The 57,146-nt window shown below is 64.2% G+C and carries 51 protein-coding genes, 1 tRNA gene and 1 other RNA gene (2 of these 53 cut by a window edge); 28 read left to right on the plus strand and 25 right to left on the minus strand.

Annotated elements, in window-relative coordinates; all coding sequences use genetic code 11:
- Positions 1-649, plus strand: partial view of a bifunctional 3'-5' exonuclease/DNA polymerase gene (locus tag CXY77_RS19110; RefSeq protein ID WP_233197523.1) — the end only. 1,217 nt of this gene lie to the left of the window's left edge; the window shows 649 of its 1,866 coding nt (coding positions 1,218-1,866); its start codon lies off the left edge, out of view; the stop codon is at positions 647-649.
- Positions 650-788: 139 nt separating this feature from the next.
- Here CXY77_RS19110 and CXY77_RS20265 read toward each other — a convergent pair whose 3' ends face one another.
- A complete protein-coding gene (locus CXY77_RS20265; protein WP_158252895.1) occupies positions 789-2,090 on the minus strand; it encodes a hypothetical protein in 1,302 nt (433 codons plus the stop codon).
- 527 nt (positions 2,091-2,617) lie between these two features.
- On the opposite strand from CXY77_RS20265, the gene CXY77_RS19125 reads away from it, so the two are divergent.
- The gene (locus CXY77_RS19125; RefSeq protein ID WP_104130736.1) at positions 2,618-3,139 is read left to right on the plus strand and encodes a DUF3145 domain-containing protein; all 522 of its coding nucleotides are present in this window, start codon (positions 2,618-2,620) and stop codon (positions 3,137-3,139) included.
- Between the two features lie 182 nt (positions 3,140-3,321).
- On the opposite strand, the gene CXY77_RS19130 is transcribed toward CXY77_RS19125, so the two are convergent.
- The 6 genes from CXY77_RS19130 to aceE form a co-directional block, all read right to left on the minus strand.
- Positions 3,322-4,557: a beta-ketoacyl synthase gene (locus CXY77_RS19130; RefSeq protein ID WP_092342238.1), complete on the minus strand. Its 1,236-nt coding sequence runs from the start codon at positions 4,555-4,557 to the stop codon at positions 3,322-3,324.
- Between the two features lie 104 nt (positions 4,558-4,661).
- Positions 4,662-4,910: an acyl carrier protein gene (locus CXY77_RS19135; protein ID WP_092108059.1), complete on the minus strand. Its 249-nt coding sequence runs from the start codon at positions 4,908-4,910 to the stop codon at positions 4,662-4,664.
- Between the two features lie 59 nt (positions 4,911-4,969).
- Positions 4,970-5,974 (minus strand): beta-ketoacyl-ACP synthase III, encoded by a 1,005-nt coding sequence (locus tag CXY77_RS19140; protein WP_092342236.1) that lies wholly within the window; start codon positions 5,972-5,974, stop codon positions 4,970-4,972.
- A 46-nt stretch (positions 5,975-6,020) separates the two neighbouring features.
- Entirely contained in the window at positions 6,021-6,941 is a 921-nt protein-coding gene (locus CXY77_RS19145) for an ACP S-malonyltransferase (RefSeq protein ID WP_104090253.1), read from the minus strand.
- Positions 6,942-7,047: 106 nt separating this feature from the next.
- Positions 7,048-8,250, minus strand: coding sequence for a CdaR family transcriptional regulator (locus CXY77_RS19150; RefSeq protein ID WP_092342232.1), 1,203 nt, complete (start codon positions 8,248-8,250; stop codon positions 7,048-7,050).
- Positions 8,251-8,256: 6 nt separating this feature from the next.
- Positions 8,257-10,983 (minus strand): pyruvate dehydrogenase (acetyl-transferring), homodimeric type, encoded by a 2,727-nt coding sequence (gene aceE, locus CXY77_RS19155; protein WP_104130737.1) that lies wholly within the window; start codon positions 10,981-10,983, stop codon positions 8,257-8,259.
- Positions 10,984-11,257: 274 nt separating this feature from the next.
- Here aceE and CXY77_RS19160 point away from each other — a divergent pair, with 274 nt between their 5' ends.
- From CXY77_RS19160 to rnpB, 8 genes are all read left to right on the plus strand, one after another.
- Positions 11,258-11,728: a peroxiredoxin gene (locus CXY77_RS19160; RefSeq protein WP_092342228.1), complete on the plus strand. Its 471-nt coding sequence runs from the start codon at positions 11,258-11,260 to the stop codon at positions 11,726-11,728.
- A 71-nt stretch (positions 11,729-11,799) separates the two neighbouring features.
- A tRNA-Val gene (locus tag CXY77_RS19165) sits at positions 11,800-11,872 on the plus strand.
- Between the two features lie 81 nt (positions 11,873-11,953).
- Positions 11,954-12,655 (plus strand): GAF and ANTAR domain-containing protein, encoded by a 702-nt coding sequence (locus tag CXY77_RS19170; RefSeq protein ID WP_104130738.1) that lies wholly within the window; start codon positions 11,954-11,956, stop codon positions 12,653-12,655.
- Positions 12,656-12,664: 9 nt separating this feature from the next.
- Positions 12,665-13,378 (plus strand): GAF and ANTAR domain-containing protein, encoded by a 714-nt coding sequence (locus tag CXY77_RS19175; protein WP_174774985.1) that lies wholly within the window; start codon positions 12,665-12,667, stop codon positions 13,376-13,378.
- Positions 13,379-13,510: 132 nt separating this feature from the next.
- Positions 13,511-13,846: a hypothetical protein gene (locus tag CXY77_RS19180; RefSeq protein WP_092342224.1), complete on the plus strand. Its 336-nt coding sequence runs from the start codon at positions 13,511-13,513 to the stop codon at positions 13,844-13,846.
- An 81-nt stretch (positions 13,847-13,927) separates the two neighbouring features.
- The gene (locus CXY77_RS19185; protein WP_104130740.1) at positions 13,928-14,746 is read left to right on the plus strand and encodes a Nif3-like dinuclear metal center hexameric protein; all 819 of its coding nucleotides are present in this window, start codon (positions 13,928-13,930) and stop codon (positions 14,744-14,746) included.
- Positions 14,747-14,819: 73 nt separating this feature from the next.
- Positions 14,820-15,557 (plus strand): zinc ribbon domain-containing protein, encoded by a 738-nt coding sequence (locus CXY77_RS19190; protein ID WP_092342220.1) that lies wholly within the window; start codon positions 14,820-14,822, stop codon positions 15,555-15,557.
- A gap of 59 nt (positions 15,558-15,616) precedes the next feature.
- Positions 15,617-15,996, plus strand: an RNA gene (rnpB, locus tag CXY77_RS19195) — RNase P RNA component class A.
- A gap of 25 nt (positions 15,997-16,021) precedes the next feature.
- Here rnpB and CXY77_RS19200 read toward each other — a convergent pair.
- Genes CXY77_RS19200 through CXY77_RS20805 form a run of 3 tightly spaced genes read right to left on the minus strand, consistent with a single transcriptional unit; the run spans position 16,022 to position 17,239 of the window.
- A complete protein-coding gene (locus CXY77_RS19200; RefSeq protein WP_140425587.1) occupies positions 16,022-16,591 on the minus strand; it encodes a hypothetical protein in 570 nt (189 codons plus the stop codon).
- Entirely contained in the window at positions 16,576-16,824 is a 249-nt protein-coding gene (locus tag CXY77_RS19205; protein WP_092342216.1) for a hypothetical protein, read from the minus strand. The genes CXY77_RS19200 and CXY77_RS19205 overlap by 16 nt, the downstream gene beginning before the upstream one ends.
- The gene (locus CXY77_RS20805) at positions 16,772-17,239 is read right to left on the minus strand and encodes a hypothetical protein (protein WP_233197524.1); all 468 of its coding nucleotides are present in this window, start codon (positions 17,237-17,239) and stop codon (positions 16,772-16,774) included. Before CXY77_RS20805 ends, CXY77_RS19205 begins: the two co-directional genes overlap by 53 nt.
- Here CXY77_RS20805 and CXY77_RS20810 point away from each other — a divergent pair.
- Positions 17,226-17,696, plus strand: a complete 471-nt coding sequence (locus CXY77_RS20810) for a tripartite tricarboxylate transporter permease (RefSeq protein ID WP_233197525.1) — start codon at positions 17,226-17,228, stop codon at positions 17,694-17,696. The two genes, CXY77_RS20805 and CXY77_RS20810, sit on opposite strands and share 14 nt — an antisense overlap.
- A 76-nt stretch (positions 17,697-17,772) precedes the next feature.
- On the opposite strand, the gene ppgK is transcribed toward CXY77_RS20810, so the two are convergent.
- Both ppgK and map read right to left on the minus strand, forming a co-directional pair.
- Positions 17,773-18,531, minus strand: coding sequence for a polyphosphate--glucose phosphotransferase (gene ppgK, locus CXY77_RS19215; RefSeq protein ID WP_092342212.1), 759 nt, complete (start codon positions 18,529-18,531; stop codon positions 17,773-17,775).
- Positions 18,532-18,563: 32 nt separating this feature from the next.
- Positions 18,564-19,427, minus strand: coding sequence for a type I methionyl aminopeptidase (gene map, locus CXY77_RS19220; protein ID WP_104090264.1), 864 nt, complete (start codon positions 19,425-19,427; stop codon positions 18,564-18,566).
- A 12-nt stretch (positions 19,428-19,439) separates the two neighbouring features.
- On the opposite strand from map, the gene CXY77_RS19225 reads away from it, so the two are divergent.
- Entirely contained in the window at positions 19,440-19,628 is a 189-nt protein-coding gene (locus CXY77_RS19225) for an SPOR domain-containing protein (RefSeq protein ID WP_092342208.1), read from the plus strand.
- Positions 19,629-19,633: 5 nt separating this feature from the next.
- Here CXY77_RS19225 and panB read toward each other — a convergent pair whose 3' ends face one another.
- Positions 19,634-20,518 (minus strand): 3-methyl-2-oxobutanoate hydroxymethyltransferase, encoded by an 885-nt coding sequence (gene panB / locus CXY77_RS19230; RefSeq protein ID WP_092342206.1) that lies wholly within the window; start codon positions 20,516-20,518, stop codon positions 19,634-19,636.
- 115 nt (positions 20,519-20,633) lie between these two features.
- Between panB and CXY77_RS19235 the strand changes: the two genes are divergently transcribed.
- Both CXY77_RS19235 and CXY77_RS19240 read left to right on the plus strand, forming a co-directional pair.
- A complete protein-coding gene (locus CXY77_RS19235) occupies positions 20,634-21,971 on the plus strand; it encodes a glutamine synthetase family protein (protein WP_092342204.1) in 1,338 nt (445 codons plus the stop codon).
- Positions 21,972-22,007: 36 nt separating this feature from the next.
- Positions 22,008-25,091 carry a bifunctional [glutamine synthetase] adenylyltransferase/[glutamine synthetase]-adenylyl-L-tyrosine phosphorylase gene (locus CXY77_RS19240; protein WP_104130743.1) on the plus strand — a complete coding sequence of 1,028 codons (3,084 nt, stop codon included), beginning with the start codon at positions 22,008-22,010 and terminating at the stop codon, positions 25,089-25,091.
- A gap of 146 nt (positions 25,092-25,237) precedes the next feature.
- Here the strand turns inward: CXY77_RS19240 and glnA are convergent, their stop codons facing one another.
- Positions 25,238-26,662 carry a type I glutamate--ammonia ligase gene (gene glnA, locus CXY77_RS19245; RefSeq protein ID WP_092342201.1) on the minus strand — a complete coding sequence of 475 codons (1,425 nt, stop codon included), beginning with the start codon at positions 26,660-26,662 and terminating at the stop codon, positions 25,238-25,240.
- Positions 26,663-26,806: 144 nt separating this feature from the next.
- Here glnA and CXY77_RS19250 point away from each other — a divergent pair, with 144 nt between their 5' ends.
- Positions 26,807-27,235 carry an RDD family protein gene (locus CXY77_RS19250; protein ID WP_233197526.1) on the plus strand — a complete coding sequence of 143 codons (429 nt, stop codon included), beginning with the start codon at positions 26,807-26,809 and terminating at the stop codon, positions 27,233-27,235.
- Positions 27,236-27,299: 64 nt separating this feature from the next.
- On the opposite strand, the gene CXY77_RS19255 is transcribed toward CXY77_RS19250, so the two are convergent.
- Genes CXY77_RS19255 through lipB form a run of 3 tightly spaced genes read right to left on the minus strand, consistent with a single transcriptional unit; the run spans position 27,300 to position 29,749 of the window.
- The gene (locus tag CXY77_RS19255) at positions 27,300-28,007 is read right to left on the minus strand and encodes a DUF4191 domain-containing protein (RefSeq protein WP_092342197.1); all 708 of its coding nucleotides are present in this window, start codon (positions 28,005-28,007) and stop codon (positions 27,300-27,302) included.
- A 60-nt stretch (positions 28,008-28,067) separates the two neighbouring features.
- Positions 28,068-29,057, minus strand: a complete 990-nt coding sequence (lipA, locus tag CXY77_RS19260; protein WP_092342195.1) for a lipoyl synthase — start codon at positions 29,055-29,057, stop codon at positions 28,068-28,070.
- Entirely contained in the window at positions 29,054-29,749 is a 696-nt protein-coding gene (gene lipB, locus CXY77_RS19265; protein WP_104130744.1) for a lipoyl(octanoyl) transferase LipB, read from the minus strand. Before lipB ends, lipA begins: the two co-directional genes overlap by 4 nt.
- Before the next feature lie 185 nt (positions 29,750-29,934).
- Here lipB and CXY77_RS19270 point away from each other — a divergent pair, with 185 nt between their 5' ends.
- The gene (locus tag CXY77_RS19270; protein ID WP_158252896.1) at positions 29,935-31,722 is read left to right on the plus strand and encodes a protein kinase; all 1,788 of its coding nucleotides are present in this window, start codon (positions 29,935-29,937) and stop codon (positions 31,720-31,722) included.
- A gap of 36 nt (positions 31,723-31,758) precedes the next feature.
- Here CXY77_RS19270 and CXY77_RS19275 read toward each other — a convergent pair whose 3' ends face one another.
- The 3 genes from CXY77_RS19275 to CXY77_RS19285 form a co-directional block, all read right to left on the minus strand.
- A complete protein-coding gene (locus tag CXY77_RS19275; RefSeq protein WP_104130746.1) occupies positions 31,759-33,231 on the minus strand; it encodes a 2-oxo acid dehydrogenase subunit E2 in 1,473 nt (490 codons plus the stop codon).
- A gap of 62 nt (positions 33,232-33,293) precedes the next feature.
- Positions 33,294-34,667 carry a dihydrolipoyl dehydrogenase gene (lpdA, locus tag CXY77_RS19280; protein ID WP_092340189.1) on the minus strand — a complete coding sequence of 458 codons (1,374 nt, stop codon included), beginning with the start codon at positions 34,665-34,667 and terminating at the stop codon, positions 33,294-33,296.
- A 100-nt stretch (positions 34,668-34,767) separates the two neighbouring features.
- The gene (locus CXY77_RS19285) at positions 34,768-36,261 is read right to left on the minus strand and encodes a leucyl aminopeptidase (protein ID WP_092340188.1); all 1,494 of its coding nucleotides are present in this window, start codon (positions 36,259-36,261) and stop codon (positions 34,768-34,770) included.
- A 103-nt stretch (positions 36,262-36,364) separates the two neighbouring features.
- Between CXY77_RS19285 and CXY77_RS19290 the strand changes: the two genes are divergently transcribed.
- The 5 genes from CXY77_RS19290 to CXY77_RS19310 all read left to right on the plus strand — a co-directional run bounded on the left by CXY77_RS19290 (position 36,365) and on the right by CXY77_RS19310 (position 42,252).
- The gene (locus tag CXY77_RS19290) at positions 36,365-37,288 is read left to right on the plus strand and encodes a proteasome assembly chaperone family protein (protein ID WP_092340187.1); all 924 of its coding nucleotides are present in this window, start codon (positions 36,365-36,367) and stop codon (positions 37,286-37,288) included.
- A 65-nt stretch (positions 37,289-37,353) separates the two neighbouring features.
- The gene (locus CXY77_RS19295; protein ID WP_092340186.1) at positions 37,354-38,682 is read left to right on the plus strand and encodes a nitrate/nitrite transporter; all 1,329 of its coding nucleotides are present in this window, start codon (positions 37,354-37,356) and stop codon (positions 38,680-38,682) included.
- 144 nt (positions 38,683-38,826) lie between these two features.
- Complete coding sequence (locus CXY77_RS19300) at positions 38,827-40,173, plus strand: RNA polymerase sigma factor (RefSeq protein ID WP_369827346.1); 1,347 nt, start codon at positions 38,827-38,829, stop codon at positions 40,171-40,173.
- Positions 40,174-40,216: 43 nt separating this feature from the next.
- Positions 40,217-41,494: a MurT ligase domain-containing protein gene (locus CXY77_RS19305; RefSeq protein WP_134505311.1), complete on the plus strand. Its 1,278-nt coding sequence runs from the start codon at positions 40,217-40,219 to the stop codon at positions 41,492-41,494.
- A complete protein-coding gene (locus CXY77_RS19310; protein ID WP_092340183.1) occupies positions 41,491-42,252 on the plus strand; it encodes a type 1 glutamine amidotransferase in 762 nt (253 codons plus the stop codon). The genes CXY77_RS19305 and CXY77_RS19310 overlap by 4 nt, the downstream gene beginning before the upstream one ends.
- Before the next feature lie 119 nt (positions 42,253-42,371).
- Here the strand turns inward: CXY77_RS19310 and CXY77_RS19315 are convergent, their stop codons facing one another.
- Positions 42,372-42,608, minus strand: a complete 237-nt coding sequence (locus CXY77_RS19315) for a hypothetical protein (RefSeq protein WP_092340182.1) — start codon at positions 42,606-42,608, stop codon at positions 42,372-42,374.
- Between the two features lie 185 nt (positions 42,609-42,793).
- On the opposite strand from CXY77_RS19315, the gene CXY77_RS19320 reads away from it, so the two are divergent.
- Positions 42,794-44,872, plus strand: a complete 2,079-nt coding sequence (locus tag CXY77_RS19320) for a type IIA DNA topoisomerase subunit B (RefSeq protein WP_174776442.1) — start codon at positions 42,794-42,796, stop codon at positions 44,870-44,872.
- 94 nt (positions 44,873-44,966) lie between these two features.
- Here CXY77_RS19320 and CXY77_RS19325 read toward each other — a convergent pair whose 3' ends face one another.
- Positions 44,967-47,456: a DNA topoisomerase (ATP-hydrolyzing) subunit A gene (locus CXY77_RS19325; protein ID WP_104130748.1), complete on the minus strand. Its 2,490-nt coding sequence runs from the start codon at positions 47,454-47,456 to the stop codon at positions 44,967-44,969.
- Positions 47,457-47,578: 122 nt separating this feature from the next.
- Between CXY77_RS19325 and CXY77_RS19330 the strand changes: the two genes are divergently transcribed.
- Complete coding sequence (locus tag CXY77_RS19330; RefSeq protein WP_233197527.1) at positions 47,579-48,739, plus strand: alkaline phosphatase family protein; 1,161 nt, start codon at positions 47,579-47,581, stop codon at positions 48,737-48,739.
- Between the two features lie 31 nt (positions 48,740-48,770).
- On the opposite strand, the gene CXY77_RS19335 is transcribed toward CXY77_RS19330, so the two are convergent.
- On the minus strand, positions 48,771-49,364 hold the full coding sequence (locus CXY77_RS19335) for a DUF3043 domain-containing protein (protein WP_092340179.1): 594 nt from the start codon (positions 49,362-49,364) through the stop codon (positions 48,771-48,773).
- A gap of 38 nt (positions 49,365-49,402) precedes the next feature.
- Between CXY77_RS19335 and CXY77_RS19340 the strand changes: the two genes are divergently transcribed.
- The 5 genes from CXY77_RS19340 (at position 49,403) to CXY77_RS19360 (ending at position 54,704) form a co-directional block, all read left to right on the plus strand.
- Positions 49,403-50,890, plus strand: coding sequence for a dipeptidase (locus CXY77_RS19340; RefSeq protein WP_104130749.1), 1,488 nt, complete (start codon positions 49,403-49,405; stop codon positions 50,888-50,890).
- Positions 50,891-51,048: 158 nt separating this feature from the next.
- Complete coding sequence (locus CXY77_RS19345) at positions 51,049-51,429, plus strand: iron-sulfur cluster assembly accessory protein (protein ID WP_092340224.1); 381 nt, start codon at positions 51,049-51,051, stop codon at positions 51,427-51,429.
- Between the two features lie 227 nt (positions 51,430-51,656).
- The gene (gene coxB / locus CXY77_RS19350) at positions 51,657-52,547 is read left to right on the plus strand and encodes a cytochrome c oxidase subunit II (protein WP_092340177.1); all 891 of its coding nucleotides are present in this window, start codon (positions 51,657-51,659) and stop codon (positions 52,545-52,547) included.
- A 3-nt stretch (positions 52,548-52,550) separates the two neighbouring features.
- A complete protein-coding gene (ctaD, locus tag CXY77_RS19355) occupies positions 52,551-54,281 on the plus strand; it encodes a cytochrome c oxidase subunit I (RefSeq protein WP_092340176.1) in 1,731 nt (576 codons plus the stop codon).
- Positions 54,282-54,704, plus strand: coding sequence for a cytochrome c oxidase subunit 4 (locus tag CXY77_RS19360; protein ID WP_092340175.1), 423 nt, complete (start codon positions 54,282-54,284; stop codon positions 54,702-54,704). It abuts the gene before it with no gap.
- 89 nt (positions 54,705-54,793) lie between these two features.
- On the opposite strand, the gene CXY77_RS19365 is transcribed toward CXY77_RS19360, so the two are convergent.
- Together CXY77_RS19365 and CXY77_RS19370 are read right to left on the minus strand one after the other, a co-directional pair.
- The gene (locus CXY77_RS19365; RefSeq protein WP_104130750.1) at positions 54,794-55,618 is read right to left on the minus strand and encodes a putative RNA methyltransferase; all 825 of its coding nucleotides are present in this window, start codon (positions 55,616-55,618) and stop codon (positions 54,794-54,796) included.
- 26 nt (positions 55,619-55,644) lie between these two features.
- On the minus strand, positions 55,645-57,146 hold the 3' portion of the coding sequence (locus tag CXY77_RS19370) for a ubiquinol-cytochrome c reductase cytochrome b subunit (protein ID WP_092340173.1). It continues 148 nt past the right edge of the window; 1,502 of the gene's 1,650 nt are visible here — the last part of the coding sequence; the start codon falls outside the window, past its right edge; it ends in the stop codon at positions 55,645-55,647.

Here is a 57,146-nt window from a genome sequence, read left to right on the forward strand (position 1 = left end):
GACCGGGGAAAGCGGTCGACTGATGCCCCGCCTCGCCCGCGCCTATCCCCGGGCGATCGCTCTGACCGAGTCGGCCGCCCGCGCGGGAGAACGTGGTGAGGTCGTCACGACCAGACTTGGGCGATCGTCGCCGATCCCGGGACCGGGTTGGCACGAAGCCCAGGCGCAAGCCTATGATCCGGCGGCAACAGCGAGCGATGAGCGGCGCGCCCGCAGTCAGGCCCGCGACTGGGGACGCTTCACCCGCAACTTTATCGTGCAGGGCAGTGCCGCTGAATGGGCCCTGTGCTGGATGGCCGAGATCCGCCGCGAGCTCACGGCCTTGCCAGGCCCTGCACCCCGCGATCGCGCGGTAGCGGCCCGCTCCGAAGCGGATGCCGCCCCCGGCACAGCCCCCGAGTCCGGTTCTCTCGACGAGCGGTCGACGTCGCAGGCTCCGGGGGCCCGCCCGCCCTTCGACGCCGAACCGCATCTGGTGTTCTTTCTGCACGACGAAGTGATCGTGCACACGCCGGCGGAGCAGGCCGACGCTGTGGCTCAGATCATCGTCACGGCCGCCGAGACGGCGGGGCGGCTGCTCTTCGGCGACTTTCCGGTCGACTTCATGCTCACGGTGGCCACCGTAGACAACTACGCCCAGGCCAAGTAGCCGGTCAAAGTCGACCTGCGTGACGGGTGTGCGGTGCGGGTATGCGGGTCTGGGCGCGCAGAAAGGCGGGCCCCGCGCTGTGTGCGTGGGGCCCGCCTGGTGTTCCTGCAAGGGAATTCTGTGGGGGTTGGTCTGGTGGTTAGCCCTTTTTGATGACGACGGTGGTGTTGTCGGTGTAGTAGTTGCGTTGGAAGTCGATGATGGTGGTGGTTTTTGCGATCACGGCGCAGTTGGCGACCTTGGTGTCTCTGCCGAATTTGTTGTCTTTGATGATCGTTCCCTTGAGTGGGCCGTAGGCTTTTTCGGCGATGTTGACGGTGCAGGCGCCGTTGTTGGCGAAGTTGTCGGTGAAGCTGAAGTTGGAGACGACTCCGCGGTCCTGGGTGATTTGCACGGCGGCGCTGTGTGAGTCGGTGAGGCGGTTGCCGGTGACTGTGACGTTGTTACCGATCTGTACTTGGATGGAGTCGTCGTGGCTGGGTGATCCGCCCTGGTTTGGGTCGTTGAGGTAGTGCATGTGGTCGTGGATCCAGCTGTTCTGAATGAGCACGTTGCTGCCGGTGACGTGGATGCCGTCGATGACGTTGTGGATGTTCAGGCGGGTGGCGGTGAAGTTGTAGCCGTAGATGCCGTTGGCGTCGGGTGAGGCGACGGTGGGGAACAGTTCGGTGTCGGTGATCACGAGGTTGCTGTAGCCGCCGAGGTTGTTGATCAGGGCGCCGGGACCGTTCATGGTGCGGCCGCGGATGATGGAGTTTTTGATGGTGACGTTGGCGGCGCTGATTTTGATCAGGCCTCTCACGTCGAGGCCGTTCAGGACGGTGCCGGGGGTGGTGACGTTGATGTCCCCGTTGACGACCTTCAGGCTGGTGCCGGCGGGAACACCGGTGTTCGTCGCGGTCGGCGTGCCCGCCGTCGGCTGAGCCGAAGTCGGTGTGGGCGTCGGCGTCGGGGTAGGAGCCGGTGCCGGGGTGGGTGCCGGGGTGGGTGCGGGGACGGTTTTGGCGGTGTAGCCGACGATGGTCATGTCGACGGTGACGTTGGCGGTGGCGCTGGCGACGGTGAGGGTGCCGTCGGATTTGCTGGTGACGGGGACGGTGTAGGTGCGTTCGGGGCCGTCGCCGGTGGGGGCGGTGAAGTAGTAGCGCTGGGTGTTTTCCGGGCCGACGAGAACTTTGATGTCGGTGCGGGCGGCGGCGGTGGTGTCGAACATGACCTGCACGGAGGCGGCGTCGGCGGGGATGGTGCCGAGGTCGGTGGTGACCTTGCTGCCGGCGGGGACAGCGACGGAGGCGGTGGTGGTGGCGGCTTGGGCCGGCAGCACGGCGAGGCCGCTGAACGCGACGGCGAACGCGCCGGCGGCGGCGATCAGGGCCAGGCGGCGCGACGGGCGACCAGCGGGGCGAAGGGTGGAGCGTGAAGCGAAAGCAGTGTTGGACATGGGTCACATTTCGTCTAGTGCACGGATTCGGGGGGTGCGGGTGAGCGGCTGTGGAGGGGGCCGCGTCGTGTGAAATGAGTATTGCCCACTATGGGCATTGTCACAATCGAATACGGGTTTTTCTCAGGTTCACCCCCCGTTCCGGGGTAGACGAAAACCCGGAAACGGGCACAAAAAAGCGGCCGGACCTGCAATAACAGGGCCGACCGCATCCGTATAACGAATGTGGAGTCTGTGCACGATTCCCCGTACGCGCTGTCCCAATGCGGCCTCTGGTGGTCACAGATGTGCGTTCGCGGCCGACGAAGCCTCGCCTACACCGGGCCCCGGGAAGGCCCGTCAGGTGCTTGTCAATGCGCAGGTGGCTGGGGCATAATGGCGCTATCGGCTCGCTGCGCTCTGGCGGTCGAACAATTTCACATTCACCATCGTGCCCACAGCAGTGAGTTGAAAGTAGCTCAGCGTTGCAAGCGCGGTCGTTCCGAGGTCGTTGGGGAAGACGCACCTACTAGGAACGGAGAAACACGATGGATGCAACACCTAACCGTCGGACGCGGATTGCGCGGGGGGTGCTTTTTGTGCACTCCTCTCCGCGGGCCGTCTGCCCGCATGTCGAGTGGTCGGCTGGCCGTGCGCTCGGCGAGGCTGTCAACTTTGCCTGGTCAGAACAACCGGCTCTGCCCGGATCCCATCGGGCCGAATATTACTGGGAGGGATCCCCGGGTACCGGCGCGGCACTCGCATCCGCTCTGCGAGGGTGGGAGCAGTTGCGCTTTGAAGTCACCGAAGACGCCGGACCGGGTTCGGATGGCGGTCGCTGGCTGCACACGCCTGAGCTGGGAATCTTCCACGCACAGACCGACAGCGTGGGTAATGTCGTCGTGCCGGAAGATCGCATTCGATCGGCGATGGAGCGTGCCGGAGCCAACGCGATCGAATTGCACCGGGAGCTGCGCCTGGCCCTCGGGCAAACCTGGGACGACGAGCTTGAACCGTTCCGGCAGGCCAGCGATCTGAACGCCGTGGTGTGGCTGCACCAGGTCGGCTGATCAGACCGGTTCCCCAATGCGTGCGGTTCGCCCGTGATGGCGTGGCCTGTCGACCGGTGATACTCCCGGTGGCAATCCCACGAAGTCGACGTCTGTTCCCGTGAACACGGCCAGATTCGGCGAATCGCCTTACAGAAATGACCCCGTCCGAATCCGGACGGGGTCATTCTCATCTGCAGTACTTAGACGGAACGGAATGCCACGACCGCGTTGTGCCCGCCGAACCCGAAGGAGTTGCTCAGCGCGAGCAGGTCTCCGGCAGGGAGCGCCCGCGGAGTGGTCACCACGTCGAGTGGAATTTCCGGGTCCTGCGACGTGAGGTTGATCGTTGGCGGTGCGGTGCGCTCGGCGAGAGCCTTCACCGTGAAGAACGCCTCGAGGGCACCGGCACCTCCGAGCAGGTGGCCGGTTGATGCCTTCGTGGCCGACACCGGGATACCGTCGAGCAGGTTACCGAACACTCGCTTGAGAGCGTTGTACTCGGCGATGTCTCCGACCGGGGTACTCGTGGCGTGAGCGTTGATGTGGGATACCTCAGCGAGGGTCGCACCGGCATTTTGCACCGTCGACACCATGGCGCGGGCAGCCGCGGTTCCCTCAGGGTCAGGCGCGGTGACGTGGTACGCGTCGCTGTTGACGACGCCGCCGACGAGCTCAGCGTAGATGTGCGCTCCACGTGCCTTGGCGTGCTCTTCGGTCTCGATGACGAGGGCGGCAGCGCCCTCGCCGAGAACGAAACCATCGCGGGTCACATCGTACGGGCGGCTCGCGGTGGCCGGGTCGTCGTTGCGGGTCGACAGGGCGTGCATCGCCGCGAACGAGGCAATCGGCAGCGGGTGAATCGCGGCTTCGGAGCCGCCAGCAATAACGACATCGGCCAATCCGGCCTGCAGGCGGTTGTAGGCGTTGACCAGAGCTTCGGTGCTCGAGGCACAGGCGGAAACAACCGTGGTGATACCGGCACGGGCGTGCAGGTCCATGCCAATGGCCGCTCCCGGGCCGTTGGGCATGAGCATCGGCACGGTCATCGGCAGCACGCGGCGCGGGCCGCGTTCGCGCAGCGTGTCCCACGCGTCCAGCAGGGTCCACACGCCACCGATTCCGGTGGCCCAGTCCACGGCGAGGCGCTCAGGCTCGACCTCGGGAGTGCCGGCATCGGCCCAGGCTTCGCGCCCGGCGATCAGCGCGAACTGGCTGGACGGGTCGAGGCGTTTGACCTCAAAGCGCTGCAGCACATCTGCGGTCTTCACGCGCGCCTGTGCGGCAAAAGTTACGGGAATAGCTGTTTCAGCGACCCAGGCCTGCTCGAGGGTGGTGGTGCCCGATTCGCCGGCCAGAAGGGCCGCCCAGGTGTCGACCGCCGTGCCGCCCAACGGCGTAGTGGCACCGATACCGGTGATAACGATTTTCTTGGTCATAAGTCAACTCTCCATGGAACGACAAACGTGTGGGCCGGCGCGTTCCAGCACCAGCCCAGTGAACAGGTCGGCCGTTTGCCGGCCGACCTGGTTCAGGCTTGGGCCTAGTCCTGGGCCTTCACGATGAACTCGACGGCGTCGCCGACGGTCTTGAGGTTCTTGACCTCTTCGTCGGGGATCTTCACGTCGAACTTCTCTTCTGCGTTGACGACAATGGTCATCATCGAGATGGAGTCGATGTCCAAGTCGTCGGTGAACGACTTGCCCAGTTCAACCGTGTCGGTTGCGATTCCGGTCTCGTCGTTGATGAGCTCGGCCAGGCCGGTCAGAACTTCTTCGGTGGACAATGCCATGATATTTCTCCTTGAGGGGTGTCTCGGTTGACCGAGACCTAGTTTAGGGGGTGGGTAGGTTAGGGCAGCACAACGACTTGCGCACCGAACACGAGTCCGGCTCCGAAGCCGATCTGCAGTGCGAGTCCGCCGCTGAGCTCTGGGTGTTCCTCGAGCAGGCGGTGGGTGGCGAGAGGGATCGAAGCCGAGGAGGTGTTACCGGTCGTGGCGACATCGCGGGCGATGACCACGGACTCCGGCAGCTTGAGCTGCTTGGCGAACTCATCGATGATGCGCATGTTGGCCTGGTGCGGAATGAACGCCGCCAGGTCGGCGCTCTCGATCCCGGCGACTTCGAGGGCCTTCTTAGCCACCTTCGCCATGTCCCAGACGGCCCAACGGAAGACAGTCTGTCCTTCCTGACGCAGGGTGGGCCAGTCGGCTTCGCCGCGACGGTACTCCTGCAGGGTGTGATTCATGGTGATCGCGTCTGCTTTGGAGCCGTCCGAGCCCCACACTGTGGTAGAGATTCCGGGGTAGTCGCTCGGGCCGATGACGATGGCGCCGGCGCCGTCGCCGAGGAGGAAGGAGATGCTGCGGTCGGTCGGGTCGACGAGGTCTGAGAGCTTCTCTGCGCCGATGACGAGCGCGTAGTGTGCAGCCCCCGTGCGAATCAGGGCGTCGGCCTGGGCTACGGCATAGGCGTAGCCGGCGCAGGCCGCGTTGATGTCGTAGGCGGCGGCCGGATTGGTGCCGACGCGGTCGGCCACGACAGCGGCGATCGATGGGGTCTGGCGGCTGTTGCTGATGGTGGCGACGATAACGGCGTCGATCAGGGCCGGGTCGACGCCGCTCTTCTCGATGGCCTCGCGGGCGGCATCCGTTGCGAGATCGACGGCGCTGATGTCCTGGCTGGCCCGGGCACGTGTGATGATTCCGGTGCGCTGCTGAATCCATTCGTCCGAGGAATCGATGGCTTCAACGAGGTCGTCGTTGGGTACGAGGTTTTCACCGCGGGCAGCGCCCACGGACAGAATGCGGGTGTACTGCGGTCCGTGGGACTGCTGGAGTGTGGGCTTTGGCATTGTCTCTTTCGTCACATTCTCTCGTGCTTCAGTACTGCTGGCACAGTTAGGACTGCTGGTCGATCATGGCCCAGGCGGCGGGCAGGTCGTCCGGGGTCTTGATGGCGACGCTGGGGACGCCTTTCAGGGCTCGTTTCGCGAGCCCCACGAGGGCGCCGGCGGGCGCCACCTCGATGATTCCGGTGACTCCCGCTTGAGCGAAAGCCTCCATGCACCTGTCCCACCGTACCGGCGACGACACCTGACCGACGAGCAGATCCACAAAATGGATGCCGTCGCTCATTTGGCTGCCGTCGCGGTTGGTCCAGATCGGGAGCGTCGGATCGGCGGGGCTGAGCGAGTCGGCGACCATGGTCATCCGTTCGACGGCTGGCTTCATATACCGGGTGTGGAATGCACCGGCGACCTGCAGCGGGATGACTCGGGCCCGGTGTGGGGGAGTCGCGGCGAGGTCCGCGAGGGCATTGAGGGCCCCGGCGACGACGATCTGCCCGCTCCCGTTGAAGTTGGCCGGTTCGAGACCCAGTTCAGCGACCCGCGCGAGCAGTTCGCTCTCATCGGCCCCGATTACGGCACTCATACCGGTGGCCTCCAGCGCGGAAGCCGCCTGCATGGCGAGGCCCCGTTCGCGCACGAAGCGCACGGCCTCGCCGTTGGTCAGGATGCCAGCGCCAGCGGCCGCGGTCAGCTCGCCGACCGAGTGCCCAGCGATACCGGCAATGCGGTCGCGGCGTCCATCGGTCAGCAGGGCTTCGAGGGTGAGGATGCCGGCAGCGACGATCAGAGGCTGGGCGATCGCCGTGTCGCGAATGGTGTCGGCGTCACTGACCGTGCCGTGGGCGACGAGGTCGAGCCCGACCTCGTCGGAAATTTGGCGGAGGCCCGCGTCGAAGGCGGGCAGAGCCAGCCAGGGTTCAAGGAATCCGGGAGTTTGGGAGCCCTGACCCGGGCAGACGACAACGATCACTTAGTTAGTCTTCCAATCTGGTGACGTAAATGAATGTGTAGATCGCACTAAGTATCCAAGAAAGCTTTGTCGACAGTAGTACATTCGCCGGTTTCCCCGGGCTGGATCAGCGGCGTCGGCTGGATCCGTCGTGGTCGCTGATCGAGCCGATGATCAGCGCGGACTGCAGAATGAGTGCCTCGCGGGCTCCCGTGGCGTCGTAGCCGATGACCTCGGACACGCGTTTCAGGCGATACCGAACGGTGTTCGGGTGCACGAAGAGTTCGCGAGCGGTCGCCTCCAGCGAGCGGCCATTGTCGAGATAGCACCAGAGCGTGGTGAGCAGCTCGGTGGAGTGGGCCTGCAGTGGCCGATAGATGCGATGGATGAGCGTGGCCCGGGCGAGCGGATCGCCAGCGAGGGCACGTTCGGGGAGCAGATCGTCGGCCTGCACCGGGCGAGGCGCATTGCGCCAGGAGCGAGCGACCGCGAAACCGGCCAGCGCGGCCTTCGCGCTTTTCGACGCGTCCACGAGGTTGGGGACCTCGTGGCCGAGCACCAGGTGGCCGGGGCCGAAGATCGGCTCGAGCTGCATGGCGATTTCCATGAAGGTGAGGGCAGCGGCCGTACCGACGTCCTCGCTGTCGACCGGCGCCGGACGGGCCCGACCGATCACGAGCACGAGGCGGTTGCCCTGAACTCCGATCAAAACGTCAGCAGCCATGTGCCGGGCGGCCCGTCGCAGCTGGTCGACGTCGAGCATTTGCGGCGTCGTGCCGACCAAAACGCAGACCTCGCCGTGGCCGTGCCAGCCGAGGGCCGCGATGCGACTGGGGAGTTCGTCGTCATATTCCCCGCTGAGAATAGAGTCGACGACGAGCGCTTCGAGTCGTGCGTCCCAGAGCCCGCGTGCCTCGGCGGCGCGAGCGTAGACATCCGCTGCCCCAAAAGCGATCTCCCGGGAGTAGAGCAGAATGGCCTCGCGCAGGGCCTCCCCACCGTCCTTGACCCGTTCCTCGACGACTTCAACCGTTACGCGAATGAGCTGCAGCGTCTGCTGCAGGCTCACCGAGCGCAGCAGTTCGCGGGGGGCGGCGCCGAAGACGTCAGCGGCGATCCACGGCGTTGACCGGGGGTCGTCGAACCACGAGATGAAACTCGTGATTCCGGCCTGGGCGACGAGGCCGACCGCCGACCGCCGTCCTGGTGGCATATCGCCATACCAGGACAGCGTGTCCTCGAGCCGCTTGAGCGTCTGGGTGGACAGCTCGCCGGAGATGGTGCGCAGCCAGTTGAGAGTCTGCTCTTTCGTCTTGGGCGCCGGTGCCACGGTTTCTTAGCTCTCGCCCCCGGCAGAGCCGGTGGTGCCCGCGTTCACATCGTGCAGGCGATACTTGGCAATCGCCTGGCCGGCGAGGCTCCGGTCAACTTCACCGCGACGGGCGAGCAGCTCCAGGGTGCGCACGACCATGGACGGACCGTCGATCTTGAAGAATCGACGTGCCGCCGGACGGGTGTCCGAGAAGCCGAAGCTGTCGGCGCCGAGCGTTGCAAAGTCGCTCGGAACGAACTGCCGAATCTGATCCGGAACGGCGTGCATGAAGTCGGACACGGCCACGAACGGACCGGCTGCTCCCTCGAGCTTCGCCGTGACATACGGAACGCGCGGCTCGTCGTCGGGGTTGAGGAAGTTGTGTTCCTCGGCGGCAAGACCATCGCGGCGAAGCTCGGTCCAGGACGTGACCGACCAAACATCGGCCGACACACCCCAGTCGTCGGCGAGCAGCTTTTGCGCCTCAAGCGCCCACGGCACGGCGACGCCGGAGGCCAGCAGCTGAGCCTTCGGACCACTCACAGCGGATGCGCTCACCCGGTGGATACCGTGCAGGATTCCGTCCACGTCGACATCGTCGGGCTCGGCCGGCTGAACGGCCGGCTCGTTGTAGACCGTGATGTAGTACATGACGTTCGGGTCGGTGTGGGTTCCGCCGTACATGCGATCGAGTCCGGCGCGCACGATGTGGCCAATCTCGTAACCGTACGCAGGGTCGTAGGAGACCACGGCCGGGTTGGTCGACGCCAGCAGCGGCGAGTGACCATCGGCGTGCTGCAGCCCCTCACCGGTCAGCGTGGTGCGACCGGCCGTGGCTCCAATGATGAACCCGCGGGCCATCATGTCGCCGGCCGCCCAGAGGGCGTCGCCGGTGCGCTGGAATCCGAACATGGAGTAGAAGACGTAGACCGGAATGAGCGGTTCACCCTGGGTGGCATACGAGGTACCCACGTTGGTGAACGCCGCGGCAGCCCCGGCTTCATTGATGCCCACGTGCAGAATCTGGCCCTGCGGACTCTCCTTATAGGAGAGCAGCTGGGCGTGGTCAACAGACGTGTAGTGCTGGCCGTTGGGGTTGTAGATCTTGGCGGTGGGGAAGAACGCGTCGATGCCGAAGGTGCGGGCCTCGTCGGGGATGATCGGAACGATACGGTTGCCGAAGTCCTTGGCCCGCACGAGCTCCTTGAGCAGCCGCACGAAGGACATCGTCGTGGCGATTTCCTGGGTTCCGGAACCCTTTTTGGCGACCTTGTACGTCTCGTCGCCAGGCAGATTGAGCGCGGTGTGCCGGGTGCGACGCTCCGGCAGGTAGCCGCCGAGCGCACGACGCCGCTCGTGCATGTACTCGATCGCTTCGTCCTTGTCGCCGGGGGAGTAGTACGGCGGCAGGTACGGGTTTTCCTCGAGCTGAGCATCCGTGATCGGCACGTGCATGCTGTCACGGAAGGACTTGAGGTTGTCGAGGGTCATTTTCTTCATCTGGTGGGTCGCGTTGCGGCCCTCGAAGCTCGGGCCGAGGCCGTAGCCCTTGATCGTCTTTGCCAGAATGACGGTGGGCTGTCCCTTGTGCTCCGATGCGGCCTTGAACGCGGCGTAGACCTTACGGTAGTCGTGGCCGCCGCGCTTGAGGTTCCAGACCTCGTCGTCGCTCAGGTGTTCGACCAGCTTGAGGGCGCGCGGGTCGCGGCCAAAGAAGTTCTCACGTACGTAGGCGCCGCTCTCGGCCTTGTAGGTCTGATAGTCGCCGTCGGGCGTGACGTTCATGAGGTTGATCAGGGCGCCGTCGACGTCGTTCTTGAGCAGGTTGTCCCACTCGCGGCCCCAGACCACCTTGATGACGTTCCAGCCGGCACCGCGGAAGAAGCTCTCCAGCTCCTGGATGATCTTGCCGTTACCGCGCACCGGGCCGTCGAGACGCTGCAGGTTGCAGTTGATCACGAAGTTGAGGTTGTCGAGGCCTTCGTTGGCTGCGACCTGCAGCTGGCCGCGGCTTTCCACCTCGTCCATTTCGCCGTCGCCGAGGAACGCCCAGACCTGCTGGTCGCTCGCGTCCTTGATGCCACGGTTGGTCACGTAGCGGTTGAGCTGCGCCTGGTAGATGGCGTTGATGGGGCCGAGCCCCATCGACACGGTCGGGAACTGCCAGAATTCCGGCATGAGGCGAGGGTGCGGGTAGGACGAGATGCCGTCGGGAGCGTGCGACTTCTCCTGGCGAAACCCGTCGAGCTGGTTCTCGGTCAGGCGGCCCTCGAGGAAGGCACGAGCATAGGTGCCGGGGGAGGCGTGTCCCTGGATGAAGATCTGGTCGCCACCGCCCGGGTGATCCTGGCCGCGGAAGAAGTGGTTGAACCCGACTTCATAGAGGGCAGCGGATGACGCATAGGTCGCGATGTGCCCGCCGACAGCGATGCCGGGGCGCTGAGCGCGGTGCACCAGAACGGCAGCGTTCCAGCGAATCCAGGCGCGGTAGCGGCGCTCGATGTCTTCGTCACCGGGAAAGTCGGGTTCGTTCTCCGTGGCGATGGTGTTGATGTAGTCCGTCGTCGGCACCATGGGAACGCCGAGGTGCAGCTCTTTCGAACGCTTCAACAGGCTGAGCATGATCTCGCGTCCGCGTTCGTGACCGTGTTCGGCAACGAGCGAATCGAGGGATTGCGACCACTCGGCCGTCTCCTCCGGATCGGAGTCGGCGTTGTTCGTAGAGTATGGGTCCTGGTCGTTGACCGTCACAGTCGACCTCTCCTTGGGGTTTATGCAGCGATGGTGCTTCGTGGGGGCATTCTTTCGCCACTACGAAGGCACGTGCCGTAAATGAGCAGGTTGGATTGCAACCAGCGGCACTACGTAAGCCTACAGATTTTTACTCGTCGTCCGCAGACGGAGGGTTCACCAGCCAAATTTCACGAGGACGGATCCACGCGGTCTGTGAATCCGCGCACATTGCGGGGCTAGAGTGTGTCACCGGCCAATCCGTGCGCGCAGGCGCACCAGGAAAGGAGCATTTATGGCTCTCGAAAACGACACCCAGGCACCCGACTTCAAACTGATCAACCAGTTCGGCGAAAGCGTTCAGCTCAGCCAGTACCGGGGAACGAAGTCGGTCGCGCTCGTCTTCTTTCCGCTGGCCTTCTCCGGAATCTGCAGCGGTGAGCTGTGTGAGTTGCGCGACAACCTCGCTCTGTTCGACGATGGCGGCGTTGAACTGATTGGCATTTCGGTCGACTCCCGACACGCCCTGCGGGCCTTTGGTGAGCAGGAGAAATATACCTTTGACCTGGTCGCGGATTTCTGGCCGCACGGCGCCGTCGCAAAGGAATATGGCGTCTTTCTCGAGGAGAAGGGCTTCGCCAATCGCGCGACTTTTCTGATCGACCCGAGCGGCATCATCCGTTCCAGTTTCATCACCGCACCGGGCGAGGCGCGGTCGATTGAGTCGTATCGGGCCGCGCTCGAGCAGTTGGCACCGGTTCTCTGAACCCGTCGGGTCGCCAATCGCGCAGCGACTCTGACCTATACTGAGAACGCCCGCGACAAACGTCGTCGCCGGGGCCTTTAGCTCAGTTGGTAGAGCGCCACGTTTACACCGTGGATGTCATCGGTTCGAGCCCGGTAGGGCCCACAGAGATTTCTCCCACAGCTTGTGATCGTGAGGTCGAATGACACGCACGATGCAGGTGCGTCCGGATTGGGTGCGTGCTCAGTGACTGATCGGCTGGCCTTCGGTGCCGCGGTGGAACAGCTGTCGCTCGCTCACGAGAGTCGCGCGAGCATCTGTGAGCCTTTTCTTCAGGTGCTGCCGGTCAACGCCGCAGCCGTCTGCACGCTCGTGAATCCATTTGGACGCGAAACAGTCTGCGCGAGCAATCCGATGGCCGCGCTCTTTGATGAGCTGCAATTGGACCTGGGTGAAGGGCCATCCTGGGACGCGCTGCACACTCGGCGCCCCTTGCTCGTTAATAATTTTCAGACGTCCACGGGCGCGACCTGGCCGACACTAATGAACGCCTCCAGGCACACCGGTGTGCATGCCGTCTACGCCTTTCCGCTGAGCTTGGGGTCGCTCGATATCGGTGCCGTTTCCCTGTTTTCGAACCATTCCGACGGGCTGTCTCCCGCACAGATTCTCGATGCGCAAGTGCTCGTGCACATTGCTTCCGTGCAGGTTTTACGTGGTTCCCTCGCGTCGCAAACACTTAAAACGAATCTGGAAGATAATGAAGGATATTCGAGGCGTGTCGTTCATCAAGCGACCGGAATGGTTCTGGCCCAGCTCAATCTTTCCGCCGCCGACGCGCTTCTGATAATTCATGGACATGCTTTTGCTCATGGACGAACTGTTCGGGAAGTCGCCGCTGATGTAGTGACACGACAGCTGGATTTTTCGTCGATTCCCGAGTCTTAGAACGGAAATATGGTGACAAAAACCCGGGAAGGTCAACTCCTTGAGACCTTCGTTACCCTGGCCGACACACTCGTCGCCGATTACGACGTTGTCGACCTCTTGCACACGCTGGTGGAGAAATGTGTCGCACTATTAGAAGCCTCGGCGGCGGGCATCATCCTCTCAGCTGGCGACGGTGAACTCGAAGTCATGGCGTCGACCAACGAACGCAGCCGCTTGGTGGAAATTTTGCAGTTGCGTGCCGGAAGCGGCCCCTGCGTCGAAAGCTTCACGACCGGGCTGGCCGTGGCTATTCCGGACATCGACAACACCGGTGACAAATGGCCCAAGTTTCGGCAGGGAGCTCTAGCTCAGGGATTCGCGTCGATGCATGCCGTACCGCTGCGCCTGCGCGCGACGACGATCGGTTCGCTCAACCTCTTCTGGGATCGCACCGGCGGGCTGAGCACTGCAGACACCAACACGGTGCAGGCCCTCGCTGACGTCGCGACCATCGGTATCCTGCAGGAACGGGCTATTCGGGAGAGCGATATTGTTCGCCAGCAACTCCAGCATGCTCTCAGCAGTCGGGTGCTGATCGAGCAGGCCAAGGGTGTGGTGGCCTATACCCACGGGGTGCACATGGGCGATGCGTTTGACAAGATTCGCGGATATGCCCGCAACAACGGCCTTCCCCTCGCGGACGTCGCCGAGCGGATCGTGAATCGCGCACTCACGCTGTAACACTGCGGTCCAGTGCGTTTATGCGAGATTGCCGAGTTTCCATCGTCGTGGGGGTAGACCGGGCATATACTGTTAGAGCGACCCCGGTCCCTGGAAGCACCTGCATTTTCCGTGAGCTTTCGAGGGGCGATCATGAAACGCATATTTCACCCGGGCGGTTCAGTAATAACCGGCAGCGATCTGGCTGATGCCGTACTCCTTTACGCCGAAGCACTGTGTAACCGCCGGCAGGTCGACGTCGTCGACATCCCGGTGATGGGAGATGATGGACACCTGCTGCGTGCCCAGTTCCTGATTGGTTCGGCCAGCCAGCTGGTCAGCGTGACGGCCGACAGTCCGTCGCCGGAGTTGGTTGAACCGGAGACCACCGATTTTCTGCACCGCAAAGCCCAAACCGGGGCCATGATTCCCGCGGCCTGGACCCGTGAGGAATCGGCCGTCGCCCAGTTCGACGACTTCGACTACTGACTTATCTTTCGCCGGACCGGAGCATTGGGTTGCACCGTGTCCGGCGAAGCCCCAGCGCCGGGCGCCCGGTAGGCTGAACGAGTGTCATTCTCGCTAGCCGACGTTATCCGCGTCGCTCATACCCTGTGGCCCCCGGGCGGTGCCGAGGCCTGGGACGCACCTGGCCTGGTCAGCGGAGATCCGAACCGGCCGATTCGCAGCATCCACTTGGCTGTCGATGCCGTCTCCGACACCGTCGACGAGGCCGTCGAGGCCGGCGCCGACCTGCTGCTGACGCATCATCCGTTGCTGCTGCGCGGTGTCACGAGCATTGCCGAAGACGGCTACAAGGGCGCCCTGCTCAGTCGCCTGATTCGCGCAGACTGCGCACTGCTCGCCGCGCACACCAACGCCGACGTCGTCGCTGACGGCGTGTCCGACGTGATCGCTACCCGGCTGGGACTGATCGACGCCCTACCCATCACCGACAGTGCCGCGCCCGGAACCGGCATCGGTCGCGTTGGACGCCTGGCCGAGCCAACAACCGTGGGGCACCTCGCGCACACCGTGCTGGCCTTGCTGCCTGCGACTGCGTCGGGCGTGCGCGTCGCGGGCGACTATTTGACACCGGTCACCACCGTCGCGTTGTGCGGCGGTGCAGGCGATTCATTGCTGCGCCACCCCAGAGTGCTGACAGCGGATGTCTACATCACCTCCGATCTGCGTCATCACCCCTCCTCCGAAGCGCGAGAGCAAGCGCTCTGCACGGGCGGCCCCGCGCTCATGGACGTGTCGCACTGGGCCAGTGAGTGGCTCTGGCTGGAACCGGCGGCCGAGCAGTTGCGAACAGCTCTTCCCGGGATCGTAGTCACCGTCAGCGAACTGAACACCGATCCGTGGTCCTTCGCCGTCGTGCACTGACTAGTGCACTAATCTCCGAGTCATCCCCATTTTTTCGTACCACATCTCATCAAAAGCGTTAGGTCAGGACATCGTGAAGGCATCACCACTCCAGCAGAAGGAACTTCTGCGGCTTCAGGCCCTGGACATCAAGGTTCTTCAGCTCAGCCACCAGTCAAAATCGCTCGTGCAGCACGCCGAACTGGCCGACCTCAATCGTGAAGCCGAGGCCAGCCGCATGAAACTGCTCGGTCGGTCGGGCGAGCTTGACGACGTGCGCACCGAACTGGGACGCATCGAGAGCGACGTCGAGGTCGTGGAGAAGCGAATCGCGCGCGACACCGACCGCCTGCAGCACACCTCGTCGATCAAGGACATCCAGGCTCTGGACTCCGAAGTCGCCTCGCTCAAGAAACGCCTGTTCGACCTCGAAGAGATCGAGATCGCTGTGCTGGAGCGCCAGGAAGAGCACGAGGCTGCCGTCGTCGTGGTGGAAAAGGAGCGTGACGCCATCGCCGAACGTGTGAGCGCGACCGAATCCGCGCGCGACGAGGTGTTGGTCGACCTCACCCGCCAACTCACCGAACTCACGCGCGACCGGGCCACCGTAGCGGCCACCATCCCCGACGACCTCGCGGCGCTGTACGAGCGTCTGCGCATCACCGGCCACGGCAACGCCGCGGCCCTGCTGCGCGCCCGAACCTGCAGTGGCTGCACCATGACCCTCACCGGCAGCGACCTCGCCGATGCCCGCCAGGCACCGGCCGACGAGGTCATTTTTTGCCCCGATTGTGGCGCAGTGCTGGTGCGCACCGAAGAGTCCGGAATCTAGTACCGATGGGGCGTGCGTTCGGCGGCAGCCCGCGCGCCCGGTAGACTCAATTTACGGAATGGGTCGGCAAGACGGTCGCGTCGTTCGTTAGATCTTCGGATCGAGCGGATGCCGAGGAACGTCCGGGCTCCATAGAGCAGGATGGTGGGTAACGCCCACCCGGGGCAACCCGCGAGACAGTGCCACAGAAAGTAGACCGCCACCAGCGCGAGTTGGTGGTAAGGGTGAAACGGTGGTGTAAGAGACCACCAGAGGCCAGGGTGACCTGGTCGGCTCGGTAAACCTCGTCCGGAGCAAGGTCAGACAGAAAGCGTTGAGGCGGCTCGCCGAGCTTTCGGGTAGACCGCTAGAGGGCTGCGGCAACGTAGTCACGAGATAGATGGCCGTCGACGGTGTGCGAACACCTGGACAGAACCCGGCGTACTAGCCGGCCCATTCCACTTCTTTGCTGGCCAGGCGGCCGATCAACCGGCCGCGGTCCAGTGGTAGAGCTTTTCCGGCCGCCCGGCCCGGCCACACTTCTGGGTGATGTCGGCGCGTTCGGCGGCGAGCAGATATTCGAGATACCGGCGGGCGCTGAGCCGGGCCAGGCCCAGATGCTGGGCCACATCGCTCGCCGAGATGCCCACCACGACGCGCTGGAGTGTTGCCACAACGGCATCGAGGGTCACCTCGGACAGCCCCTTGGAGAGCGACAACCCGGTGGAGCCAGCGGGAACGGTCGGTGCAGCTGCACCGGCGGCAAGGGCGGCGGGCGCGAGCGCGCCGGGTTGCAGCATCCGGTCGATGCGGGCCTGATCGAGCATCGATGGTGCGATCGCGGCGTGATCTCGGAGTTCCTGCCGGTGCTGAACGTACTGGTCGAGTCGCTCAAGCAGAACGGTCGAGGTGAATAGCTTGACCAGGTAATGCATGACGCCGCCGGCCATCGCGGCCCGCACGGTGTCGAGTTCCCGGGCCGCGGTGATAGCGATGATATCGACCGGGTCGGCTGGATTCTCGTGTGGACTGGCCGGACTCAAAGATTCGCACACGGTCCTTCTCCTTGATTCCCGGACCGTCGTCGGAGACGACGAAGGTAGTGCCGGTGCCTGTCGGTGCCGAGGCGCACCAGGATGGTACCGTCGGCGCAGATTGCTTCCATCGCGTTGTCGATGAGGTTGCCGAGCACAGTGACCGGATCGGTCGTGCCGTCGGGCGCGAGGATTGACCCTTCATCGATGACCAAACGGATGCCCTTCTCGGCCGCGATAGTGCTCTTGGCCATGAGCAGGCTCGCAACATCCGGGTGGGTGATGCCGGGGGAGAGCGCCGGGACACCACGGAACCGCCATGGCCGCACCGAGCACCTCCGTCGCCGGGCTCGCCACCGAGTCATCGTCGGCACCGAGCAGCCTCCGTGCCTCATCGTTGACCAGGGCGACTGCGCCGAGGACGTCAACCGCGACGACGCCTTCGCCGATGCCGTGCAGCATCGCATCGTGCGTCTCCAACAGGGAAGCGATCTCCTCAGGCTCCAACCGGTGGATCCGGCGCCACACCATGCGGGATATGACCATCGCCCCAGCCGTTCCCACTAGGGCAGCACCGACGAGCCAGATCACGAGTTCGGGCAGTACCTTGTGCAGGTCGGCGCGAAGGGCCTCCTCCAGAATGCCCACCGAAGCCATGCCGAAGATCATTGCCAGCCTGTACGTCGGCAACCTGATGCTGCTGATTCTGAACCTGCCGCTGGTCGGTATCTGGGTGAAGATTCTGCAGATCCCGCGCCCGTACCTGCACGCCGGAATTCTGGTGTTCGCCGGGCTCGGTGCATTCTCGCTCACCTTCACGCAGGTCGATGTGGTAATCCTGCTCGTGGATGGCGTGCCGGGCTTCTTCATGCGGCGCTACGGCTACCCGATCGCTCCCATGATGGTCGGGCTGATTCTCGGCCCGATCTTGGAAAACCAGCTGCGACACACGCTCGCGATCTCGCAGGGAGACCCGCCGGCGCTCATCGCGTCGCCGATCGCGGCCACCATCTATGTGTCGCTGATCGTGATCTTCGCTCTGTCGTACTGGATGAAGTGCCGCCAGCGGACCTCGGTATCCGAGACCGTGGCAGTAGACGAGGTCGCCGAACCGATGGCTCGGTAACGCTCGACTGACCTAACGACAGCAGGACCGACACCACTTACGTGGAGTCGGTCCTGCTGTCGTTAAGCTTCGAAAATCAGCCCGGGAAGCGCGCGGCGAGGGCGGCCGCGCCGAGGATACCGGCGTTGTTCCGATGCACAGCAGGGATGATGCGGGTCTTCAGATTGAGCAGGGGCAGAAAGTGCTCGTGGTGCTTGGAGACTCCTCCGCCGACGATGAACAGGTCGGGGGAGAAGAGCAGTTCGAGGGTCGAGTAATACTTCTGCAAGCGTGCGGCCCATTTGTCCCAGCTGAGGTCGTCACGTTCCTTGGCGGAGTATGCCGCACGGGTTTCATAGTCGTAGCCGTCGATCTGCAGATGGCCCAGCTCAGTGTTGGGCACGAGCACGCCGTCGTTCAGCAGCGCCGAACCGATCCCGGTACCGAGCGTGGTCAGCAGCACGACGCCGCCGACGTCTTTGGCCGCACCGAACTGTGATTCGGCGTAGCCTGCAGCATCCGCATCGTTAACGAAGTGAATCGGCAGGCCGAGACCCTTTTCGAACAGGGCTTCCGCGGCGAGCCCGATCCACTTCGACGATACGTTCGCGGCCGACATGGTGTGACCGTTCTTCACGACCGCGGGAAAGCACACGCCCACCGGGAGGTCTCCGACGTCCTTCGAGACGGTGGCGAGCAGGGTTCGGGTGGTCTCGACAATGTCCTGCGGCCGACCACCCTTGGGAGTGGGCAACTTCACGCGGTCAGAGAGGAGCGCGCCGGTGGCCAGATCGACTACCGCACCCTTGATTCCCGTGCCACCGATGTCGATGCCGATTGCGGTCTGTGCCGTCATGTGTTGATCCTCTATCCGTTCGAAAAGGTCGGTCAGACCAGGGTCAAAATCTCGGCACCGCGCTCGGTTACAACGAGGGTGTGTTCGAACTGTGCGGTCATGCTGCGGTCACGTGTCAGCACGGTCCAGTCATCGCTCCAGATGTCCCAGTCGCTCGTGCCGAGGGTCAGCATCGGCTCGATGGTGAAGACCATCCCGACCTCCATCACCGTGTCGTACTGCGGTGCGTCATAGTGCGGAATGATCAGACCGGAGTGGAAGGCTTCGCCCACCCCGTGGCCGGTGTAGTCGCGCACGACGCCGTAGTTGAAGCGCTTGGCGTAGGATTCGATGGTTCGTCCGATCACGTTGACCTGACGCCCAGGGGCGACGGCCTTGATACCGCGGGCGAGCGCTTCCCTGGTGCGTTCGACCAGCAGCGTCACCTCCTCGGTGGCTTCGCCCACGATGAAGGTGACGTTGGTATCGCCGTGTACGCCATTCTTGTACGCGGTGATGTCTATGTTGACGATGTCGCCGTTTTCGAGCACCGTGTTGTCCGGGATTCCGTGGCAGATGACCTCGTTCACCGAGCTGCACAACGATTTGGGGTATCCGCGGTAGCCGAGGGTCGAGGGGTAGGCATCGTTGGCCACCATGTAGTCGTGACCGATCTGGTCCAGTTGCTCGGTGGTGACGCCGGGAACGATGGCTCGGCCGACAGCGGCGATCGCCTCGGCGGCGATGCGGCCGGACTCGCGAATGAGGTCGATTTTCTCGGTCGAATAGACGTCAGAGCCGGTGAAGGGGCTCGGCCCCTTCTTGCCCACGTACTCCGGGCGAACGATGTGAGATGGAACGGAACGGGTCGGTGACACCGTTCCCGGGATGAGGTGACCGATTGAATCCTTAGGCATAGGATCAAGCTTATGGCCGACGACAAAGAACACGCATTCTGGTACAACATGCGCACCGGGGAGGTGGAGCACGGCCTCCAGTCGACATCGCTGGATCGGGTCGGGCCGTTCGCCACCCGTGACGAGGCAGCCCACGCTCTGGAGAAGCTGCGTGCGAACAGCGCCAAGTGGTCGGAAGACGACGCTCAGGACGCCCGCTAGCCGTTCTACTCGTAACTGTGCTCTGGCGCGGGGTACGCGCCAGAGGCGACGTCCGCGGTGAACCGCTGCACAGCATCCGTCAGTACCGCCCGAACGTCGGCGTACTGCCGCACAAACTTGGGCACCCGGCCGCTGGTCATACCGGCGAAGTCGGTCCACACCAGGAGTTGGCCGTCAACGGATGGTCCCGCCCCGACCCCGATCGTCGGGATCGACAGTCGTTTGGTCACGCGAGCTGCGACGGACGCCGGCACCATCTCCAGGACGACGGCGAAAGCGCCGGCGTCCTGCACGGCGAGAGCGTCAGCGATAAGCTCGTCGGCGGCATCCCCTCGGCCCTGAATGATGTGGCCGCCCAAACCGTGTTCACTCTGCGGGGTGAAACCGACGTGTCCCATCACGGGAATTCCGGCCGAGACGATACGCCTGATCTGCTTGTGGCTGCGCTGGCCGCCCTCGAGCTTCACCGCGTGGGCCTGGGCTTCCTTCATGAACCGTACGGCGGTCGCCAGGGCTTGGTCCGGCCCGTTCTCGTACGACCCGAACGGCATATCGGCCACGACCAGGGCGCGAGTCACCGCACGGGCAACGGCACGGGTCAGCGGGATGAGCTCGTCCACCGTGACCGGCAGCGTGGTCTCATACCCGAAGACGTTGTTGCCGGCTGAGTCGCCCACGAGCAGAAAATCGATTCCGGCCTCGTCGAAAATCTGGGCGGTCAACATGTCGTAGCTGGTCAGGCCGGTGATGGGGATGCCCTGCGCCTTGGCGTTCTTAAAGTGGCGGGTGCGCACTCGCTTCGGCCCGGAAGCCGCGTTGTAGGGATGCTGCACTGCGGCATCGGCGGAAGAAACCGTGGAATCGGGCTCGGGTGCTGTCAACTCTGGCATGCGACAAGTGTAGTCAGGCAAGCAATCGTGCCTGGAGCCAGTAGCCTAGACAGTAGTTATTGGGGTCGGTAGTTGTTTTGCTGGCTACCTGTTTGAGCAATCAGAGAGAGCGTGAATGGACAAGCAGCGCGACTTCGTTCTTCGGACCATCGAGGAGCGAGGAATCAAGTTCGTTCGACTCTGGTTCACCGATGTCGTCGGCACCCTCAAATCCGTGGCGATCGCGCCAGCCGAAGTTGAAGGTGCCTTCAACGAGGGCCTCGGCTTCGACGGTTCAGCCATCGAAGGCCTCACCCGCTCGTTTGAAGCAGATGTCCTGGCGCACCCGGATCCCACGACCTTCCAGATCCTGCCCTGGCGCGGCGAGGTCGACCCCACCGCCCGCATGTTCTGCGACATCACCACCCCCGACGGTCAGCCAGCCGTGGCCGATCCGCGCAACGTGCTCAAGCGCACCCTCGCCAAGGCAGCCGACCGCGGGTTCACGTTCTACACTCACCCCGAGGTGGAGTTCTACCTGCTCAAGTCGTCGAAATACGGCAAGAACGGGCCGGTTCCGGTCGACTCGGCCGGCTACTTCGACAACGTTCCCGGCGGCACCGCCCACGACTTCCGCCGCCGGTCGGTGCGCATGCTCGAAGACCTCGGTATTTCTGTCGAGTTCAGTCACCACGAAGCCGGTCCGGGCCAGAACGAAATCGACCTGCGCTATGCCGACGCGCTCACCACCGCAGACAACATCATGACCTTCCGTACCGTGGTGAAGGAAGTCGCGATCGAGCAGGGCGTGTACGCGACGTTCATGCCCAAGCCCATGTCGGAACACCCCGGATCGGGCATGCACACGCACATGTCGCTGTTCGAGGGGGACGCGAACGCGTTCTACGAGGCCGGTGCCCAGTACCAGCTTTCCAAGATTGGCCGTCAGTTCATCGCCGGGCTGCTCAAGCACGCCCCGGAGATCACTGCGGTGACCAACCAGTTCGTCAACTCGTACAAGCGGCTGTGGGGCGGTGACGAGGCCCCGAGCTTTGTCTGCTGGGGCCACAACAACCGCTCCGCGCTGGTTCGCGTACCGCTCTACAAGCCGAACAAAGGCCAGAGCGCCCGCGTCGAGTACCGCGCCATTGACTCCGCAGCCAACCCATACCTCGCGTATTCGCTTATGCTGGCCGCCGGCCTCAAGGGCATCGAGGAAGGCTACGAGCTGCCGCCGGAGGCCGAAGACAACGTGTGGAGCCTCAGCGACACCGAACGTCGTGCGCTTGGGTACACGCAACTGCCGGCCAGCCTCGATCACGCCATCCAGTTCATGGAGGAGTCAGAGCTCGTCGCCGAGACCCTCGGCGAACAGGTCTTCAACTATGTTCTGCTGAACAAACGGCAGGAGTGGCGCGACTACCGCTCGCAGGTTACCCCGTTCGAACTGGAAAAAAACCTGGAGATGCTCTAACTCGCCAGTGGTCGATGACCGAAGGAATCACCCGCGATGGAGCGTTTGCAGTTGACCCTGACCGAACTCGTTCGGGCGGGTTTCGTCGACCTTGCCGAGGTGCGTGCCCGCCTCGATGAGGTCGCCCAGCTCGGTGCGGTCAGCCCGCACACTGACCCGGATTCGGCGGGGAGGCTGACCGAGACGCCGGCGCTTCTGCCGCTCCTCGCGGTGACGGCCAGCCCGGATGCCGCGCTGGTAGCGCTGGTCGCCCTGCTGCGACCGGGGTCGCCCGAACTGTTTGAGCTCTTGCAGTCAGCCACGGCGACCGGGCGGCTTCTGAAGGTTCTTGGAGCCTCCAGCGGACTCACCGAATTCTTCCTCAGGCATCCGGTGGAACTCTCGGTTTTGGCAACGCCTCTTGTGGTGCTACCCAGCCTCGACGAACTGGTCAGCGACCTGTTGGACTCGGTCGGTGCGACCGGGGGATTCTCGGAGCTGGTCGACGACGCGGCCTGGATTGCCCTGCGGGTGCGCTATCGTCGCCGACTGGCGCAGCTGGCGGCCTTCGACCTCGAACAGGCCGACCCCGTGGCGGGGCTCGACGGCGTTGCCCGCACCCTGTCCGACCTCGCCACCGCAGCGCTCGAAGCCGCCCTCGCGGTCGCCCGTACCATGTCGAGCGGTGACACGGCCGGGCGCGGTGTTTTTCCAACCGAACAGGTGCGTGCCACCCGCCTGGCCATTATCGGAATGGGCAAGGCCGGCGCGAGCGAACTCAACTATGTGAGCGACGTCGACGTCATCTTCGTCGCCGATGGGGACGAAGCGGCCGGGCTGGAAAGCTCCCGAGCCGTTGAGATCGCCACCCGCCTGGCCGTGCTCATCATGCGCGGCCTGGGCGAATCCGGCATCGAACCTGAGCTGTGGGAGGTCGACCCCAACCTGCGCCCTGAGGGCAAGAGCGGTGCACTCGTACGGTCGATCGAATCACACCTGGCCTACTACGACCGCTGGGCCAAAAGTTGGGAGTTCCAGGCACTGCTCAAGGCCCGCACACTGGCCGGTGACCGCGCGCTGGGGGCGCGTTATCTCGATGCGGTCACGCCCAAGGTCTGGAGCAGCGCCAGCCGGGAGAATTTCGTCGAATCGGTGCAGCGGATGCGTGAGCGCGTCACCGACAACATTCCCGACGACGAGGTCGACGTTCAGCTCAAGCTGGGCCCTGGCGGGCTGCGCGATATCGAGTTCACGGTGCAACTGCTCCAGCTCGTGCATGGCCAGACCGACCCCGACGTTCGACAGGCCGGTACCCTGCCGGCGCTGACCGCCCTGGCCACCGCCGGGTATGTGGGCCGGGCCGAAGCCACCGAATTTGCCCAGGACTACCGCATGCTGCGCCTGATGGAGCATCGGCTGCAGCTGCAAAAGCTTCGCCGTACCCACCTGGTGCCGCGGGACGAAGCGAACCTGCGGGTATTGGCTCGCTCGACCGGTCTGGCCACGAGCGCTGACGGGCTGACCATCCGCTGGTCGGAGACCAAACAACGGGTGCGCGGTCTGCATGAGCGGCTGTTCTACCGGCCCCTGCTGTCGGCGGTGGCGTCGCTGCCCGCCGACGGCCTCAACCTGACGAGCGCACAGGCCGAGGCCCGTCTCGCCGCAATCGGCTTCCTCAATACCAAGGGTGCACTGGCCCACATCGCCGCTCTCTCCGGCGGGGTGTCCCGGCGTGCGGCGATCCAGCGGCACCTGCTTCCCGTGCTGTTGCAGTGGCTGTCCCAGGGAGCTGACCCCGACTACGGCTTTCTGGCCTTTCGTCGCCTGAGCGACAACCTCGGCTCGACCTACTGGTTTTTGCGCATGCTTCGGGATTCCTCGGGCGCCGCCGAGCGACTCACCCGGGTCTTGTCCGGAAGCCGGTACATCGGCGAGCTCCTGGAAAAGATCCCGGAGGCGGTGGCCTGGCTAGAGGACGAGGCCGACCTGCAGCCACGGCCGCGCAAATCCCTGCAGGATGAGACCCGAGCCGTGCTGGGCCGGCATGAAAGCCCAGATGCTGCCGCCACCATCCTGCGCGCCGCCCGTCGCCGTGAGATGCTGCGTCTGGCATTCGCCTCGCTACTCGGCCAGATCGATCTCGACCAGCTTGGCCAGGGCCTGACCGACGTCAACGCGACCTATATTCAGGGCGTGATCGCCGCCATCCGTGGGGGAGACCTGAACGATCAGGGCGGCGCCGACGGGTCGTCCGGCGGCGACGGTATTGAGTTCGGTGTGATCGGCATGGGCCGGTTTGGCGGCGCCGAGCTGGGTTTCGGCTCCGACGCCGACGTCATGTACGTCTTCCGTGCCGGCACCCTCGACGGCGAAGCTGCCAATGATCGGGCCCGCTACATTGTGCGCGAGCTCAACCGGCTCACCGAGGACTCGCGTCTGCCACTGGACCTGGACATTGGGCTGCGGCCCGAGGGCAGCAATGGCCCTGTCGTTCGGTCACTGGAGTCCTACCAGGCCTACTACCGGCGCTGGTCGCTCACCTGGGAGGCGCAGGCGCTTCTTCGCGGCCGTGGGGTCGCCGGCGACGCTGCTCTATTGCGCGACTTCACGGCCGTCGCCGACGAGGTGCGGTATCCCCCCGCGATCAGCGAACAGGCCGTGCGCGAGGTGCGCCGCATCAAGGCGCGGGTGGAGAACGAGCGGCTGCCGCAGGCCGCCGACCCCAACCGGCACCTGAAGCTCGGGCGCGGCTCGCTCAGCGACGTGGAGTGGCTGGTGCAGCTTTTGCAGTTGCAGCACGCGGCAGCGATTCCGGCGCTCCGCACGACGTCGACGCTGTCGGCTTTGGCCGAGGTGGTCCGTGCCGGCCTGATTCCGGCAGCGGATGCCGCGGTGCTGCGCAGCGCGTGGATCTTCGCGTCCCGTGCGCGGTCGGCCATCACCCTGTGGACCAATCACACCTCGAACGTCTTGCCGACCGATCGTGCGGCCCTCGAAGGAATCGCCCGGGTCATGGAATACCCGCCCGGCTCGGGCAATCAGCTCGAGGACGACTATCTTGCTGTGACCCGCCGGGCACGTGCCGTGTTCGAGCGACTGTTCTACGGCCCCGTGGAGCGTCCGGGGCCCACTGTCGGCTGATCCGGCACGAGGCGCGTGACAGGAGTGCACTCGGCAACACAGCACGCGGCAACGCGTCACCTTGCGACACAGAAGGGACCGCATCCGAAGATGCAGTCCCTTCCCAGTCACGCGGGCCCGATGAACGGATCGCGCGCATCTACTGCTTAGACGCCGTAGTACAGCTCGAACTCGAACGGGTGCGGACGCTGGGCGAGCGGCTTGATCTCGTTTTCGCGCTTGTACTCGATCCAGGTCTCGATCAATTCGGGTGTGAAGACGTTTCCGGCCATCAGGAAGTCGTGGTCGGCTTCGAGGGCCTGCAGGGCCTCCTCGAGTGACGCGGGCACCTGGGGGATGTTCTTGGCTTCTTCGGGCGGCAGCTCGTAGAGGTCCTTGTCGACCGGCTCGTGCGGCTCAATGCGGTTTTTGATACCGTCGAGGCCGGCCATGAGCTGAGCGGCGAAGGCGAGGTACGGGTTACCAGACGCGTCGGGGGCGCGGAACTCGAGACGCTTGGCCTTGGGGTTGGTGCCGGTGATCGGGATACGGATCGACGCCGAACGGTTACCGGCCGAGTAGACCAAGTTGACCGGGGCTTCGAAGCCGGGGACGAGACGGTGGTACGAGTTGACCGTGGGGTTGGTGAAGGCGAGCACGGCGGGGGCGTGCTTGAGCAGACCTCCGATGTACCAGCGCGCCACGTCGGACAGTCCGCCGTAGCCGGCCTCATCGTAGAACAGCGGTTTGCCGTCGGCCCACAGGGACTGGTGGGTGTGCATACCGGAGCCATTGTCGCCGAAGAGCGGCTTAGGCATGAAGGTCGCGGTCTTGTTCCAGTCATGCGCCGTGTTCTTGACGATGTACTTGAATTTGAGCAGGTCGTCGGCCGCGTGCACCATGGTGTCGAACTTGTAGTTGATCTCGCCCTGGCCGCCGGTGCCGACCTCGTGGTGGCTGCGCTCGAGCACGAGGCCCGATTCGATCAGCTTGAGGCAGATGTCATCGCGCATGTCGACGTGCTGGTCGACCGGGCTGACCGGAAAGTAGCCGCCCTTGAACGGGGTCTTGTTGGCGAGGTTTCCGCCGTCTTCCTTACGACCCGAGTTCCAGGCACCCTCGCTGGAGTCGACTTTGTAGTAGCTGGTGTGCTGGTTCACTTCGTAGCGCACGTCGTCAAAGATGTAGAACTCGGCTTCGGAGCCGAAGAAGGCGGTGTCGCCGATGCCGGTGGAGGCGAGGTACTTCTCGGCCTTCTTGGCTACCTGGCGCGGGTCCTTGGAGTAGATCTCACCGTTGCGCGGGTTGTAGATGTCGAAGAGCATGATGAGCGTCTTCTCGGTGCGGAACGGGTCCAGGTATGCGGTCGACACGTCGGGGATGAGCTGCATGTCGGATTCGTGGATCGACGCGAAACCGCGGATCGAGGAACCATCGAACATTTGGCCAACGGTGAAGAACTCTTCATCGACGGTGGATGCCGGAATGTTGAAGTGCTGCTGCACACCGGGGAGATCGGTGAAACGGATGTCAAGAAACTTGACGTCATTGTCTTTGATGAATTTAAGCACTTCGGACGAATCGCGGAACATGCGGAATAACTCCAGACGACGAGGGCGTGGAAACGGCCGAATCGGACACATCGGCTTCATTGAGATTAGTAGCGCTGCGTTACTTGTCCGTGACGCTTATGTTTCGCCCATGTTACAGGCAGGCCCCATCGGTAGACTCATCGGGTGCCAGCCTCCGACTCCCGCCCGAACACTTTTGGTCAGCTTCCACCCAGTAGATGGCCGGGGGAGCGGCTCGGATTACCCCAGATCGGGCCGAGTTCCATCGGCCGCCCCGGTCGACGGATGCTCGGCTTCGCCATCGACTGGGCCATCGCCATCGGCGTCTCAGCGATCTTCTTCAACTATGACCCGGCGGCGAACCTGATCATCTTCGTCATCCTGCAGATCGTCTTCATCCCGACCATCGGTGCCAGCATCGGTCACCGCTTGGTGGGCCTCCGACTTATCTCTATCCACGGGGGCTGGATTGGTCTCTGGCGACCCGTGGTGCGGTCGCTGTTGCTCGGAATTGCCCTCCCGGCGTTGGTCTGGGATTCCGACCAGCGTGGCTTCCACGACAAAATTGCCGGAACGGCGCTCATCCGGCAGTAATAGCACTGCGATGACGAAGAACGGCCGGGCGATGGACGCCCGGCCGTTCTGTTGTCTGTTGAGGTCAGCCGCGCTGGGGGCGCGCCTTCATGGGGTCGACGCCCTTGGGAATGGGAAGTTTCGTGCCCATAGAGTTGAGGCGGTTGTTTACAGCGAGCACCTCGGCCTTAGTCAGCGTGGGCTTGATCCTGGTCAGGCGGCGAGCCAGCTTGTGCAGTGGCACGGCGTCCTCGTCGGGTCCGACGGAAATAACCGTGATGCCGACGTTGCCGCCGATGCGCACAATCTTGCGTTTTTCTTCGTCGAGCATACGGGCAGTGCGCGTCTTGGGTCCCTCGCTGATCAGCACGACGCCGCCGCGACCGACCGCACGATAGACCGCATCCTGCGTCTTGCCGTTGACCGCTACCGGCATTTCACTGCCGACCCAGCCACGCTTCAGTGAACTGCGCAATACCGCCCCCACGGCACCGGGCTGACCCTCGATCTGGGAATACGCGGCCTTCTCGGCCCGACGACCGAGGATGATAAGCATCGCCAGAATACCGGCGAGCACGCCGGCGACGATCCAGAGCACCATCGTGAAGACGTTGCTCCCCGGGATCAGCAGGGCGAGGGCCAGGCTGATCAGAACGGGGACGACGAAGGCCAAAACGAGAATCCAGACGATGTTCGAGTCGTAGCGTCTCGTCATCTGGAATACCTGCCACATTTGCTTCAAGCGGCCGGGCTGTTTTGGTTTTTTGGGGGACTTTTCCTTGCTGCGTGCCATGGGTATAAGACTACCCAGTCACTCGAATGCCCCGTGACCGAATTCGCCTGTGTGCTCGCATCAGGAGACGGCCTGGGCGAACCCAAGTTGGGCATCCGCCAGCTGGCGCAATTCGGCCGGGATCTGGCGACCGGTTGCGACCATGGACTGGGCCCACAGCCGACCGGCGCGGTAGGACGAACGCACCAGCGGACCGGACAGGACGCCGAGAAAGCCGATCTCCTTGGCTTCCTCATTGAGCTCGACGAATTCCTCTGGGCGCACCCAGCGGGCCACCGGAAGATGCCGGGCGCTCGGGCGAAGGTACTGGGTGATGGTGATGATGTCGGTACCGGCCTCATACAGGTCGTGCAGTGCCTGGGTGATTTCTGCGCGTTCTTCACCCATGCCGAGGATGAGGTTGGACTTGGTGATCAGCCCGGCGTTGCGGCCCTGGGTGAGCACGTCGAGCGAGCGGTCATAGCGAAAGGCCGGGCGGATGCGCTTGAAAATGCGTGGCACGGTCTCCACGTTGTGGGCGAAGACCTCGGGTTTGGCGTCGAAGACTTGGGCGAGGTGTTCGGGATTACCGGAGAAGTCTGGGACCAGAATCTCGACACCGGTGCCGGGGCTCTGCTGGTGGATCTGACGAATCGTCTCGGCGTAGAGCCAGGCACCTTCATCGGGGAGGTCGTCGCGGGCGACGCCGGTCACGGTGGCGTAGCGCAGGTTCATCGACACGACGGACTCGCCGACGCGACGCGGCTCGTCCGTGTCATAGTCTGCGGGCTTGCCGGTGTCGATCTGGCAGAAGTCGCAACGGCGGGTGCACTGTGAACCCCCGATGAGGAAGGTCGCTTCGCGATCTTCCCAACATTCAAAGATATTCGGGCAGCCGGCCTCCTGACACACCGTGTGCAGGTTTTCGCTCTTCACCAGCGCCTGTAGCTTCTGGTATTCCGGCCCCATCTTGGCGACGGTCTTGATCCAGGCGGGCTTCCGCTCGATCGGCGTTTCCGCGTTGCGAATTTCCAGCCGCAGCAGTTTGCGGCCTTCGGGTACTGCGCTCATGCGTTCGTCCTGACGGTATCGAGGCTGGCTGGGGTCATGCTTGCAGGGGCCACCGGGGCGGCATTCAGGCTCATCGTGCGACGGAAAGCGGCCGTGATCGGATCGATCAATTCGCTCGGGTCGACGGTGCGGCCGAGCACACGGGTCATCGTGGTCACCCCGGCATCGCGAATTCCGCAGGCGATGATGCGCGAATAGGCATCCAGCGAGTTGCTGCAGTTGAGCGCGAAACCGTGCATGGTCACTCCCTGGGCAACTCGGATTCCGATCGCGGCTATTTTATCTTCGTGGCCGTCGGGTCCCACCCACACCCCTGAGCGTCCCGCAACGCGTACGGCATCGATCCCGAAGTCGATCAGGACCTCGATCAGGATTGCCTCAAGGGACCGAACGTAGCCGACGACGTCGACGGGTTCCGCGAGGTGCAGTATGGGATACCCGACGAGCTGGCCCGGGCCGTGCCAGGTGATCTTGCCGCCCCGGTCGACGTCGATAACCGGCGTGTCGTCGACGGGGCGTTCCTCCGGCAGAGTGCGTTTTCCGGCGGTATACACGGCCGGATGCTCCAGGAGGAGGAAGGTGTCCGGTCGCTCGTGGGCGACGACGGAACGATGGACTGCGCGTTGGAGCTCTAGGCCCTCAACATACGGCACGGAGTTGGCGCTTAGCCCCGCGACGACAAAGTCGAGCATCTGCCCAGTCTAGGGGCGTCGCCGGCATTTTGGGCGCAGCGAGCACCCGGGCGCAGCGAGCACCCGGGCGCAGCCGGCGCCGGTGCCACCCGGACCGGCTCCTCCACAGCGGCACAGATCGCCTGTTCTGCACGAGAGCGGGGGACCTGAGCGCTCTGGCCGGCCCAGCGGCCGATCATGGGCAGGTGAGACGACGCTCTGAACAACCTCCGACTTCGGCCGATGACACAGCTGGCCGCGACTCCCGTCCCGGCCAGCGCGCGGCATACCTTAAGGCCGACGGCGCTTCCGCCACGACAGAACCGGTGCACCCGGAGGGGATTGTCGCCGGACACCGCGTGATCCGTTTGCTGGGCACCGGGGATCGAGCCGTGGTGTACCTGGGTCATTCCGGTGCGGCAAGCGCGGTGGCCCTCAAGGTCTTCCGCGCCGACACCGAGTCGACGAGCATCGAACTCGACATTGCCGTGCTGACCTCGGGGGCAGCGCCGGGACTCGTGCGCCTGCTCGACGTTGCGCAGCTCGGGGATGGTCGCATTTGTCTAGTCCTGGAACGACTCACCGGAGGATCCCTGGCCAGGTACTTGGTCGAACACCCTCGACTGTTTCCCGGCGAAGCCGTGACCCTGTTGGCACCGATCATCGTCGCCCTGCGCGCCATGCACACGGCCGGGTTCGCGCACGGGGCCATCAGCCAGGCGACAATTCTGCTGGATGCCAGCGGCCGGGCGGTGGTGAACGGTTTCGGTGCGGTTGCGCGGCTCACTGACATACCCAGGGAGCGGATGCGGCGGCTCCGCGCCGACTACGAACGCCTGGCTATCGTGATGGAAGCCCTCGTCGAGGCCGTCGATGTAACGGACACGCACCGCGCGAGCGGCGCGGCGCTCCTGCGGCGCTTTCGGGGCGCCATCGACCCGGCCGTTTCTCCGAAATCTTCAGACGGGGCAGCTGGCGCGGCAGGGGTCGGTTCGGTCCTCGGCACACTGGAGCATGACCTTTTCGATTGGGCCGACGCCGAACCGCTTGACGCCTTTCGCCTCACCCACCGATTGGAGGCCCAAACACAGAACGTGAACGCTGACGCGTTCGAGGCGGGGACTGGTCAGGTGAACGTGGTGCAACTCCGCCGCCACGAATTCGACGACGGATCCGATCACGGGTTCGACGACACGTCCAACGATGAGTTCACCGACACGATCGACGAGCTGTTCGACGACAGGTCGTTACCCGCGCGATTCGGCGTCGGTGGCGATGCCTTCACCAGTTTCATGGCTTGGGGCGCAGCCAGCCTGCGCCGGCTCCAGCCGCAGTCGCGTCCTGGTCGGTCGTTCGCGACCGTCGTTGATTCTGTGATCGACTCGCATCCGCTCAAGGCTGTGGCGCACGCCCTGCGCAAACGACTGTATGGGCACCACCGGCCGCTTTTGGTGGCAGCACTGGGCGGCGCCAGCATTCTCGTGCTCGCCCTGACCCTGTTCCCGGTATCGGGCCGTGCCGGTGACAGCGCGTTACCCGGCGCGTCGGGTGCCGACGGCACGTCGAGGAACAGTGCAGGGGCCACCGGCACTCCGGCCCCCGTACCAACGGTCGCGGGCTCCGCGGATGCCGCTCGTACGGCAGGCTTGGCGGCGATAGCGGGGGACAACCCGGTATCGGCCGTGCCGGTGCTCCTCGTGCGCCGGGCGGCGTGCCTGGTCGCTGCCTCCCTGGTCTGCCTGGTCGACGTGGATCAGACCGGCTCGGCCATTCTGGCCGCGGACAGCTACGATGCCCGCGAACGGCAGCAGGGCGGATCCGGCCGGGAGGTCGCCGACTACGCGCCCTACCTGCCGTCCCTGGCAGAACGGAGCGGTGACCTGGCCGTGGTCGTGTTGACTCCGGCGTCCGGGCAGCAAAAAAGCCAGCCGGCCTCGGTCCTGGTGGTCAAGGGCGAGGGCGGCTGGCGTCTTCGTGAGATCTTCGACTACTGAGGTGTCCCAGGCCGAAACTTCCGACAGCTCGTACTGTTAGATTCCGAGGTTGCCCTCGAACGCACCGGCTTCGAGCCGCGCCTTCATCGTGGTGAGGAAGCGGGCTGCATCCGCTCCGTCGATGATGCGGTGGTCGTAGGACAGCGCGAGGTACACGCTGGAACGGATCGCGATCGAGTCGAGACCGTCGTTGGTGACAACGAGCGGTTTCTTGTACACGATGCCTGTGCCCAGAATGGCGCTCTGCGGCAGGAACACGACGGGCGTGTCGAACAGCGCGCCGCGCGAACCGGTGTTGGTCAGCGTGAACGTTCCGCCACTCAGTTCATCGGGCTTCAGCTTGTTGTCGCGGGTGCGAGCGGCGAGGTCGGCGATCTGGGCGGCGAAACCGGCCAAGTCGAGATCCCCGGCGTTACGCACAACGGGGGTCAGCAGGCCACGCTCGGTGTCAACGGCAATGCTGATGTTCTCCTGCGCCGGGTAGACAATCGTGTCGCCCTCGATCGTGGCGTTCACAATCGGGATGGCACGGAGGGCCTCAGCGGCAGCGAGGGCGAAGAACGGCAGGAAGGACAGCTTGTTGCCGGTCTTCTCGGCGAAAGCGCCCTTGACCCGGTCGCGGAGCAGAGCGACGCGGGTGACGTCGACCTCGACCACGGTCGTGAGCTGAGCGGATGACTGCATCGAGATGACAGCACGCTCGGCGACGACCTTGCGCAGGCGCGACATCGGCTGGGTGGTGCCACGCAGCGGCGAGACCTCGACGACCGGTGCGGCAGCGGTCGTGCCGAAGGCCGAGGCCGCCTGCACGATGTCTTCCTTGCGGATACGTCCGCCCACTCCGGTGCCGCTGATCGTCGCCAGGTCGACGCCGGCTTCGTTGGCGAGCTTGCGCACGATCGGCGTGACGTAGCCGCTGGTGCCAGCGTGTGAACCGCGTGCCGCGGGGGCGGCTGCGACGGGTGCGGGTGCTGCTGCCGGGGCTGCAGCGACCGGTTCTGGTTCTGCTGCAACGGGCACTGGTGCAGCGACTGGTGCCGCGACGGGTGCGGGTGCGGGTGCTGCAACCGGTGCCGCAACGGGCTCGGGTGCTGCAACTGGTGCCGCGACGGGTGCGGGTGCTGCAACTGGTGCCGCGACGGGTGCGGGTGCTGCAACTGGTGCCGCGACGGGCTCGGGTGCTGCAACCGGCGCGGGTGCCTCGGCAACGGGCGCCTCAGCAACCGGCGCTTCTGCAGCCGGTGCCTCAGCGACGGGTGCGGCCGCGCCCGATCCGTCGCCGATGGTGACCAGGGGGGTGCCGACCTCGACGGTCTCATCTTCCTGCACCAGGATGGCTTCAATAATGCCGGCGACCGGAGACGGGATTTCCGTGTCCACCTTGTCGGTCGATACCTCGAGCAACGGCTCGTCGACCTCCACGCGGTCGCCCACGTTCTTGAGCCAGCGGGTGACCGTGCCCTCTGTGACACTCTCTCCGAGTGCCGGGAGGCTGACGGATTCGCTCATGCGTATGTCTCCTTCAAAACCGTTTACTTATCTGAAAAATCAATGAAAATTGTGGAATCCGACTACATCGCGTGAAGCGGTTTGCCGGCAAGAGCCAGGAAGGCCTCACCCATCGCTTCGCTCTGCGTCGGGTGCGCGTGCAGGAACGGAGCGATGTCCTCCGGGTACGCTTCCCAGTTCACCACGAGCTGGCCTTCGCCGATGAGCTCGCCGACGCGAGCACCGATCATGTGGATGCCCACGATGGGGCCATCCTTGACGCGCACCAACTTGACCGAACCGGCAGTTCCCAGAATCGAGCTCTTGCCGTTTCCGCCGAGGTTGTACTCGTAGGTGGAAATCTGGTCGGCACCGAACTTGTCGGCTGCCTTGGCTTCGCTGTAGCCGACGGAGGCAACCTCGGGGTCACAGTAGGTGACCTTGGGGATGTTCACGTCTTCGACGATGATCGGGTTCAGTCCGGCGATTTCTTCGGCGACGAAGATGCCCTGCTGGAAGCCACGGTGGGCGAGCTGCAGGCCGGGAACGATGTCGCCAACGGCGTACACGCCGGGGATGTTCGTGGCGAGGCGCTCGTCGGTGATGACGAACCCGCGGTCCATGGTGACGCCGACTTCGTCGAAGCCGAGGCCCGCGGTGACCGGTCCGCGGCCGACGGCCACGAGCAGGAGGTCGGCCTCAACGGTCGCACCGTTCTCGAGAGTGACCACGACGCCCGAATCGGACTGCGTGACACTCTGGAAGCGGATGCCGAGGGAATACTCGATACCGCGCTTGCGGAACGCACGCTCGAGTTGCTTAGAGATGGACTCTTCCTCGTTGGGCACGAGGTGCGGTAGAGCCTCGATGATCGTGACGTCGGCGCCGAAAGACTTCCAGACGCTCGCGAACTCGACGCCGATGACGCCGCCACCGAGCACGGCGACCTTCTTGGGAACGTAGTCCAGGGCGAGAGCGGTTTCGCTCGTGATGACGCGGCCGCCGATCTCGAGCCCGGGCAGCGAGCGAGAGTAGGAGCCGGTAGCCAGAATGACGTTCTTGCCGACGATCATGTCTTCGCCGACCTGAACGGTCGTGGGGGAGACCAGGTGGCCTTCGCCCTCAATCACGGTGATTCCGCGAGCTTTTACCAGGCCCTGCAATCCCTTGTACTTGCTGGCCACGATGCCCTCGCGGAACGCGGTGACAGCAGCGATATCGATGCCCTCGAACGCGGTCTTGACGCCGTATTTGGCGGCTTCACGGCTGAAATCGGCAACTTCAGCCGAGTGCAGGAGGGCCTTGGTCGGAATGCAACCGACGTGCAGGCAGGTGCCGCCGAGTTTGCCCTTCTCGATCAGACCAACGGTGAATCCCAGCTGCACGGCACGCAGCGCTGCTGCGTATCCACCGCTTCCGCCACCGAGAACGACAATGTCAAAATTCTGTTCCGACACTCAGCTACTCCCTCGCGCATTACGCTTTGTCACGACGGCCGACAGATTATGCTGCTCGACCGCGTGGTTTGACAAGCTTTTTCTTGCCCCTACGACTGTACTACGGGCGTGAAAAGTCCTCGGCCAGTCGAATCAGCGCCCGAACGGACACCCCGGTCGGGCCGGCAGCGGTGAATCCCCAGCCCGTGCCGGAGTTCTCGGCCGGTCCGGCAATGTCGAGGTGAGCCCACGGGATGGTCTGGCCGGCCGCATCCGTTCCGATGAATTCTTTCAAAAAGACCCCGGCGAGCAGCATTCCGCCGGCCGAGCTGCCGATCTTCGCGTTGGCGATGTCAGCGACGTCCGAGTTGAGGGTGGCGCGCAATTCTTCCGGGAACGGCATCGGCCAGGCGTTCTCGCCGGCCGCAGCGCTGGCCGCGAGCACGTGTTGAACGAGAGCGTCATCGCCCATGGCGCCGAAATACCGGTTGCCCAGCGCGACGACCTGGGCCCCGGTCAGGGTCGCGACGTCGATGATGGCGTCCGGGTGTTCTTCGCCGGCCGCGACGAGGCCGTCGGCGAGTACCAGGCGGCCCTCGGCATCCGTGTTGAGCACCTCGACGGTGCGGCCACCGCGCATGCGCAGCACGTCGTTGGGGCGGATAGCCGAGCCCGACGGCATGTTTTCGGCGATGCACATCCACGCGGTGATTCGCACCGGCAGCTGCAGCCGGGCCGCGGCGACCACCACGGCCAGAACAGTGGCGGCACCTGTCATGTCGTACTTCATGCCCACCATGGATGCCGGCGGCTTGAGCGAGAGTCCGCCGGTGTCGAATGTGATGCCCTTGCCGACCAGGGCGAGGTGCTTGCCGGCCCCGCTCGGGGTGTAACTGAGTTTGACCAGGCGCGGCGGGCGGGTCGAGCCGGCTCCGACCCCGGCGATGCCGCCGAACCCGTCGGCAGCGAGCTGCTGCTCGTCCCAGACCGTCACCTCGAGCTGCAGTCCGCTGGCGGCCTCGATCGCCAGATCGGCCAGCGCTGCCGGGTACAGGTCGAGCGGCGGCATGTTCACCAGGTCCTTGACCAGGGCCATGGCCTCGGCGCTGACCTGGGCGCGCTCCACAGCGGATGCCGCCGGTGTCGTCGTGTGCACCACGACGTTTCGGGCCGGAAGTTTGGTGGCGGCCAGCGAGCTGTGGCGGTAGGCAGTGTAGGAGTAGCCACCGAGCGCGGCGCCCTCGAGCACGGCCTCGACCTGGTCGGCGTCGCCCAGGGTAATGGCGAAGGCGACCGAGGTCGCGCCGGTCAGCTGCCGAACGGCAGACCCGGCCGCGTGGCGAAGGGCTGCGGTGCTGAGCACGCGCCCCAGTCCGACGACGGCGATGCTGCGCGGAGTGCCGGCACTCGACACCAGACGCACGATCTCATCGCGTGCTCCGGTGGCGTTCAGGAGCGGCAGCTGAGCCGTCACCGACGCGATCAGGGCGTCACCGAGGGTGACGTCCGCGACTAGCTGCACCCCATCATCCGTTTGCAGCGCAGCGAGGATGAGAATGTCGGCGGGGGAGCCCAGCGCGGACTCGGTGGACAGGGACAGGGTGGGAACAGTCATAACTCGATGCTATCCGGGGCCGTTACCAGGCTGTTCGCTCTGGGCACGATGGTGAAAGCCCCAAAACACAGCACGAATGTGCCCCTCGGATTAGAGTTAAGGAATGTCAGACCCCGAGGAGCTCTACGAACTCACCGCCGACGCCGCTGGCGTCCCGCAGGGGTTGCACCTGATTATGGGCCTGACTGGCTTCGCGGATGCCGGTGGTGCGGTAGCCCAGTTCACCGACTATCTGCTGACCACCCTGGATCACACCGTCGTCGCGTCGTTCGACACCGACACTCTGCTCGACTATCGGGCCCGGCGCCCGATCATCTACTTCGACCAGGATCATCTCACCAACTATCAGCCGCCGACGTTGCAGCTGTACCTGGCCCGCGATGAGATCGGGCAGCCGTTCCTGTTCTTGACCGGTTTCGAACCCGACTTCCGCTGGGAACAGTTCACTGCCGCCGTGCTGCAGCTCGTCGACCGATTCACGGTCGCCGGGGCAACCTGGGTGCACGCCATCCCCATGCCCGTTCCGCACACCCGACCGATCGGTGTCACCGTCAGCGGCAACCGTTCCGATCTCATCGAGAACCGATCGGTCTGGCGGCCGCACACGCAGGTCGCGGCCAACGTTCTGCACCTCCTGGAGTTCCGCCTGCAGGAACGTGGCGCCTCCACGGTCGGCTACGTGCTGCTCATTCCGCACTACCTGGGTGACACCGAATTTCCGGCCGCAGCCCTCACCGCGCTAGAGAGCACGAGCGCGTCGACCGGATTGATCTTTCCGACCGATCGCCTGCGGGAAGCCAATCGAGAATTCGTGGCACGCATCGATGACCAGGTGCGGAACAACCCGGAGCTGGCCAAGCTGGTGGGCACACTGGAGCAGCGCTACGACGCCTACATGGAGGGAAGCCCGCTGCGGTCGCCGCTCACCGACGAAGATGGCGAGCTGCCGTCGGCCGATGAAATCGCCGCCGAACTCGAGAACTTCCTCGCCCTGCGGCGCAGCCGCGATGACGGTGCCGCCAGCTAACGCAGCTGGAAGTATCTGGTCGCCACGCCTGACCGGCTGGTCAGGAACGCGATAGGTTAGATCGAGTGAACTCGCGTCGATCCACCCTGATCTTTATCATCGGGTCGTTCGCGTACCTGTCGGCCGTACTCCAGCGCACCTCGATGGGAATCGCCGGGGTAGCCGCCACGGAGAAATTCGGCGGCTCGGCCGCCATCCTCTCGAGCCTGGCCGTCGTGCAGCTCGTCGTCTACGCCGCCGCGCAAATTCCGGTCGGGGTGTTGATCGATCGGTACGGCCCGCGAGTGCTCATGATCACCGGAACGGCGCTCATGGTCACCGGCCAGGTGACACTGGCGCTGGCACCGGATATCTCGGTCGCCGTCATCGGCCGCATCCTGGTCGGCGCCGGAGACGCGACCATCTTCATCTCGATGATCCGCCTGATCAGCTCCTGGTTCAGCGGTCGCATCGTCCCTCTGCTGTCCCAGTGGATGGGCAACATCGGTCAACTCGGCCAGGTACTCTCCGCGGTGCCCCTGGCTTGGCTTCTCCACACCAGCGGCTGGAAACCCGCCTTCCTCTCGGCGGCATCCGTGGCCGTAATCGCCCTGATCGTGGTCATCATTTTCGTGCAGGACCGACCCAGAGACGTCACCGAGCACGTGCGTGCCAACAGCCTTGGCATCGCGCTGACCCAGCTGCGACACAGTTTTCGGCGCCCGGGCACCCAGCTCGGATTCTGGTCGCACTACGTGACGCAGTCGTCCGGCACCGTCTTCAGTCTGCTTTGGGGCTATCCCTTCATGGTCTTCGGCCTCGGCTACGAACCGGCGTTCGCCGCCGGAATGCTGACCGTGTTGGTCGGCGCCGGCCTCGTGTTCGGGCCGATCCTCGGCCTGCTGACCGCACGCTACCCACTGCGCCGCAGCAATATCGTGCTTGGTATCGTGACCGGCATCGGAATCGCGTGGGCGATCGTGCTGCTCTGGCCCGGCGTTCCACCGCTGTGGAGCATTGTGCTGCTGCTGGTCGTGCTCGGCATCGGCGGGCCGGGCTCGCTGATCGGCTTCGACTTCGCGCGCACTTTTAATCCGCAGCGCAGCCTGGGCTCGGCCAACGGCGTCGTCAACGTCGGTGGCTTCACCGCGAGCTTCGTCATGATGTACCTGATCGGGCTGCTGCTCGACCTGCAGAACGGATGGCGCGTGGCCGGGGGAGCAGCGAGCGACCTGTACGCGCTCGACGCATTTCGGGTGGCATTCACGGTGCAATACCTGGTCGTCGGAATCGGCATCGGTTTTCTCGTGCACGCCCGGCGGCGCACCAGACGCCAGCTCTCTCGCGACGAGGGAATAGAAGTCGCACCTATCTGGGTTGCACTATCACGCGCCTGGAAACGGCGTAACGAATGATCGTAGTACGTGTCGTGGCTTGTCGTCCAGACAAACCGTGCAATAATTATTTCAGGACCCGTTCTGGTCCGGGGCACACCGAAATCATTTCGGCGTGAGCATCCCGGGACTTGACATGGGTCCAAGTTCTGCCCAAAAACGCATCTGGCACCGTCACCGGTCGCACAGAAGCAGGTACGACTCCGCATGAGAGGTGTTCGAATGGCAACCACCGTCAAGACCGAGGTGACCGACGAGTCCGTCACGACTCCGGTAGTACCGCCGGTCAAGAAGACCGTCACCAAGGCTGCAGCCGCGAAGGCAGCAGCAGCCGAGGCCGCAGCGACCAAGAAGTCCGCGGCCGCCGGTTTGGCCGCCGAGAAGCCGGCCCCGAAGAAGCGCGCGACCAAGGCGAAGGTCGTCAAGAAAGACGACGAAGCCGACGTCGACGGTGGAACGGACGCCGATGACGACGAGTCAGACGAGGACAGCACCAAGCGCACGGCATCGACCGAGCCGCTCCCCAGCGGCGCCCTCGTACTCTCCCTGGTCGACGATGACGACGAGGTCCCGGTCTATTCCAGCGCCATCACCGGCGCCACGGCCGACCCGGTCAAGGACTATCTCAAGCAGATCGGTAAGGTCGCCCTGCTGAACGCGGCCGAAGAGGTCGAACTCGCGATGCGCATCGAAGCCGGCCTGTTCGCCGAAGACAAGCTGTCGGAGATGACGGATGTCGAGAAGAAGAACGCGCTCGGCCGTGAGCTGCAGTGGGTTGCCAAGGACGGCGCCCGAGCCAAGAGCCACCTCCTCGGTGCCAACCTGCGGCTCGTCGTGTCGCTCGCCAAGCGCTACACCGGTCGTGGAATGCAGTTCCTCGACCTGATCCAGGAGGGCAACCTGGGCCTCATTCGTGCGGTCGAGAAATTCGACTACACCAAGGGCTTCAAGTTCAGCACCTACGCCACCTGGTGGATTCGCCAGGCCATCACCCGGGCCATGGCCGACCAGGCTCGCACCATCCGTATTCCGGTGCACATGGTCGAGGTCATCAACAAGCTCGCCCGTGTGCAGCGCCAGATGCTGCAGGACCTCGGTCGCGAACCCACCCCTGAAGAGCTCAGCCGCGAACTCGACATGACGCCCGAAAAGGTCGTCGAGGTTCAGAAGTACGGTCGCGAACCCATTTCGCTGCACACCCCGCTCGGTGAAGACGGCGACAGCGAATTCGGTGACCTCATCGAAGACACCGAAGCCGTCGTGCCCGCCGATGCCGTGGGTTTCACCATGCTGCAGAAACAGCTGGAGAGCCTGCTCGACTCGCTGTCCGAACGTGAAGCCGGTGTGATTCGCATGCGCTTCGGCCTCGGTGACGGCATGCCGAAAACGCTCGACCAGATCGGCGACACCTTCGGGGTCACGCGCGAGCGCATCCGCCAGATCGAGTCCAAGACGATGGCCAAGCTTCGTCACCCGTCCCGGTCGCAGTCCCTGCGCGACTACCTCGAGTAAACGTGACAGTGACAGGTCCCACCCGGATTGCGTTGTGCGGTTCGTGAGTTCCCTTCGGTACGCCCCCGCGATTCTCATCGGTCGGGCCGTTCGTGTGCTCGCGCGCTGGCGCAAACCGGGCGGTGGCTCGGCCATTCCCGGCGTCGTCGTCAACCGCATCGCCCCGGGCTTTTTGGCCGCGGCGCTGAACGGGTTTCCGCTCGGCCTGGTAATCGTGACCGGGTCCAGTGGCAAATCAACCACGACCAAGATGCTCGTCGCCGTTCTGCGCGCGCACGGCCTGTCCGTATTCACCAACCAGTCGACGGCCAACATCAGCCAGGGGCTGACCAGCGCCCTTCTGGAACAGGTCAGCCTGTCCGGCACGATTGCCGGCGACGTTGCCGTGCTTGAAATGGATGAGGGACACGGCGCGTTCATCGCCGGCTCGCTGACTCCGCGGGTCGTCGCCCTGACCAACGTCATGGTTGACCAGATCGACCGGTTCCACGACTCCGAAATGGTCGCCGCCCTGCTGGCGAAAATCGCTGCACGGGCTACGGAGTCGGTCGTACTCAACGCTGACGACCGCTACCTGGCCGATCTCGGTCACGATCTCGAACCTGGCGTTTCGGTAGCCCGCTACGGTGTAACCGCCGAGGTTCTCGCTCAGTATCCACGCGGACTCGGTTACGCCGACACCGCACCGATTCGCCTGCCGAACGGAACCGGGCTCCAGCTCACCCGGGTGGCCGGCCTGGACGCCGACGTGCAGTTTGCCACGGGCGTTCACAGCATCCGCTTGCCGGCTCGCGGCATCCACTACGCCGTCGACGCGCTGACCGCGCTGAGCACGGCCCAGTCGACCCTGGGCGTACATTTTGATCCGGCGATCGCCTGCACGGCGCTGTCGGCCATGCCGGCCGTTTTCGGACGCGGCGAGGTCGTCACCGTTGGCGGCAAGACCGTTGAGTTTGTGCTCGTGCAAAACCCGTCGAGTTTTCAGCTCAACGTGGACAGTCTCGAACCGGGAACCGAGCAGATTCTGGTGATCATCGGCTCCGACGTGCGTGACCCGTCGTACTTCTGGCCGGTGGACACCTCTGGGCTCGGCCACGTACTCATCGCCTCCGGGCTCAAGGCGCACGACATCGCCCTGCAGCTGGCCTACGACGACGTCACCGTCGACCGCATCGAGCCAGATGTCCCGACCGCTCTCGACGCGTTCCTAGCCCTGCCCGATCCCGTCTCCGGGGTGAAAACCATCATCTTCTCCGCCGACGGAATGCGGCGCACCCGCGCGCACCTCGGCCTCGTCTCCAACTCTGAGGAGCCGGTATGACTGCCACTTCGCTGGACCGCCCGTTCACGGTCGTCTCGCTGCTGCCGCGCCTTCTGAACACGAACGGTGATGCCGGCAATGCTCGTGTGCTCGCGCAGCGCGTTCGGTGGAGCGGCCACGACGCGCGGGTGGTCGATGTGCATTCCCGGGCCGACCTGCCCGAGCACGTGGATGCCGTGTCGATCGGTTCGGGAACGGATGCTGCACTTCTGCCGGCCAGGGACAACCTTCGTACCCTGGTGGAGGAACTGCGCCTCTGGTCCAATTCCGGCGTGCCCATCCTGGCCGTCGGCACCGGGTGGGAACTGCTGAGCTGGGGGAGCGACCTCCCCGACGGCAGCGTGCTGGAAGGACTCGGCCTCGTAGCCGGCCACGCCGTGCCACGCGCCGCCCGCGCTACCGACGACATCATCGTCGCCTCAAAATACGGGCGGCTAATCGGGTTCGAAAACCATGCCCGCGACTACGTCGGTGCTGAAGCCAGCCCGCTCGGCCGGGTGCTGTACGGCACCGGCAACGCGGATGCTCCGGCGAGCGGACCTCAGATTGAGGGACTGACCATGGGTGAGGTGTTTTGCACCCACCTGCACGGGCCCGTTCTTGCTCGCAATCCCGCACTCGCCGACCACCTGCTGCAGGCAGCCTTTAGCCGCCACGATCTCGAATATGCGCGCGGCGCGACGGCCGAGTCCGTCGATGACACCGCGCGGACGGCCCGCAACCAAGTGGCCGTGCGGCTGGGCCAGAACGCCGAATAGGGGCTGCGGACTGAGCGCGGTTCCGGAGACCGAAAAGTCGCAGCGACGAAAAGACCGCGCCGGCAACTGGCCTTAGCCAGCCGCCGGCGCGGCATCCGTTTTGAGTGCCTACCAGCCCGCTAGGAGCGCTGGTCTTCGAGCAGACGGCTCGATTCGTCATGCCAGCTTTCGGCAATGGTTGCCAGCTTCTCCTGGTGCTTGCGGCCGTGGTGCGCGCAGAACAGCAGCTCACTGTTTTTCACGACGACACGGATGTAAGCCTGGGCACCGCACGCGTCGCAGCGGTCGGCTGCGGTGAGCTGGTGGGGGGCGCCCTGGTTGTCTACAGCACCATTTTCGGTGGCGATCTGGGACATATTCTCCTCCTCCAGACTGAATTACATGAACCCTCTTATCTAATGTAAACACGCCGCAGGGCCAATGACGAGATGATTGGCCGGTATTTCGCTCACCGCGTAGACGTGTCGTGGGGGGGTTGCCTGCCGCGCCGTGCCTCCATAGCGCGAAAGATTCCCGGTCGGGGCCGGTATTCTTGGTTGTTGTGAGCTCTGACTATTCCGCGCGCCACCTGTCAGTCCTTGAGGGACTCGAGGCAGTGCGCAAACGCCCCGGCATGTATATCGGTTCCACCGACTCGCGTGGACTGATGCACTGCCTGTGGGAGATCATCGACAACTCCGTCGATGAGGCCCTGGGCGGGCACGGTGCCAGCATCAATATCGAGCTGCATCCCGACCAGAGCGTCGAGGTGCGCGACACCGCCCGCGGAATCCCGGTCGATATCGAACCCAAGACCGGCCTGACCGGTGTCGAGGTCGTCTTCACCAAACTGCACGCCGGCGGAAAGTTCGGCAGCGGTTCGTATGCGGCGTCGGGTGGTCTGCACGGGGTGGGGGCCTCCGTTGTCAACGCGCTGTCCGAACGTCTCGATGTCGAGGTCGACCGCGACGGCAAGACCTGGGCCATGTCGTTCCACCGCGGTGAACCTGGCCTGTTCGCGGATTCGGGGGAGAAGAGCCCCGACGCACCGTTCACTCCGTTCGAGAACCAGAGCGAGCTGCGCGTGATCGGCAAGGTCAAGCGCGGCGTCACGGGCACTCGCATCCGCTACTGGGCTGACCGGCAGATTTTTACCAAGGGTGCAGCGTTCCAGACCGACGAGGTGTTGAACCGAGCCCGCCAGACCGCGTTCCTCGTTCCCGGCCTCGCGATCGAGGTCGCCGACCGTCGCACCGAGGAGCCCGTCACTAGCCTGTTCCAGTTCGACGGCGGCATCAGCGAATTCGTCGAACACCTCGCGACGGATGCCCCGATCACCGATACCTGGCGGCTCACCGGCAACGGCACTTTCACTGAGACCGTGCCGGTGCTCACCGACAAGGGCGCCATGGTGCCGACCGAGCTCACGCGCGACTGCCAGGTGGACATCGCTCTGCGCTGGGGCACCGGCTACGACACGATCGTGCAGAGCTTCGTCAATATCATCGCTACTCCCAAGGGCGGCACCCACCAGGCCGGTTTCGACGCCGGACTGCTGAAGTTCCTGCGCGGCCAGGTCGAACTGAACGCCCGCCGGCTCAAGGTCGGCAGCGACAAGGTCGACAAAGACGACGTGATGGCCGGACTTACCGCCGTGCTCACGGTGCGCCTGCCGGAGCCGCAGTTCGAGGGCCAGACCAAGGAGGTGCTCGGCACACCGGCGGTGCGGGCGATCGTCGCCAACGTCGTCGCGAAGGCCATGGCGGAGCGGTATGCGTCGCCGAAACGCGATGACAAGACCCAGTCAGCGCTGCTGCTCGACAAGATCGTCGCCGAGATGAAGTCACGCATCTCAGCCCGCGCCCATAAAGAAACCCAGCGGCGCAAGAACGCCCTGGAAAGTTCGTCGCTGCCGGCCAAGCTGGTCGACTGCCGCAGTAACGACGTGTCCACGAGCGAGCTGTTTATCGTGGAGGGGGACTCGGCCCTCGGAACGGCGAAGCTCGCCCGCGACAGCGAGCACCAGGCGCTATTGCCGATCCGCGGCAAGATTCTGAACGTGCAGAAGGCATCCGTCGCCGACATGCTCTCCAACGCCGAGTGTGCGTCGATCATCCAGGTGATCGGGGCCGGCTCCGGTCGCAGCTTCGACCTGTCAGCGGCGCGCTACGGCAAAGTCATCATCATGAGCGATGCCGACGTCGACGGTGCCCACATTCGTACCCTGCTGCTCACCCTGTTCTTCCGGTACATGCGCCCCATGATCACCGAGGGCCGCGTCTTCGCCGCCGTGCCGCCGCTGCACCGGGTCGTCGTGATGAACCCGGGCTCGAAGCCCAACGAGACCATCTACACCTACTCCGAAACCGAGCTGCACGGGGTGCTGAGCGCCCTCGAGAAGAAGAATCGTCGTTATCAGGACCCGATCCAGCGCTACAAGGGCCTCGGCGAAATGGATGCCGACCAGCTCGCGACCACCACGATGGAACGTGCCCACCGCACCCTGCGGCGCGTGCGTGTCGACGACGCCGAAGCCGCCGGCAAGGTTTTCGAGCTGCTTATGGGCAATGACGTCGCCCCGCGCAAGGAGTTCATCATCGACAGCTCCGACAAGCTGTCCCGCGATCGCATCGACGTCTGAGGCATCCCAGCGCCCTCGTGGCACGTATTTGAGAAGCCGGCACGTGTTCAAACCAGTGCCGCGTTCTCCAACGCGTGCCACGAGGTGCGCGGGCTTAGATTTCGGTGCCGATTGCTCCGATTGACGCGTCGAGCATGACTCCGGAGGCGTCCCGGCGGGAGCCGGAGTCCGGCAGGGTGCGGGGAGTGCCGTCCGGACCGACGGCCCGGGCCGGAGCTCGCCCGACCCAGGCCACGGCGAGGGTGTCCTCACCCTTGAGGAAGCGCTGGGCGCGAACACCGCTGGTGGCGCGACCCTTGGCGGGATACTCCGAGAAATCGCTCTGCTTCGCGCTCCCCGGGTCGGTGCCCGGGAGGGTCTGACTGCTTGACGCCACGGTGGCCACAACGGCCGCCGCCACGTCCTCGGCTGACAGGCTGGTGAAGAACACGACGGTTTCCCCCGTCGTCAGCTTGATTCCGGCCATGCCGCCGGCTGCTCGGCCCTGCGGCCGTACACCGGCGGCGGTGAAGCGCAACAGTTGCGCATCCGTCGTGATGAAGACGAGGTCGTCGTCCTCTGCACCCTGCACCGCGCCGACCACCTCGTCCTTCGGCTTGAGCGCGATGATCTCCCAGGAGGGTTTGTTGGCCCAGTCGCCGGGAGTGACCCGCTTCACGATGCCCTGACGCGTGCCGAGCGCGATCGCCCGGTCGGAGTCCAGCGAGACGATCGCGAGCACTCGCTCCTTTTGGTCGGTGAGCAGCAGATATTCGCTGATGCGCACCCCGGCGGCGAGCTGAATGGACGTCGGCGGCATCACAGGCAGGTCGACGGGGGAGAAGCGGATGAGCCGCCCCCGGTTGGTCACCGCGCCCACCTCGGTGCGGCTGGTTGTGTCGAGCGTCGAGAGCACGGCATCGTGTTTGCTGCGGCGCTGCGGTGGCTGGATCCGCGGCGGCAGCGAATCGTCGACAGCGACCAGATCGACCCGGGCGATGCGCCCGGTCACGCTCAGAAACACGCGGGTGGGGATGTCCTGCACCTCGAGCACGGCCGCCTGGCGTTTGGCGGCAGCCACCGACAGGCCGGCAATGCTCGGCTTGGCCTCGGTCAGGACTGTGCGACGTGGCGTGCCGAACTTCTCGGCGACCGCGCCCAGTTCCTCTGACACCAGGGTGCGGATCGCGGCTTTCGAGGACAGTAGTTTCTCGAGTTTCGCGATTTCAGCGAGCAACTGGTCACGTTCGGATTCGAGCTCGATGCGGGAGAATTTGGTGAGGCGCCGCAGCCGCAGTTCGAGAATGTATTCGGCCTGAATCTGACTGAGGTCGAACACGTCGATCAGTTTTGCGCGGGCCTGCTCAGTGTCGTCGCTCGCGCGAATCACCTGGATCACCTCGTCGATGTCAAGGATCGCCACCAACAGGCCAAGCACGAGGTGCAGGCGTTCCTTGCGCCGGGCCAGTCGATAGGCCGAGCGACGGGTGACGACCTCGATGCGGTGGTTGACGTAGACGTGCAGCAGTTCGAGCAGCCCAAGAGTCTGCGGGGCTCCATTGACGAGGGCGACAGCGTTGATGTTGAACGAGTCTTCCAGTGGGGTGTACCGGTAGAGCTGCTCGAGCACGGCATCGGGACTGAAACCGGTCTTGATACCGATGACCAGACGCAGTCCCTTGGTGCGGTCGGTGAGATCGGTGACGTCCGAGATGCCGCTCAGCTTCTTGGAGTTGACACCATCCTTGATCTTCTCGATCACCTTTTCCGGGCCGACCAGGTAGGGGAGTTCGGTCACGACGAGCCCGGTTTTTCGGGCGCTGATCGCCTCGACCGAGACGCGGGCGCGGGTCTTGAAGCTGCCGCGGCCGGTACTGTATGCGTCCTTGATGCCGGCCAATCCCACGATGGTACCGCCGGTCGGCAGGTCCGGCCCAGGCACGAATTCCATGACGTCATCGAGTGTTGCGTTCGGGTGGGCGAGCAGGTGCCGGGCGGCCCCGACGACCTCGATCAGGTTGTGCGGCGCCATGTTGGTGGCCATCCCGACGGCGATGCCACTCGTGCCGTTGACGAGCAGGTTGGGGTAGGCAGCTGGCAGCACGTCGGGCTGGGTGAGCTGGTTGTCGTAGTTCGGCACGAAGTCGACGACGTCTTCGTCGAGGTTTTCGGTCATTGCGAGAGCGGGCGCGGCTAGGCGGGCTTCGGTGTAGCGGGGCGCGGCCGGCCCATCGTCGAGCGAGCCGAAGTTGCCGTGCCCGTCGATGAGCGGAACCCGCAGGGAGAACGACTGGGCCATGCGCACCAGGGCGTCGTAGATCGCGGTATCGCCGTGCGGATGCAGCTTCCCCATCACCTCGCCCACAACCCGGGCGCTCTTCACGTGGCCCTTGTCGGGGCGCAATCCCATTTCGCTCATCTGATACAGGATGCGACGCTGCACCGGTTTGAGACCGTCGCGGGCGTCGGGCAGAGCCCGGGAGTAGATCACCGAATAGGCGTACTCGAGGAACGACCCCTGCATCTCCACCGATACATCGACGTCTTCGATGCGCTCGGTGCTGGCTGTGCTGGCGGCTGGTGCGGTGCTGTCTGAGCGGCTCATTGAAAAATTCTGCTTCAAGCGTGCCACGGCAACCGATCGAACGGTCACCGCTGCACTGCGTAGGGAGCGCTCTCGGGAGCGCTGGAGGGCTCGGGTTCGTCCCTGTGAAAGAATGAGACCCGATGCCCACCATGCTACCGGCCCGCCAATTCAGTGCTCTGCGCCTTGCCGATGTTCTCACCAGTTCCCTCGACGCCGTCTGCGCCCGGCCGAACACGCTGGGCCTGCCCGCCGTGCGCAAGGCGGTCGTGATTCTGGCCGATGGGCTCGGCGTCAGCTCGATCCGGGCACGCGCCGGGCACGCACGATTCCTGTCGTCCCGGCTCAACAAATCGAGCATCATCGACGGAGTCTTCCCGGCCACGACGGCCGCGGGAATCGCGACGCTCACCACCGGCGTGGAACCTGGCCAGCACGGACTGGTCGGCTACCAGGTGCTCGACGGGGCCAACGACCGCGTCGTGAATCAGCTCACCGGCTGGGATGACGGCATGCAGCCGGCCACCTGGCAACGGGCCCGTACCGTCTTCGACCTGGCCGCCGATGACAACGTGCCGAGCTTCGCCATTGGCCCCAAACGATTCGTGGCCTCCGGCTTCACCCAAGCGGTACTGCGCGGCGCCCAGTACGTGCCGGCCGAGAAGGTGGCCGATCGCTTTGCCGCCACGCGGAGCATCCTGAATGAGAATCCCACCGCCCTGATCTACCTCTATGTGGCCGAGCTCGACGTGGCAGCGCACGCGCACGGGTGGGAGTCTGATCGGTGGCTGGCCCAGCTGGAGAATCTTGACTCCGAGGTGACCCGGTTCGCTGCCACTCTGCGCTCCGACGAGGGCGTGCTGCTCACCGCCGACCACGGGGTGATCGACGTGCCGAGTACCAAACACGTGCTCTTTGACACCGAGCCAGCGCTCGTGGCCGGCGTGCGCCACATTGCGGGGGACCCGCGCTGCGTGCAGCTCTACCTCGAGCCGCAGTGGTCAGCGGCCGGGTCCGACTCGAACGCCGCCGACACGCTGGCGGATGCCTGGCGGGCGTCTCAGGGGGACCGCGCCTGGGTCTACACCCGCGATGAAGCGGTGGCGGCCGGCCTGTACGGCCGGGTAGCCGACGAGGTGTTGCCGCGCATCGGCGACGTGCTGGTCGCCGCGCGCAAGTCCATCGCGTATTACGACTCCCGCCCGGCGAACCAGAAGGCACGCGGCATGATCGGACAGCACGGTTCCCTCACCGATGAGGAAGTGCGTGTGCCGCTGATCCGAGCGGGCGCCTTCGCTCGGTAACCCGCCGAAACCGCCCGCGGAGTACCCGGTGCTAAACCGGGTACTGGCGGCGCTTTACCTGCGGCTTGGGCAGCCGCATCGGCCGCAGCTGGAGCGCGCGCATAGCCGCGTACCAACGCACGCGTTCAGCCTTGTCAGAACCGAACTTGGCCTCGATCTTCTTAGTGAGTACGAAGCCGAGTACGACGCAGTCGACGACAGCGAAGATGAAGAACGCCCACAGGGCGATGATCGAGTAGCTCGAGATGCTCGGGATCGTGGTGAGGAGGATGACCAGGAACATGATCGGGATCATCAGCTCCCCGACGTTGAACCGGGCATCAACGTAGTCGCGGGCGTAGCGTTTCTGCAAGCCGCGTTCCCGCAGTGGCAGGTACTTGTCCACACCGGCAGCCATTCCGGCACGCGCGACGTCGCGCGCGGCGGTCGACTTAGCGCGCGCCTGCTTGGCTGCGAGTTTGCGGTCATCCGGAACCAGTGGGCGCTTGTTGGCCGCTTCCTGCTTTTTGCGGGTCGGGGTTGCCTGACCCTTGCCTGCTGTGTGCGAGAGACCGAGGCGCGCTGCGGTCTCGTCGGAACTTTCAATCGACGGCTGGGCGTCGGGGTTTACGGGAGGCTTGGCCACATCAAATCCTTGCAATTGGGTGCCTTAAGATTACCGGTATGACTGGTAACCCACAGACGAATTCCCATTCCACTGGCCGAACGCCCGACGCTGCCGCCAATTCCGGCGACAATTCAGCCGCCGATTCGGTCACCAAGGCCGGCCTCCGGGGCGCGGTCGAACGGGGTCTCCCCAGCACGATCGCCGACCTGTGCGCGCTGGTGCGCATCCCGTCGGTGTCCTGGGCGGCCTTCGATCGTTCGCACGTCGCCGCGAGTGCCGACGCCGTCGCCGCGCTGGTGCGCGGGCTTGACGTGTTCGAGTCGGTCGACATCGTGCAGGCCGCCATTGCTCCCAGCAACTCGGGCGGCGCTGCCGAACTCGGGCAGCCAGCGATTCTGGCGTCGCGCGCGGCCCGCAACGGACGACCGACCGTCCTGCTCTATGCGCACCACGACGTGCAGCCTCCCGGCCAGGACGAGGATTGGGAGTCCGATCCGTTCACGCCCACCGTGCGCGGCGACCGACTCTATGGGCGGGGAGCTGCCGACGATAAGGCTGGCGTCATGGCGCACGTCGCGTCCATCCGCGCTCTCGTTGCGACCGTCGGCACCGATTTCGATCTGGGAATCGCGCTGTTCATCGAGGGCGAGGAAGAATTCGGCAGCCGCTCCTTCGCCACGTTCCTCGACGAGAACCGCGAGGCTCTGCGCGGGGATGTCATCGTGGTAGCCGACTCCAACAACTGGGACATCAACACGCCGGCAATCACCACTGCCCTGCGCGGAAACGTGACGCTTCGGTTGACCGTGCGCACGCTCGCCCACGCTTCACACTCGGGTATGTTCGGTGGAGCCGTCCCCGATGCGATGCTCGCCACCATCAAATTGCTGTCAACGTTGTACAACGAAGACGGGTCGGTGGCCGTCGACGGCCTCACCGCCATTGACGTTCCTACACCGGACTATTCAGAGGAACAGCTACGCGCAGAAACCGGCCTGCTGCCCGGCGTCAGCCCGATCGGCCACGGCTCGATCCTGAGCCGGATCTGGTCGCAACCAGCCCTCACTGTGACCGGAATTGACGCACCCACCGTCGACAACGCTTCCAACACTCTCACCCCCGCGGTGACGGTTCGGCTCAGCACTCGCATCGCTCCCGGCCAGTCCGCGGTTGAAGCCGCCGCAGCCATCGAGGCGCACTTGCACGAGCACGCGCCGTTCGGCGCGGTTCTCGAGATCGACGATGTGGATACCGGCGAGCCCTTCCTCGTCGATATCAGCGGCTGGGCCGTGACCGAAGCTCGTTCCGCCATGACGGCTGCCTGGGGCGTTCCCCCCGTCGACATCGGTGTCGGGGGGTCGATCCCGTTCATTGCCGAGCTGGTGCGGGTCTTTCCGACGGCTCAGATCCTGGTGACTGGAGTGGAAGACCCTGACTCCCGGGCCCACAGCCCAAATGAGTCTTTGCACCTCGGCGTGTTCAAACGCGCCGTACTCAGTGAGGCATTCCTGCTCGGAAGCCTGAACGAACGCAACGGACACTGAACAAACACCGGGTCAACTGCCGACGGCCAAAGAAATGTGAGAGCGTGGGAATGCCCGCGTCGACTTTCTGGTTGTCGAAGGTAGAATTTATGACATCGTCATCTATGAGACCGCACTGAGCGTGATTGCGTGAACCGAGGAGAAGCATGACCGACACCATGACAGAAACCGTCAGCGTTGCTGACACCGCGCCTACTGACACCGCACACGCTGCACACGGCGTCGGACTCACCGAGGCAGCGGCGCTCAAGGTCCGCAGCCTGTTGACTCAGGAAGGTCGCGAAGACCTGCGTCTGCGCGTTGCCGTGCAGCCCGGCGGCTGCTCCGGCCTCGTCTACCAGCTCTACTTCGACGAACGCGTACTCGACGGGGATGCGCTCGTCGATTTCGACGGTGTCGAGGTCGTTGTCGACAAGATGAGCGTTCCCTATCTCGACGGCGCCTCGATCAACTTCGAAGACACGATTGAGAAGCAGGGTTTCACCATTGACAACCCGAACGCTGGCGGCAGCTGCGCCTGCGGGGATTCCTTCCACTAAAAAAAGTTCCACCGGCGGGGACATCATCACTTTGATGGTGTCCCCGCTTTTTTTCTGCCCAATCTGCACCGGATTCGCCCGAAAATGCTCCATCAACAGGGTTTCACGCGCACAAATCGTGTGCGACCCGACCCGGAGTGCACTTCGTGTGCACTCTCGCGGAGTAAGCTAGGAATCGATCAAAACGCTTCCTGAGAAGCGTCCTCGAATCTCCCGAAAGGTCCCCGGTGCGCAATAATCACCGCCTTCGTTGGGCTGCCATTCCGCTCGCAGCGACGTTAGCCGTTGTACTGGCCGGATGCACGCAAGCCCAGCTCCATGGTTTCCTGCCCGGCTTTGAAGAAGAGGGCGAGACGGCGGTGACCAATCAGACCGATCGCATTGCGGGTCTCTGGACCACCTCGTGGATCGTGCTCCTGGTCGTGGGCCTCATCACCTGGGGCCTCATCATCTGGACGATCGTCGTTTATCGTCGACGAAAGGGCCAGACCGGGCTTCCGGTTCAGCTTCGGTACAACATGCCGATCGAGATCTTCTACACCGTCGTGCCGCTCATTCTCGTCGTCGGCTTCTTCGCCTTCACCGTGCGCGACCAGATCGCCATCGAGGCACGCTACGACAATCCCGATGTGACGATTGAAGTTCAGGCCAAGCAGTGGGCCTGGGACTTCAACTACGTCGACGAAGACGTGTACTCACCCGGAATCCAGGGCCAGCTTGATCCCAACGGCGAAACCGGCGCGATTAACCAGTCCGAGCTTCCCGTGCTGGTACTCCCGGTTGACAAGACCATCGAGATAGCACTGGAATCTCGGGACGTCATCCACTCGTTCTGGGTTATTGACTTCCTGTACAAGAAGGACGTCATTCCCGGCAAGACCAACTACATGTCGGTCACCCCTCAGCGCATCGGAACCTATGCGGGCAAGTGTGCTGAGCTCTGTGGCGAATACCACTCCCTCATGCTCTTCAACGTCAAAGTCGTCTCCCAAGCTGACTACGACACGTACATCGAGTCCCTGCGCACCGCGGGTAACGTCGGTCAGCTCGACAATGAGTTCGACCGCAATCAGAATCAGCCGGGCACCAGTGCCCCGACGGCTCCGGAGGGCAACTAAGCCATGACTACGACCATCGCACCAGTGGAGTCTCGCCCGGCCGCGCCGGTCTCCACGTCGGCGGAGCGCAAGGGCAACGTCCTTGTTCGGTGGATCACCTCCACCGACCACAAGGTCATCGGGTACATGTACCTGATCACCTCGTTCATCTACTTCTGCCTCGGCGGCGTCATGGCGCTGATCATTCGCGCCCAGCTGTTCGCCCCGGGCCTTGACGTCGTGCAGACGAAGGAACAGTACAACCAGCTGTTCACGATGCACGGCACGATCATGCTTTTGATGTTCGCGACGCCGCTCTTCTTCGGCTTCGCCAACTTTCTGGTTCCGCTGCAAATCGGCGCCCCTGACGTCGCGTTCCCTCGCCTGAACGCTCTCGCCTACTGGTTCTTCAACTTCGGCAGCCTCATCGCCGTCGCCGGTTTCCTCACCCCGCAGGGGGCGGCATCCTTCGGCTGGTTCGCCTATCAGCCCCTGGCCAGCACGACGTTCTCGCCGGGTGTTGGCGGCAACCTCTGGATGGTCGGCCTGGGTCTCTCCGGTTTCGGCACGATTCTCGGCTCAGTGAACTTCATCACCACCATCATCACCATGCGTGCCCCGGGCATGACGATGTGGCGCATGCCGGTCTTCACCTGGAACTCTCTCATCACGTCGCTCCTCGCGCTCATGGTCTTCCCGGTGCTCGCTGCAGCGATGCTCGCCGCAGCCTCGGACCGCATCTTCGGTTCGCACATCTATGATCCAGCCAACGGTGGTGCCATCCTCTGGCAACACTTGTTCTGGTTCTTCGGCCATCCCGAGGTGTACATCATTGCGCTGCCGTTCTTCGGCATCGTCTCCGAAGTGTTCCCGGTCTTCAGCCGCAAACCAATGTTCGGGTACAAGACCCTGATCTACGCGACCATCTCGATTGCCGCGTTGTCCGTCACCGTCTGGGCGCACCACATGTACGTCACCGGCTCGGTTCTGCTCCCGTTCTTCTCGCTCATGACGATGTTGATCGCGGTACCCACCGGGGTGAAGATCTTCAACTGGATCGGCACCATGTGGCGAGGGTCAATCACCTTCGAGACCCCCATGATCTGGGCCATCGGCTTTCTCGTCACGTTTACTTTCGGCGGCTTGACCGGTGTCATCCTGGCTTCGCCGCCGCTCGACTTCCACGTGTCTGATACCTACTTTGTTGTCGCCCACTTCCACTACGTGGTCTTCGGTACGGTGGTGTTCGCAATGTTCAGCGGGTTCTACTTCTGGTGGCCGAAGTGGACGGGCAAGATGCTCAACGAGAGCCTCGGGAAATGGCACTTCTGGTTGCTGTTCATCGGCTTCCACACCACCTTCCTGATCCAGCACTGGCTCGGTGTTATGGGCATGCCGCGCCGGTACGCGACCTACTCACCGGAAGACGGGTTCACCTGGATGAACCAGGTATCGACGATTGGCGCCATGATTCTCGCGGTGTCAATGATTCCGTTCTTCCTGAACGTGTACATCACGGCCCGCAAGGCTCCGATGGTGACCGTGAACGATCCGTGGGGTTACGGTTCGTCGCTCGAGTGGGCCACCTCGTGCCCGCCGCCGCGCCACAACTTCACTTCTATTCCCCGTATCCGCTCCGAGCGTCCGGCCTTCGACCTGAACCACCCCGAAGCCGGCCTGCCCGTCGGCATCGGCCCTGGCAAGGATGCGCCCGACGCCGCGGTCTACGACATCGATTCGAATCAGGTCAAGTAAATGAAGACCAACGTCAACATCCTTTGGGTCCTCACCGCCTTCTTCGGAATCGTCACGGTCGTCTACGTGGCGTGGAGCCTACTCGACCCAGCCCACGGAAAAGTGGAATGGGCGGGAACGTTCACGCTGGGGCTGTCAACCCTGCTGGTAGCGTTCATCGCCTTCTATCTGGACAAGGTCCATGCCGCCCAGGGCGCGGAACTGCCCGAAGACCGTCTGGATGGCAACATCGATGACGGTGACCCGGAGATGGGCTTTTTCAGCCCGTGGAGCTGGTGGCCGATCTTCCTGGCCGCATCCACAGCGCTGCTCTTTCTCGGGCTCGCGGTCGGAATCTGGATCTGCTTCATCGGACTGGGGCTCGGCCTGGTGGCCCTGACCGGCTGGGTCTACGAGTACTACCGGGGCTTGTTCGCCCGCTAAGCACACGACGCGGACTATACCGATCTCCCTCACGGGTGGTCGGTATTGTCGTTTAACGTGCCCGTTTCGCCGGGGCATCCAGCGGCCTGCTATCGACGCCGAAAGCCGAAGATATCGAAGGCAACCGTCACGAGTTGGTCGAGACCCGTGCTGTCCTCGCCGGCGGAAGAGCGCGAATGGTGCGAGGACGGTCCCATTCCGATGAGCGATGCAACCTCGAATGGTGACAGGTGCACTGTGCGGTCGAGTTGGTCGTGATGCTCGAGGCGGAACCAGGCGGCCAGGCTCGTGGTCAAATGGGCGGATTTGTCGGCTTGCATCTCTACGGCTAGCCCCGACTCCCGAAGCTGACGCAGGTGCGTCGGTTGCGGCACTACGACGAGCAGTAGACCGTCGGGCCGCAGAACGCGTTGGAATTCCGCAGCGTTGCGCGGTGCGAACACGTTCAGAATCACGTCGGCGGCGCCGGCCCGAATGGGAAGGGGCGACCAGACATCCGCCACCAGCCCGTCAACGCGATCGTGCGAGCGGATGGTGCGACTCACGGCAGTGGGGGAGAGGTCCATTCCCAGCGCTCGCACGTCGGCTCCCGGGGGCAGCGCTGCGCCCAGGTAGTAGCCGGTTCCGCAACCCACGTCGAGAAGCCGCCGGGGGGACTCACCGGCGACGACAGTGTGGATGGCGTCTCGCAGTGGGTCGTACCACCCGGCGCGAAGGAATCGGTCCCTGGCCTCCAGCATGGCCGCGCTATCGCCGATGAATTTGCGTGGGCCGGTGAGCAGGTTGACGAACCCCCGTTTATTCACGTCAAAGGAATGACCCCGTTCACAGGCCAGCATGAGTTCGCCGCGGGGATGCAGGGGGAGAAAACAGTTCGGGCACCGAAGCCACTCCGATAAAGTCTGGAGTGACATCGATGCCCGTTCTGTTTGATTTCTGTCTACTTGTCGGTGATCTCCGCAGGGTGATCGCCGTGAGCCTGATTCAGCTCAGCCTGCGTGACCGGAGTAATCCGGTCCTCGAAGAACCAGCGGGATAGTCCGGCACGCACCTTCTCGGCCGGGCCGATCTTGCCCTGAGCGTTCGGGCGCAGCATGAGCGGCTTGAAGTCGCTGTAGCTGACCAGCTTCCAGCGTTCGTACTCGTCAACCGGCTGGTGTACCTCGACGAATTCGCCACCGGGCAGCCGAACGATGCGGCCGGATTCGTAGCCGTGCAGGACAATCTCGCGATCCTTCTTCTGCAGAGCGAGGCAGACCCGCTTGGCGATGAAGAACGCAAGGAACGGTCCGAGCAACGTAGTGGCCTGGAGCGTGTGAATGACGCCCTCCATGGTCAGGTGGAAATGCGTGGCCATGATATCCGACGACGCTGCCGCCCACAAGGACGCGTAGAACGTCACGCCGGCCGCGCCGATTGCGGTGCGGGTCGGAGCATTGCGCGGGCGATCGAGCACGTGGTGCTCACGCTTGTCGCCGGTGATCCATGCCTCGATGAACGGGTAGACCATGACTGTCACGATGAACAGTCCGACCACGATGAGCACCACAAGGATGTTAAGCGAGTAGGTGTGGTTGAGCCAGACGAACTCCCACCCGGTCGGGATCAGCCGCATTGCACCGTCGGCGAAGCCAATGTACCAGTCGGGCTGGGTACCGGCTGACACCGGTGACGGGTCGTATGGGCCATAGTTCCAGATCGGGTTGATCGTGAAGAGCGAGGCGATGAGCATGACCACGCCGAAGACGATGAAGAAGAATCCACCGGCCTTGGCGGCGTATACCGGCAGAACCGGGTAGCCGACCACGTTCTGGTTGGTGTGTCCGGCAGCCGGGTACTGGGTGTGCTTGTGCACGACGACGAACAGAAGGTGCATGGCGATCAACGCGACGATGATGGCCGGCAGCAGCAGAATATGCAGCGAGTACAGCCGTCCAACGATGTCGGTACCTGGAAATTCGCCACCGAAGAGCAGGAAGGAGACCCAGGTACCAACGACCGGGATGCCCTTGATCAGGCCGTCGATGATGCGCAGTCCGTTACCGGAGAGGAGGTCATCGGGGAGGGAGTAGCCGGTGAAGCCTTCGGCCATGGCCAGGATGAAGAGGATGAAACCGATGACCCAGTTGAGCTCACGCGGCTTGCGGAACGCACCCGTGAAGTAGATGCGCAGCATGTGCAGGCCGATGGCGGCCACGAACAGCAGGGCCGCCCAGTGGTGTACCTGACGCATGAGGAGGCCACCACGAACGTCGAACGAGATGTCCATCGTGGAGGACATTGCCGCCGACATGGGGATGCCCTTGAGCGGGGCATAGGAGCCGTTATAGACGACTTCTGCCATGGAGGCCTGGAAGAAGAAGGTCAGGAATGATCCCGAGAGCAGAATGATGACGAAGCTGTACAGCGCCACCTCACCGAGCAGGAACGACCAGTGGTCGG

This window comes from Cryobacterium sp. N21 (assembly GCF_002929575.1).
Classification (GTDB): domain Bacteria; phylum Actinomycetota; class Actinomycetes; order Actinomycetales; family Microbacteriaceae; genus Cryobacterium; species Cryobacterium flavum.

Excerpts from the sequence above, each read along its gene's own strand:
- CXY77_RS19240 (WP_104130743.1), top strand. The coding sequence starts at position 22,008 with ATGGAGCGTTTGCAGTTGACCCTGACCGAACTCGTTCGGGCGGGTTTC.
- CXY77_RS19365 (WP_104130750.1), bottom strand. The coding sequence starts at position 55,618 with ATGTCACTCCAGACTTTATCGGAGTGGCTTCGGTGCCCGAACTGTTTT.
- map (WP_104090264.1), bottom strand. The coding sequence starts at position 19,427 with ATGCCTAAGGATTCAATCGGTCACCTCATCCCGGGAACGGTGTCACCG.
- CXY77_RS19135 (WP_092108059.1), bottom strand. The coding sequence starts at position 4,910 with ATGGCATTGTCCACCGAAGAAGTTCTGACCGGCCTGGCCGAGCTCATC.
- CXY77_RS19235 (WP_092342204.1), top strand. The coding sequence starts at position 20,634 with ATGGACAAGCAGCGCGACTTCGTTCTTCGGACCATCGAGGAGCGAGGA.
- CXY77_RS19175 (WP_174774985.1), top strand. The coding sequence starts at position 12,665 with ATGGTGACAAAAACCCGGGAAGGTCAACTCCTTGAGACCTTCGTTACC.
- CXY77_RS19180 (WP_092342224.1), top strand. The coding sequence starts at position 13,511 with ATGAAACGCATATTTCACCCGGGCGGTTCAGTAATAACCGGCAGCGAT.
- ppgK (WP_092342212.1), bottom strand. The coding sequence starts at position 18,531 with ATGACGGCACAGACCGCAATCGGCATCGACATCGGTGGCACGGGAATC.
- CXY77_RS20805 (WP_233197524.1), bottom strand. The coding sequence starts at position 17,239 with ATGATCTTCGGCATGGCTTCGGTGGGCATTCTGGAGGAGGCCCTTCGC.
- CXY77_RS19275 (WP_104130746.1), bottom strand. The coding sequence starts at position 33,231 with ATGAGCGAATCCGTCAGCCTCCCGGCACTCGGAGAGAGTGTCACAGAG.
- CXY77_RS19205 (WP_092342216.1), bottom strand. The coding sequence starts at position 16,824 with ATGGCCAAGAGCACTATCGCGGCCGAGAAGGGCATCCGTTTGGTCATC.
- CXY77_RS19130 (WP_092342238.1), bottom strand. The coding sequence starts at position 4,557 with ATGACCAAGAAAATCGTTATCACCGGTATCGGTGCCACTACGCCGTTG.
- CXY77_RS19310 (WP_092340183.1), top strand. The coding sequence starts at position 41,491 with ATGACTGCCACTTCGCTGGACCGCCCGTTCACGGTCGTCTCGCTGCTG.
- glnA (WP_092342201.1), bottom strand. The coding sequence starts at position 26,662 with ATGTTCCGCGATTCGTCCGAAGTGCTTAAATTCATCAAAGACAATGAC.
- CXY77_RS19340 (WP_104130749.1), top strand. The coding sequence starts at position 49,403 with ATGACTGGTAACCCACAGACGAATTCCCATTCCACTGGCCGAACGCCC.
- CXY77_RS20810 (WP_233197525.1), top strand. The coding sequence starts at position 17,226 with ATGCCGAAGATCATTGCCAGCCTGTACGTCGGCAACCTGATGCTGCTG.
- CXY77_RS19290 (WP_092340187.1), top strand. The coding sequence starts at position 36,365 with ATGTCAGACCCCGAGGAGCTCTACGAACTCACCGCCGACGCCGCTGGC.
- CXY77_RS19345 (WP_092340224.1), top strand. The coding sequence starts at position 51,049 with ATGACAGAAACCGTCAGCGTTGCTGACACCGCGCCTACTGACACCGCA.
- CXY77_RS20265 (WP_158252895.1), bottom strand. The coding sequence starts at position 2,090 with ATGTCCAACACTGCTTTCGCTTCACGCTCCACCCTTCGCCCCGCTGGT.
- CXY77_RS19325 (WP_104130748.1), bottom strand. The coding sequence starts at position 47,456 with ATGAGCCGCTCAGACAGCACCGCACCAGCCGCCAGCACAGCCAGCACC.
- CXY77_RS19160 (WP_092342228.1), top strand. The coding sequence starts at position 11,258 with ATGGCTCTCGAAAACGACACCCAGGCACCCGACTTCAAACTGATCAAC.
- CXY77_RS19225 (WP_092342208.1), top strand. The coding sequence starts at position 19,440 with ATGGCCGACGACAAAGAACACGCATTCTGGTACAACATGCGCACCGGG.
- lipA (WP_092342195.1), bottom strand. The coding sequence starts at position 29,057 with ATGAGCGCAGTACCCGAAGGCCGCAAACTGCTGCGGCTGGAAATTCGC.
- CXY77_RS19285 (WP_092340188.1), bottom strand. The coding sequence starts at position 36,261 with ATGACTGTTCCCACCCTGTCCCTGTCCACCGAGTCCGCGCTGGGCTCC.
- CXY77_RS19315 (WP_092340182.1), bottom strand. The coding sequence starts at position 42,608 with ATGTCCCAGATCGCCACCGAAAATGGTGCTGTAGACAACCAGGGCGCC.
- panB (WP_092342206.1), bottom strand. The coding sequence starts at position 20,518 with ATGCCAGAGTTGACAGCACCCGAGCCCGATTCCACGGTTTCTTCCGCC.
- ctaD (WP_092340176.1), top strand. The coding sequence starts at position 52,551 with ATGACTACGACCATCGCACCAGTGGAGTCTCGCCCGGCCGCGCCGGTC.
- CXY77_RS19360 (WP_092340175.1), top strand. The coding sequence starts at position 54,282 with ATGAAGACCAACGTCAACATCCTTTGGGTCCTCACCGCCTTCTTCGGA.
- lipB (WP_104130744.1), bottom strand. The coding sequence starts at position 29,749 with ATGCTCGACTTTGTCGTCGCGGGGCTAAGCGCCAACTCCGTGCCGTAT.
- CXY77_RS19255 (WP_092342197.1), bottom strand. The coding sequence starts at position 28,007 with ATGGCACGCAGCAAGGAAAAGTCCCCCAAAAAACCAAAACAGCCCGGC.
- CXY77_RS19140 (WP_092342236.1), bottom strand. The coding sequence starts at position 5,974 with ATGCCAAAGCCCACACTCCAGCAGTCCCACGGACCGCAGTACACCCGC.
- CXY77_RS19125 (WP_104130736.1), top strand. The coding sequence starts at position 2,618 with ATGGATGCAACACCTAACCGTCGGACGCGGATTGCGCGGGGGGTGCTT.
- CXY77_RS19330 (WP_233197527.1), top strand. The coding sequence starts at position 47,579 with ATGCCCACCATGCTACCGGCCCGCCAATTCAGTGCTCTGCGCCTTGCC.